Raw genomic sequence first — 45369 nt, 5'->3', positions numbered from 1 at the left:
TATTAATTCAGTTACTGAAAATTCTTTTCTGATTAAGAGAAATGTTTAGTAAGGTTGAAGTTCTCTATTCTTTATTTGGCTGTTTTATACGGCCTACTTTGTAAAAATGAAATTACACACTTGTGGAGATCACGCAGCCTTTTAGGTGTCAGTACAGCATTGGTAGCAATATAAGATGAAATCTTAGTGGAAGCTCATGCTGATTTTAACGGAATAAAGTCTGAGGTATTTTCTGCCTATGTTATGTAAAGCGCGGTCTACTAAAAAAACAATTCCCTCCACAAGGAGACCATTGTGGATTTCTATAGGAAGCACCTGTCTTTTTCCTCTGTTGAGCTATGCCGGGAGTACATCCTTAAATGCGGTTGGAGCCGGATTTAAAGGTTCAACCGGACTTTTTATTGTTCCTACCGCAGAGGTGATGGAATATGGACGTTTAGGCTTCAGTTTTAACAATTTCTTATTATCAGGCTATCCTGCCGATGCCGAAGCACAGAATTATTATGTTTCAGCCGGAGTTTGGGAGGGGCTTGAAATCCAGATTGGTTTAAATGATATTCATCCGCAGGGAGCCGATCCGTATAAATATCTGGATTTTTATAAGCGTGATCTGGTTGGAAACTTTAAATACAGCCACCGTCTATCTGCACTGGATCCGCGTTTAAGAGTCGCGATCGGCGGACAGGATATTGCGGGAACGGTTGTTTATTCACAACTTTTTTACGGAGTTGCAACCTTCACCGATAATTTCGGTTCTTTTAGCTTGGGCTATGCGACAGACGCGGAGAGTACGTTGAATCATACCAAGCCAGAAAATCTTCATCACCTGTTCGGGGGCGTCAGTTTGAACCTTCCGTACGGTTTTACCGCCATTGCCGAATATGACGGCACGAATCAACGGGCCGGGATCGGTTACAGTTCGCCTAATTTGTTCGGATCGGGTATCGGTTTCAATTTGCGGGCGAGCTTATTAAATGACCGACAGGATGAAGATCAGGTGATTTCAGCCGGATTTTCTGTACCTTTAGGCAGGGAGCGGGATGAGGTTTTCTCCTCTGAAAGCGAATTCGTGCATAGAGATGTCTCTCCTTCAATGCCAAACGAGTCGACAGCGCGGTATCAGGCTGATGAACAGCAACTGAAGGAGTTTCCGGCGGCTGAACCGGTCGCCGGCGTGAATAAGGAAGAGTATGATCTGCTGGTTGCCGAGTTAGAAAAAAGCGGCTTGCAGTATGTCGAAATTGCTTCGCAGGGTGACACCTTGTATGTCCGTTATCAAAACAGGTTGTTCGATTGGAGCGAAATAGATGCTTTAGCCCAAGTTATTGCTTTAGTTTCTCCCTATGCATATGCCAGACAGATCCCCAACTTGGTGATTGATGTTTTGAGTGAGCAGAATCCGGTTGTCAGGATTTCCTTAGCCTCCTTGTGGGGGATGAAGGGGAGACAGACACCGCATGCGTTTTCCAGCGACAAGCCGCGTTATTTTGAACCGCATTTTGAACAGGTTAACGCGTTTTCCAGACAACCGATTCCTTTACGGAACGGAGCTAAGCGAACGGAACTCTTTTCCGTGAAGCTCGAACCGAAAATCGTGAATACGATCGGTACCGAATTCGGTGCCTTCGACTACTCTTTGGGTATTGAAACCGAGGTGAGTGCGGAGTTATGGACGGGAGCCCGTCTAAGTATCAACAGGGTGGATGTTTTGCATAACAGCTACAATTTCGAATCCGGCGGCCATTTTGATGATTATGCGCTTAACTCCGGTTTCCAGCAAGCCGTGCTTCAGCAAACTTTAGTACCCTTTGACGGTTTCGTAAATACTCTTTCTTTTCACCAGTCGCTATCCGATTCAGACTCCAAAAGTATCGTAGATCAGTGGCGCTATTATGCCTTTGACGGCCGTCATCAGCTATATGGTTACGGTGCCTATAATTGGAAAAACGATCTGAGTGGCAATCAAGATAACGATTATTACGGTTTCGGCGGTTATGAGCTTTATTGGCCTGAAAAAGGATTGTCTTTCAGCATAGAGCACGGCAAATATCTCGATCAGGACAGAACCACCAAAGTTGGCGTTAAATCCTATATTGGCGACTCTTTTTTCAGAGCGAGTTTGATGCGAGAAAGTTCCGGTTATGAAAAAGCCTATGTCGGCTTTACCGTTCCGCTAACGCCGAAAAAAGCGATTGCTGTGAGAGGTATGACTATACGAGGTGAAAGTAAATGGAGTTACGGTACTCAAACCATGACGGATAATCCGGCGAATGCTTCAGGTAATATCAATATTGGAGATTCTCGCTATAAAGCGTTTGGCTTCTATGTTTCTCAGCCGTACGAGCCACATGATGCCGTTATGGATTCAGGTCGTTTGACCCCTGTTTATCTGCGAAGCAAGAAGGCATACTTAAAAGCATTGGTTGATGGTTTTCAGAGTGAAACGGTGCCTGAGATGTAGATGATAGAATAGCTGCCTTTACGGTCAAGGGGCAGCTATTCGGAGAGATCTGTGAGGTTCAGTTTGAATTGTTCATGTATTTTCGGGTGTTTGCGACGATTTGTGCAGCAGCCATTGCCGTTTTAAGTTATGGATATAAATAATCAAAACGAAAAAAGCGGTTGAGATGGCGCCTAGAATCAGCAGCGTCCAGTTCTCTTCGGGAACGGTATCCAGCAGAATCAGCTTTCGGATAATGACGACAAAGGCGATTTCCAGGAACGTCAGGGCGTAGTCGAAGCTGCTGTGAATAAACAGTGCTTTAACGATGGCGAGTACGATCAGGGTGAATAGTGCGTCGGTCAGCAATATTTTCATGGAATGAAAATCCAGAGCGCCTTGTACCATGATGAACTCCAGCAATTTATTGGAGATGCTGACCAGACAGGCGGTCAGATAGACGACCATAAATACGATAAAGACAAATCGCAGGAGTTTTACCGCCTGGGTTAAAGAGTTTTCGGCCTGATGTTGGATAAAGTAATTAAACTTGCTAAAAAAACCGTCTTTTGAGGTCATCAAAGTTATTCCTGAGTGAGATTATGAAGTGAGGATAGATTCGCTCTAGAATAGACGATTCCGATTTTTGCGAAAAGAGGGGATGACGCTTTTTTGTTAAAGAAAATTTCGGCTTGGGAATGTACTTGCTCGTATAGACTGAGTGAGTGTTTTGAGGATGGTCAGGCTCGAAGAAATCGAGCCCGTTAAGATGCATCTTTTATTCCGGGAAGGTAATCTCTTTCGGATAAGGTTGCTTGGCCGATTCATCTTCGGAAACCAGTTTCGATCTGTTGACCAGGAAGTCGACCAGATGGTTACGAATGGTGTAGTAGTTATCGTGATGAATGATATCGGTACGCTTTCTCGGTCTCGGGATTGAGACTTTAACCGATTCGGCAATGCGCGCCTTCGGTCCGTTAGACATCAGCAGAATTCGATCCGACAACAGAATTGCTTCGTCGACATCATGAGTGATCATAAAAACGGTCTGTTTGGACTCAGTCCAGATTTTAATCAGCTCTTCCTGAATGACTCCACGCGTCAAGGCATCCAAAGCTCCAAAAGGCTCATCCATCAGTAGCAGCTGAGGCTGAGTGGCAAAGGCGCGGGCGATACTGACCCTCTGGCGCATCCCGCCGGATAGCTGAGACGGCTTGCGGTCGTGTGCACCTTTCAGTCCGACCAGATCCAGATAGCGGTGGCTGTGTTCGAGAATGCGTTCTTTGCTCCATTCTGGCCAACGAGCCTGTACTGCAAAAGTGACGTTCTGTAAGGCGGTACGCCACGGAAGCAAACTGTAATTCTGAAAGACGACTCCGCGATCCAGACTCGGTCCGGAAACCTCTTTTTCGTTCATAATAACGACGCCGTCCGAAGCCTCGTCCAATCCTGCGAGAATATTCAGGATAGTGGATTTACCGCATCCCGAATGGCCGATGACGCAAATGAACTCTCCCTTTTCGATATTAAAATTGGCATCTTCAAAAATGACCGTTTCGGGACTTTTTCCCGGTCCGGGATAGCTCTTTTTTAGCCCTTGTACTTGTAAAAAGTGGGTGTTCATAGATTTTTCCTATTCTTGGTATTCGACCCAACGTGCTGCATAGGCCAGTGTCATATCGAGGAACATACCGACAACACCGATCATGAAAATCGAGAAAATAACGCTTGCAAGATTTAAGTTGTTCCACTCATTCCAGACGTAGTAACCGATCCCGGTTCCGCCAACCAGCATTTCCGCAGCGACGATAACCAGCCAAGCGATCCCGATGGAGATGCGCATCCCGGTAAGAATGGTCGGTGCTGCAGCCGGAAGAATAACCAACAGGGCGGTTTTAATATGGCTGAGTTCGTGTGTTCTGGCAACATTGACCCAGTCTTTACGCACATTGGCAACGCCAAAGGCAGTATTAAGCAGCATCGGCCAGATGGAACAGATGAAAATAACGAAGATCGCCGAGATCTCCGAATCTTTGATGATAAACAGGGCCAGGGGCATCCACGCCAGCGGCGAAATCGGACGCATTACCTGAATGAATGGGTTAAGGGCACCGTACATTAACGGCGACATTCCGACCAGAAATCCGACTGGAATGGCGATTAAGGCGGCGAGCAGGAATCCGACGGTCACACGATAGATCGAGTAGCCGAGCTGGATACCGATACCTTTATCGTTGGGTCCTGCGTCATAGAAAGGGTCGCTCAGCTCTTCGTAGCCGAGTTTAATGATTTCCGAAGGGGGAGGAACGCGCGCTTCCTGAGTCGCGCCTCCCATTAACAACTCATACTCCGTCAGCGGTTTGCTGTCCTGGGGTGCCTGGTAAATACCTTCCCAGACACCTAGCAGGAGAACCAGTAAGACCACTGAGAGCAGAGCCGATTTCAATTTAATGGAATTAAACATAATAGGCTCCGTCAGGACTTAAGTTCGGCGGATTTTGAAGCTTTCGATGTACTCTTCCGGCTTGGTGTAATCGAACTCTTTACCCATGATCATGTAGTTCTCATAGGTCTTATCCGGCGGCGTATAGCCAAGTTTCTTCATGACTTCGCCGGTTTCCGATGCAAGATAAACCTCTTCGGCAATCTTTTTGTAGTCGACGTCCCCTTTAATGTAACCCCAGCGTTTCATCTGCGTCAGAATCCACACACCCATTGAGTGCCATGGGAATGGGTCGAAGTCGATACGATCAGGAACATCCAATACCGATCCCAAACCATCGGCATAACGCCCGGTCAGAACCTGTTGAACAACCGGTACCGGCTGGTTCAAATAGTTTTTCGGTGAAATTGCTTCGGCGATTTCCTTACGGTTTTCCGGCTTGGCCGAGTATTCGGTTGCATCGATGATCGAACGAAGCAGTGCGCCGTAAGTGTTTGGATTGGTTACTGCGAACTCTTTAGAGCAAGCGAAAGCACAGCAAGGATGCCCTTCCCAGATATCTTTGGTCAGGGTGTGGATGAAACCGACTTTTTCCCAAACGGCGCGTTGGTTGAATGGATCCGGAGACAAGTAACCATCCAGGTTACCGGCACGCAGGTTGGCCACCATTTCCGGTGGTGGAACGACACGGATCTGGATGTCTTTATCCGGATCCAAACCGTGTTCGGCAACGTAGTAGCGCAACAGGAAGTTGTGCATTGAATATTCGAATGGAACCCCGAACTTAAAGCCTTTCCACTGTTTCGGATCGCGCTTATCTTTGTGATCGTTATGCAACACAATCGCCTGGCCATTGATGTTTTCTACCGTCGGCATAATGAACGGCGAAGCGGTTGATCCCGCCCCCATAGTCATAGCCAGCGGCATTGGAGTCAACATGTGCGAAGCATCGTATTCTTTGGCAAGAGACTTATCACGAGCTACCGCCCAACCAGCGGTTTTGATCACGTCGACGTCAAGGCCGTTTTTCTCATAGAAGCCCATCGGGTGTGCCATGATGATCGGCGTTGCACAGGTGATCGGAACGAAACCGATATTCAGCTTCTTCTTCTCAAGAGGCCCAAGACCCATGGTCTCTTTGATGGCGGCTTTGGCTTCTTCCATCGGGAAAACGCTGCCCAATACTGCGGCGGCTGTACCGGCACCCATCATGCCAAGGAAAGAACGACGGCTTATGTCGTTATGACCGAAGACCGAACGCACAACGGCGCTTTCTACGGCACGGTCAATAATGGCTTCACTGGAATCCAAAACGGCATCGTATTCAGGCTGGTGTTTGCTGGCGTGTTGCTCGTAGCTTTGGCTGTAAGCGGCCTCTTCAATGCGTTCTTGTTTCTGGGAATCGCTTAGATGAGGTGAAGCTTTTTCCGTTTGGCAAATCGGACAATTACAGTCGGATTTGTGTAACAGACTTTTTGAAGCGTCGAATGGATCGTTCAAACTCTTAAATGACATATCGGGATACCTCGCACAAATTTCGGTTTTTTGCTTCCTGTTGGTGCAAATACAACAGCGTTAAGGAAGCGAATCAGATTACTCTTGAGCAGTGCGCGTGCCACTTTATTAAATTAAAATTAAGTTATTGTTTTGTATGGCTAATGTGCTGATTTAAAAGATGTTTTTTGTTTACGAATTTTCGTTAAATTACGAATTTTCGTAAGTAAGTTAACGAGTTTTCGTGAATTTGGCGTGCAGTTTGTTTCTTTATAGTAAATGAAATTTCTCGGTTTGAATTTATGAATATGTTATACCAATCCCTGTTTGAAAAAAGCACTGAAGCGATTTTGATTATTTCGCCTTATGAAGATCGCATCGTGCATATAAATCCATCGGCGGCTCGTATGTTCTCCGCATCGGTTGAAACGCTTCTGGCTCAACCGGTCAGTCAGGTTTTTAAGCCCAGTCTGGCAAAGCTGGTGGTCTTTACCGATGAGATCGAAGAGAAGAGGCACGCCTGGAGCAACGAGCTGAAGATTCTCCTCGATGATGACAAGAGCCAGGATGTCGAAATCTCGGCGGTTTTGCTAAAAAAGAGTGACCCGGTACTGATCTCTTTTACTCTGTATAACCCGCAAAACCTGCAAAAGCGTCGGGAGTTGTCGGAAGCGAACCGCCTGCACCGTGACGGTCTGCAGCACTGGCAGACAATCGAAAATGTTTTTCGCGAATTCGAGAGAGAGAATCAGCTGATTCTTAAGGCGGTCGGAGAAGGGATTTACGGTGTCGATATCGACGGCAATGCCACCTTTGTTAATCCGGCTGCTGAGAAGATGCTCGGTTGGAGCGCCAGTGAATTGATCGGCAAGAACATGCATGATCTGATTCACCATAGTCATGACGACGGTAGCCCTTATCATTGCGAAAATTGCCATATCTACGCCGCCTTTAAAGACGGCGATGTGCGTCATGTCGATGACGAACAGTTCTGGAGCAAGGATGGCTTGCCTTTCAGTGTCGAATACACCAGCACGCCGATTATGGACAACGGTCGTCTGGTTGGCGCAGTGGTGATTTTTCGAGATGTCAGCCAGAGAAAACTGGCGGAAGAGAAGTTGCATCTTGCTTTGAAAGAGGTGCAGACTCTAAAACAGCGTCTTGAATTGGAAAACGCCTATTTACAGGAAGAATACCGCGCCGAGCATAACTACAAGGAGATCGTCGGCAAGAGTGCGGCGATCAATAAAATCATTCAGCAGATTGAACTGGTGGCCCCGACCGACGCAAATGTGTTGATTACCGGCGAATCGGGAACAGGTAAGGAATTGATTGCCCGGGCGATTCACGAAAGCAGCGGCCGCAAGGGTCGTCCTCTGATTCGCGTGAATTGTGCCTCCATTCCGCGTGAATTGTTCGAAAGTGAGTTCTTCGGGCATATTAAAGGTGCCTTCACCGGCGCTTTAGTCGACCGTGCCGGACGTTTTGAATTAGCCGACGGCGGGTCGATCTTTCTCGACGAGGTGGGAGAGATTCCGTTGGAATTGCAAAGCAAGCTGTTGCGGGTTTTACAGGAGCATCAGTTCGAACGGGTTGGAGAGTCGAAAACCCGCAGCATCGACGTGCGAATCATTGCCGCTACCAACCGCAACCTGAAACAGGAAGTGATCGAAAAACGCTTTCGCGAAGATCTGTATTTCCGCTTGAATGTGTTCCCGATCGAATCGACGGCTCTGCGCGAGAGAAAAGAGGACATTCCGATTTTAGCCAACCATTTTCTCAATATCGCTTGCCAGAAATTTGCCAAACTCGGTATCAGTTTGACGATCGGAGATATTCAGAAGCTCAGCGCCTATAACTGGCCGGGAAACATCCGCGAATTGATTAATGTGATTGAGCGGGCGGTGATTCTTTCCAACGGAAACCGTCTGGAGCTGAATCTGCCTTTGCAGCAGGAAATGCCTGAGAAAGATCTGACCAATCAGGTCGGGATGCGTATTAAGACCGTCGACGAAATGGAGAAGCTTGAAAAGCAAAATATGATTAATGCGTTGAAAATGTGCAAGGGGAAAATTTCCGGCAAGGATGGCGCCGCCGCTTTACTGAGGATGAAGCCGACGACTCTGAGTTCCCGTTTGAGTAAATTGGGGATTCAGCCGAAGTCGATCACCGCGGAGTTTCCGGCGGCTTTGAGCAGTTAGCCGGATTTTCCGCTTGAGTGAGCGTAATCCAAACTCCTCATCTTGTATACAAGATGAGGAAAACAGCCACGACCTCCCGCAATTGTTAATGTAAAAATCGGTGCACTCTTTAGCTAGCGGTAAAAGCGTTCATGGCAAAAACTTCTTCATGCTCCGTCTTCTGGTATAGGGTGGTCTTTAGAGCTTTTGTAGCTAAATTCAGTGATAATTTATCCGTGTTCACTTGGTATTTTCGAAGCGGATATTTCAAGCCGATTAAAACGGTTTTGTTTTAATTAAAAATTGTATACAATTATGTTTACAAGATTTAATCAGGGTTAAAATTTAGCATGTCAAACAGTGCCGAACACGGTTGGATAATCAAAATAGACGGTGAAAATAATGCCGCAGGGCCTTTAAGCGGTTTGCGTTTGGCGGTTAAGGATCTGTTCGATATTGCCGGTTATCCGACCGGGGCCGGAAATCCTTGCTGGTTGCAGACGCATGCACCTGCAACACAAACAGCTTCTGTGGTACAGAAATTAATCGATGCCGGGGCGCAATTGGCCGGTAAAACCATTACCGATGAGTTGGCGTACAGTTTAAACGGTGTCAATGTGCACTACGGTACGCCGCTCAATCATGCCGATCCGACAAGATTGCCCGGAGGTTCTTCCAGTGGTTCTGCGGCAGCCGTTGCCTGGCAAGAGGCGGATATCGGCTTAGGCACCGATACCGGTGGTTCGGTGCGCGTGCCGGCTTCCTATAACGGCTTGTTCGGATTACGTCCGACTCACGGGGTCATTGAAATGGATCATTGTGTTCCCTTGGCGCCACGTTTCGATACTGCCGGCTGGTTATGCCGCGACCTGCAAACATTGCAGACGACCGCGCAGGTTTTATTCAAGAATACCGAGGTCGAACAGGCTCCGGCGATTGACAAGCTGCTAATCTTCAAACCGACGGTCGGCGGTAAAGTTTTATTGAACGAAACCGCCCGGGATTGGATCGCGCAACGGACAGAGTTGTTTACAGAAGTGGTTGAAGTCGAGCTGGAAGAGGCATTCTTAACTTTGCTGAGCTCAACTTATCGTTCCCTGCAGGGTGCGCAGGCGGCACAAGTACATGGCGACTGGCTGGACAGTGTCGAGAACCCGCAATTCAGCGCGGATATCGGCGAACGCTTTGAGTGGTGTCGAACGATCGATCAAGCAGAAATCTCCGCTGCCGAGGGGCAGTTGCAACAAGTTTTACAGCAGCTTGGCGAGTGGTTCAAGGACGAAACCTGGGTTGCGATCATGCCGACGACACCTGGGGCGGCGCCGCGCTTGGACGAAGATGCCGAAGCTTTGGGCGCTTATCGTAATCGTTTGATGGGAATCACCGCTCTGGCCGGATTGAGCCGTCGCCCGCAGCTGCATTTACCGGTGTTGCAGGATCAGGGAGCGCCTTGGGGGTTGTCTCTGGTCGGTGGGAGATTTGCCGATTTACAACTAATCGAATTAGCGAAACGGATGGTTTAAACAATATGGGCATAGCCTTTAGCGCCCCGCATGCCAAGGCGGCACAGGCGGGGATGAATATTTTACGTCAGGGCGGCAACGCGGTGGACGCAATGATCGCGGCGGCGGCGGCGGTTTCGGTACTTTATCCGCATATGACCAGTTTGGCCGGTGACGGTTTTTGGTTGATTCAGCGGCCGGGTGAAGAGCCGTTTGCATTGGATGCCAGCGGGTTTGCCGGAGCGAAAGCGGATTTGGGCTTTTATCAAGGAGAGGAGAGGATTCCGTCTCGCGGCCCTAAAGCGGCGGTGACAATTGGTGGCGCAGTCGGCGGTTGGTTGGAAGCGCGTAACTGGATGGAAGCCGGTGGGGCTCGCAGTCTGCCGCTAGACTCTCTGTTCGAAGAAGCAATCGGTTACGCCGAAAACGGCATTGAAGTGACGGAAAGCCTCGCAGAAGCAAGCAAAATGACGTTTGGCGATCTATCCAAACTGGATGATTTTGTCGCCTTGTTCAGCGATCACGGCCACCCATTGCAAAAGGGCGAAACTTTCTGTAATCCCGCCTTGGGCGGCTTGCTGAAACTATTGGCGGAAAAGGGGCTTGACGATTTTTATCGCGGTTCCGTCGGCCGTCATATTGCGGCACATCTTCAGACGGTCGGCAGCCCGCTGGAACAAGCGGATTTGCACGCTTATCAAGCGGTGCCGATGCAAGTCCTGGAACACGAAATTTCCGTCGGTAAGGTGTTTAATGTCGGAGCGCCGACACAAGGTTTGGCTTCGATATTGATTCTGGCAATTTACGACCGCCTTCGTCAGGCCGATTGGGACGAGGCGCAACAAGTACATCATCTGATCGAGTCGATCAAGCAGGCATTCCTGATCCGTGACCGGGTGATTGCCGATCCGAGCCGGATTAAAGGGGATTTGCAGGATTATCTGTCCGATGAGCAATTGCAGGCTTGTGTGGCCGCAGTTCAGTCCGACAAGGCTCTGCCGTGGCCGCAGGCAGCGGAACCGGGTGATACCGTCTGGATGGGCTGCGTCGATCGTGACGGCACCATGGTAAGTTATATTCAAAGTATCTACTGGGAGTTCGGTAGCGGCGTGGTGATTCCTAAATACGGTCTGTTGTGGAATAACCGCGGTACGTCTTTCAGTTTGCAGCCAGGACATCGCAACGTTTTACAACCGGGTATGAAACCGTTTCATACTTTGAATCCGGCCTTCTGCGAATTCCATGACGGACGCCGGATGGCTTATGGAACCATGGGTGGTGAAGGGCAGCCGCAGACTCAGGCCGCGCTGTTCAGCCGCTATGCTTATCAGAATGTCGATCTTGCCGAGGCGATCAGCGATGCCCGCTGGTTGCTCGGGCGGACCTGGGGCGATCAGCAGCACGATCTGAAGCTGGAAGAGTCATTGTTCGAGCGTATCGGCGATGTTCTGCAATCTTTGGGGCACAGCATGCAGTGTCTGCCGGATCACAGCGAACGTATGGGACATGCCGGAGCGGTCGTGCTTTCTCCGAGCGGCGCCTGCAGTGCGGCAACCGATCCGCGCAGTAACGGCGGCGCTTTCGCCGAATATTTCTAAGAGAGGTGGATATGGAAATACTTGTGGAATATCTTCCTCTGTTGTCGATTTTGTTGGTGACCGGTGTGGTCGCCGGTCTATTGGCCGGTTTGCTCGGGGTTGGCGGTGGAATCGTCATAGTGCCGGTGCTGTTTTTTGTCTTTCAGCATTTCGGTATGAGCGAAACGGCGGCCATGAGTCTGGCTACCGGGACTTCCCTGGCAACGATCGTGCCGACGTCGATTTCGTCGTTAAGGGCGCATACTGCCAAAGGCAATGTCGATTATGCCCTATTGAAACGCTGGAGCCCGCTGATCTTGCTGGGTGTCTTGAGCGGAAGCTTATTGATCGCCAATTGGCAGAGTCAGATTTTTATTCTGCTGTTTGCCGTTCTTGCGGTAACCGTATCGATCCGAATGTTGTTGCAAACCTCTGGCAGTAACGGTCAATTGCCTAATGCATGGTGGCAGTCTCTGGCCGCGTTTGCGGTCGGTAAACTATCGGTTATGGCCGGTATCGGCGGCGGAACTCTGGGGGTTCCTGTATTGAACCATTTCGGATTTGTCGCCCACCGAGCGGTAGGAACCGCAGCCGCTTTCGGATTATTGATTGCACTGCCCGGGGCTTTGATGATGTTGCTGGTGGCGCAGACTCCTGCCGGAGCGCCCTTTGCTACCTATGGCGCTGTGAATTTAGCGGCCTTTTTGGTCATAGTGGTGCTGACCGTCTGGTTTGCGCCGATCGGAGTCAAGTTGGGGCATAAGCTTCCTGCCGCCAAGTTGCGCAAGGTCTTCGGCTGGGTTTTGCTGTTGACCGGTTTAAGAATGTTCTATCAAGTCATCAGTAGCGCCTGGTTTTAAGCGCTGCCTGTTGGCAACTTCGTACTCAATCACTTTTTTACCGGCAGCTGTCGCTGCCGAATTTAGCCTTTATTTGGAGATATGTCATGTCAGAAATTTTCGATCAGATTAACCCGCCACCGAGATTGTTGATGGGGCCCGGCCCGATCAATGTCGATCCTCGGGTTTTGCGAGCGATGTCGTCGCAATTGGTTGGTCAATATGATCCGAGCATGACAGCCTATATGAATGAGGTAATGGCGCTATACCGCCAAGTGTTCAAAACCGAGAATCGCTGGACTATGTTGGTCGACGGGACTTCGCGTGCCGGGATCGAAGCGGTACTGGTATCGGTGATCGAACCGGGCGATAAGGTATTGGTGCCGGTGTTCGGACGTTTCGGGCATCTATTGTGCGAAATTGCTCATCGTTGCGGCGCGCAGGTGCATAAAATCGAAGCCGAATGGGGAAATGTCTTCAATCCGGAGCAGATCGAAGCGGCGATCCATCTGGTGAAGCCGAAAATGCTGGCGATCACCCAGGGGGATACGGCGACGACCATGTTGCAGCCCCTAAAGGAGATCGGGGAAATCTGCCGTCGAAACGGTGTGCTGTTTTATTGCGATGCGACCGCTTCCATCGGCGGTAATGAACTCCTCAGCGACGAGTGGCAGTTGGATGCGGTTTCCGTCGGATTGCAGAAGTGTCTGGGGGGACCGTCCGGCAGTGCGCCTTTGACGCTAAGCGACCATATTGTCGAACAGATCGACCGCCGTCGCCATATTGAAGCCGGTATTCGCGATGCGCATCACCACGATAGCAAGGGCGAAGTCATTCGTTCCAACTATTTTGATTTGGCGATGATTATGGATTACTGGGGCGAAGAGCGTCTCAACCATCATACCGAAGCGGCAACCATGCTTTTCGGGGCGCGCGAGTGTGCACGGATTCTGTTACAGGAAGGCGTCGATGAGGCGGTGCAACGACATAAATTGCACGGTGATGCATTGCGCGAAGGGGCCCAAGGATTGAATCTGCGTCTGTTCGGCGATCAGATGCACAAGATGAACAACGTGTTGGGTGTTTATATTCCTGAAGGGGTTCCGGGCGAAGCAGTGCGTACAGCAATGCTGGAAGACTTCGGTATCGAAATCGGTACATCATTCGGTCCTTTGAAGGGCAAAATCTGGCGTATCGGTACCATGGGTTACAACGCCCGCAAGGATGCGGTATTAGTTACCTTGACCGCCTTGGAGAATGTTTTAAGACGCTTGGGGCACAAACTTCCGCTGGGTGAAGCGGTCGACCGTGCGATGGCAGTCTATGAGGCAGCGGCTCAATGACCACCAGGGTAATTCAACGTTGCCGTGATCTGGCGGCGATTTCCGATAGTGATCGTTCCATTTCGCGTATTTATCTCTCTCCCGCTTATTTGCAGGGGTTGCAGCAGACCGAAGAATGGATGTTGCAGGCCGGTATGGAAACGTGGATCGATGCGGTCGGGAATGTGTGGGGGCGCTATGCCTGCAAAGACCCGCAGGCGCCAACCCTGATTTTGGGTTCGCATCTGGATACGGTACCGAATGCCGGGATGTTTGACGGAATTCTAGGTGTAATGGTCGCCATCGAGGCGGTCGACCGCTTAAAAGAGCAGGCGATCGAGTTGCCGTTTCATATTGAAGTTGTCGGTTTGGGTGACGAAGAGGGCGTGCGATTTGATGCTTCCATGCTTGGTAGCCGTGCCTTGATCGGGAAATGGGAAGATGAACTGCTGGAATTGACCGATCAAAATGCAAAAAGTCTGGAGAGTGCTCTGGAAGCCTGCGGCTTGAATCCGCAGGATTATGCCAGTGCGTCGCGAGTCAATGATAATTTGCTCGGCTTCTGGGAAGTGCATATGGAACAGGGACCGGTATTGGAAGCCGAAGACATTCCGATCAGCGTGGTCAGTGCGATTGCCGGCGCACGTCGCTTTAAGGTGACGATCGAAGGGCAGGCCGGTCATGCAGGTACCGTTCCGATGGGGCTGCGTCAGGATGCTTTGACCGCGGCGTCGGAAGTTGTCCTGATGATCGAGAAAACCGCTCAGCAGAATAATAATCTGCTGGCCACCGTCGGGCATTTGAAGGTGTTTCCGAGTGCAGTGAATGTCATTCCGGGCTGGGTCGAGTTTACCGTCGATATTCGCAGCGACGACGATGCATTGCGCGAAAGGGTGATGAACCTGATTTTCCATAGCAGTGAAGCGATTTCCATGTCGCGCGGCGTGGAAATCTACTGGAGCGAATACCACTGGGCTCCGGCCAAACAGTGCGCGCCTCGTTTTCGTCAGATATTTGAAGAATCGATCGCACAGCAGAAAATTCATGTACGAACTTTAGTCAGCGGAGCCGGGCACGATGCCATGACCGTGGCGGAAATTACCGATATTGGAATGCTCTTTGTTCGCTGTCGCGGCGGAATCAGTCATCATCCAGACGAGTATGTGTCGGCCGAAGATGCTGAAATCGCCGTCAACACTCTGGTGCTGGCTCTTGAGAAGCTGGCGGAATCCCTGCAAGAGAGCGGTGTAGAGTCGTCGAAGGATTAAGAACAAAGAGAGGAAATACAAAATGGTATTGGGGACGGCGGATATTTGCGATCGCTATGCGGATTTAATCCAAGTTGCCGATCCGGGATTGCATAATTTCGGAGGAATCAAGCGTATCAGTGCACCGATTGAAACGCTGAAAATCTATCGTGACAACACACGTTTCTGGGAGTTTCTCTCCGAGCCTGGCCAAGAGCGGATTCTGGTTGTTGATGCCGGCGGAGATCTCAGTGCGGTTATGGGCGATAAAATGGCGACTATTGCTGCTGAAAGCGGCTGGAAAGGCATGCTGATCAACGGCTACGTTCGTGATACGGAAGTTCTCGCTCAGCTGCCTTTGGCAGTCTGGGCATTGGGTGCTTATCCGATGAAAAAAGCGTTTCAGGCGCGCGCGCAATCTTCGGTATCCTTGGACTTTCATTCGGTACATTGGACTCCGGGTGATCAATTGTATGCTGATGCCGACGGCATTCTTCTGGCCTCGTCGGCTTTACCAGGATTTGATCCTTTCTAATTCAGGGCGATAGGCATTTTTTTTCATTTTGGGGGAGATGCCCTTTTGTTCGTTTCGGCCGCTTCAGCGGCCTTGTTTTTTCTTTTTCAAGCGTTTTCGAGCGATTAGCGCTTTTTGTATGTAATTGTATACAATTATGGATTTTATTGTTTTCATGAAGAGATTTGAATATGACTACCAGCACTCATACGATTTGGATCAAACAGCCTTTAGCGGTTTTTACCGCCAATGACGAAGACGCCGGCGGCGGTATATTGATTCAAGAGGGAAAAATTATCGAATTGGTCGCCAAGGGCGCCACTCCACAAGCCGATTACGATGAAATTTACGATGCTGCGGAATCGGTACTTCTGCCGGGGTTGATCAATATTCACCATCACTTCTATCAGACTTTGACCCGCGCATATCCTCCGGCTTTGAACAAGCGTCTGTTCCCGTGGCTGCAGACGTTGTATCCGGTTTGGGCTGGCTTGACTCCCGATTCGATCCGCAGTTCGTCGATTTTGGCGATGGCCGAGCTGATGCTGTCCGGTTGTACCACGGCGTCGGACCATCATTATGTCTTTCCTGACGGCTTGGAAAATGCGATCGATATTCAATTTGCCGCCGCGCAAGAGATGGATATGCGCGTGTATTTGACACGCGGTTCCATGAGTTTAGGAGAGGAGCAGGGAGGCTTGCCGCCGCAGACGACCGTGCAGCTTGAAGAAGAGATTTTGCAGGATAGCGAGCGGCTGATTCAAAGCTACCATCAGCCGGAAGAAGGGGCGATGCAACGTTTGGCATTGGCACCTTGCTCTCCGTTCTCGGTCAGTGAGTCTTTAATGAAAGCCAGCGCACAGATGGCTGAACAATATGATGTGCGTTTGCATACGCATCTGGCGGAAACCGAAGATGAAAACCGTTTCTGTCTGGAACATTTCGGCATGCGTCCGGTTGATTATCTCGAACATTGCGGCTGGATGAGCAATCGGGTCTGGCTGGCGCACGGCATCTATTTTAGCGATGAGGAAGTGAAGCGCCTCGGTCACGCCGGTGTCGGAATCTGTCACTGCCCGTCATCGAATATGATTTTGGCTTCGGGGATTTGCCGAGGGATCGAGTTGGAGCAGGCCGGCTGTCCGGTCGGGATCGGTGTTGACGGTTCGGCTTCGAATGACCATTCGAATTTGATGGCAGAAGTTCGTCAGGCACTGTTGATTCAGAGATTGCGCTACCAGGCGGATGAAATTTCCCATCTGGATGTATTGCGTTGGGTAACCAAGGGGTCTGCTGCCTGTCTCGGACGGAACGATATTGGAGAAATTGCGGTTGGCAAACAGGCGGATCTGGCATTGTTCAAGCTGGACGAGTTGCGTTTTTCCGGTGCTGGAGACCCGTTGGCGGCATTGATTTTATGCGGAGCGGAAAAGGCCGACCGTGTCATGGTCCAGGGAAGATGGCGTGTAATCGATGGTAGATTGCAGGGTATCGACCTTGCGGAATTGATGGGAGAGCACCATCATTTGGCAATGCAGTTACAGAATTGACGTCAGGATTGTGTGCAATATTTGAATTTAATTGGTGCACTTAGAGCGGTTAATAAAATCTTCAATCAACCTTAATTTTATTTCAATACTAGTTAACGTCTTGATATTAAAGGTAAATAATATTTTTTAGGGAGTGTTTTTATAAGTTGGCACCAATGTTGCATACTTTTAATCTGTTTATTGTATACAATTATGTACACATGTTTTGATGTTAAGGGTTATAAAGGGATATTTAGCATGTCAATGAAAATGAAACGCTCTTCTTTAGTTTCCACGTTGGTTCTGGGATCGATGCTGTCGGTTGCGGCGCCGTCGCAGGCAGCCAATTGGAGTTCAACCAGTTTTTTAATGCATAGCGGTTCAGGATATAAAACTGTGCCGGGTAATACTGAATACGATCAAACTATTGTTACTTTAGAACACGCTGATGGTTGGAAATACGGCGATAATTTCTTTTTCTTTGATGTAAGTGAGCCTAATAATCCTAATACTAGCTTCTACGGTGAATTTTCTCCTCGTTTGTCGTTAAGCAAAATCAGCGGCAAAGACTTGTCTTTCGGTATTGTAAAAGACGTTAGTCTGGCGGCTACTTGGGAATTCGGTGGTGTGACGAATGCCAAATTGTTCGGTTTTGGTTTTGATCTAGATATTCCTGGTGTACCTGTTGCCAAAGTAAATGTTTATAACCGTTTTGGCGAGTCTCAATTTGCACCGGGCGAAGTTTCTTCAGCCCCACAGGTGACTCTGGTGTGGATGGCGCCTTTCTCTATTGGCTATAGTAACTGGATTTTTGAAGGTTTCCTGGATTATGCCTGGGCTGAGAAAGAGGTTGGTAAGGAAGATAATATTGTTGCACAGCCACGTCTATTGATGGACGTTGGAGACCTTTGGGGTGCGCCTAAGCAGTTGTATGCCGGGATCGAGTATAGTTACTGGATGAACAAATATGGTAGTAAGGGCGTTGACGAAGGTGTTCCTCAGTTGACCATTAAGTGGACCTTCTAATCTAACGGGGATAAGTAATGAACAGAAGACAATTTCTTAAACCTCTGCTGACGGCATTAGCGGCGGCGACTTTTGGATTGGCGGCTCCAATGAGCTATGCGGATGATCCGGTTAAAGTCGGTTTTGTTTATGTTGGTCCGATTGGCGATCACGGTTGGAGCTACCAGCATGACCAAGGCCGTCAGGCTGTTGAAAAAGAGTTCGGCGATAAGGTGAAAACCACCTATGTCGAAAAAGTGGCTGAAGGTGCCGATGCCGAGCGTGTCATCCAGAAATTGGCTGCTACCGGTCACGATCTGATTTTTACCACTTCGTTCGGTTTCATGAACCCGACTCTGAAAGTTGCCAAGCGTTTTCCGAAAGTGCATTTCGAGCATGCGACCGGTTATAAAACAGCGAAAAACGTCGGTATTTACAGCGCCCGCTTCTATGAGGGGCGTTATGTAATGGGGCAGGTTGCCGGAAAGATGACCAAGTCGAATGTCATCGGTTATATCGCTTCTTTCCCGATTCCCGAAGTTATCCGCGGTATCAATGCCACGGTACAAGGGCTGCGTTCTGTGAATCCGGATGCAACGGTTAAGGTTGTATGGGTAAACAGCTGGTACGATCCGGGCAAAGAGGGTGATGCCGCGAAAGCTTTGATCGATCAGGGTGTTGATGTGCTTATGCAGCACACCGACTCTCCGGCGCCTCTGCAGGTTGCGGAGCAACGTGGGGTTTATGCCGTAGGTCAGGCTTCGGATATGAGTGCTTTTGCGCCTAAAGCGCATATCAGTGCGATTATCGATGACTGGAGCGGTTACTACATCCAGAAAACCAAGGAGACCATGGATGGTACCTGGAAGCAGGATGATACTTGGGGTGGAATCAAATCCGGTATGGTTGGAATCGGCAAGTTCGCGGATTTCGTGCCTAAGGATGTAGTCGCAATGGCGGAAAAAACCATTGAAGACATTAAGAGCGGTGCAGTCCATCCTTTCCAAGGTCCGATCAAGGATCAATCCGGTAAGCTGCGTGTCGAAGCAGGCAAAGCCATTCCCGACGGCGAATTGCTGGGTATGAACTGGTACGTGGATGGGGTTGACGGTACTTTGCCGCAGTAATCTGAATTCTGTTCGTACTTTTTAAAGCGCCTTTCCATTGCGAAAGGCGTATTTTCTCGGTTTGAAAAGGTTAGTTTTTGGGACCGAAAAGCAAGCTTCAATAGCTTAATGGAGAGTCGTTATGAGTCAATCAAATGAGACATCCGATCTGATTTATCATCTTGATGATAGACCGCCGGTCAAGGAATCGATGTTTGCAGCTTTGCAGCACGTTCTGGCCAGTTTTGTCGGTATTATTACCCCGACATTGATTATCGGCGGGGTTTTGGGTCTGGGATCGAATATCCCGTATTTAATCAGTATGGCGTTAATCGTTTCCGGTATCGCTACCTTTATCCAGGCACGTCGTCCGATGGGCATCGGCGCCGGGATGTTGTGTGTGCAGGGAACCAGTTTTGCCTTCCTTAGCTCCATTCTGGCAGCCGGATTTATCGCTAAGGCCAAAGGCGGCGGACCGGATGAAATCTTATCGTTGATTTTCGGGGTCGCTTTCTTCGGAGCCTTCGTCGAGATTATTCTTAGTCAGTTCATTCACAAGCTAAAACGTATTATCACGCCTCTGGTTACCGGGATTGTGATCACCATTATCGGTATCAGTTTGATCAAGGTCGGTATCACCGATTTGGCTGGCGGATTCAAGGCTCCGGATTTCGGTAGTCCTGAAAACCTAGGTTTGGGGGTATTGGTTCTGGCGGTGATTATCACTTTGAACCGTTCTAAAAACGAGTGGGTTCGCTTGTCGTCGATCATTATCGGTCTGGCGGTCGGTTTCATTGCGGCGATGATTTTAGGCAAAGTTTCTTTTGATAAATTGTCGACCTTGCCGGCGATTAATATTCCGATTCCGTTTAAATATGGTTTCTCGTTTGACTGGGGTGCTTTCATTCCTGTGGCGATTATCTATTTGATTACGGCAATCGAAACCACCGGTGACTTAACCGCAAACTCGATTTTCTCCAAGCAGCCGATCAAAGGCGATCTGTACTACAGTCGCGTTAAGGGCGGTGTTTTGGGTGACGGTGTCAACTCGATGATTGCTGCCGCTTTGAACACTTTCCCGAATACGACTTTCAGCCAAAACAACGGGGTTATCCAATTGACCGGTGTCGCCAGTCGTTATGTCGCCTATTTTGTCTCGGGAATCTTTATTGTTCTCGGTCTATTCCCGGTAATCGGCGGTGTTTTACAAGAGATGCCTAAGCCGGTATTGGGTGGAGCCACTCTGGTTCTATTCGGTACGGTTGCCGCTGCAGGGGTGAAAATCCTGTCGAATGAAGTGTTGGATCGTCGTAAATTGCTGATTATGGCAGTTTCCTTCGGTGCCGGTCTTGGTGTCGCGGCGAACCCGGCTGTACTGGGTGAAATGCCGAAACTGGTACAAAACATCTTTGGTTCAGCGGTAACCTTGGGTGGCTTGACTGCGATTGCACTTAGTCTGCTACTTCCTGAAGGTAAAACTGCGAAGGTTGAAGCGGAGTCCAAAGCGGCATAATTTCGGTTTGTTTTACTCTCAAACCTAAGGGGCTTTTTAGCCCCTTTTTTCTGTTCGGCAATCCACAAAATAGCCTGGAACTTTTCCTTGCCTTAGTGCCAGAAGTTTATGCTCGTCAAAACGGCGAAGATGACCGCTGCGACGCTTAAAATCAGTACGGCGCCCGCGGCCAGATCTTTCACGATCTTGATCGTTGGATGCACTTCCGGGTGTAAATGGTCTGCCAGTGCCTCGATGGAAGTATTCAGCAGTTCCATCGCAAGAATCAAGGCGATAATCATGATCAGGATGGTCCACCAGACCATTGTCACGCCCAGCCAGTAAAAATACACGATCGCGATAACTGCCAGGAGTAACTGCGCCCGAAAGCTGGACTCGTTTTTAAAGGCGTGTTTGATGCCGTTTAAAGCAAAGCTAAGTCGATTAGCAAAGTTTTGATTCTTCACTGTATGCCTCTCTCTACTGCTAATTGATCCTGGTAAAAAAGATTCTCTCCGAAAACTTCGAAACCGACCCAGGCCAGTACGAATATCAGTGCCAGCAGTAAAATTTTAGGTAAATGGTTCTGCTTGCTTTCAGTTCGTTGGAGACTGTAATTATGATTAAGCTGCCAGTAGTAGATACCCAGACCTAACGTAATCGATAGACTTCCGACCAGCAGGCCGCCGATGACATCACTGAAATAGTGAACTCCGAGAACCATACGGCTTAATAGTACCGCGCCGATCACGAAAATGGTCAGTGTCAGTATGCTAAAGCGAGTTGATAGTCTGCGGGCTTGATACAGAAAGATCAGACCGATAAAACCGTACACGGAAACGGCGATAGCCGAATGACCGGATGGAAAGCTAAACGAGTGTACAGCGAAGAGTGGATCGACCGGACGAGGCCTGGCAATCGTATTTTTGCCGAGAAAAACCAGCAAAAGGCTGCTGAGTGATGAAACAGTCAGCGGAATCATCCATTGCATGAGCCTGGTCCAAAGCAGGCCGACAGCAGCCAGTAACAGGCTTAGAGAAACCAGAATCGGTTGGCCGAGAAAGGTGAAGGCCAGGAAGAACTCTACTGTAGCATGATTGCGATCTGCCAATAAAAGTGAAGCGATATGCTCATCGAAGGAGACGATCGAATCACTGGTGACGATATCTTCGGTCAGACCTGCCAACAGGCAGGAGATATAAGCGAATGCCAACAGCAAAACGGTGAGAGTCAGACCGCTGAAATTGTTTCTTGCAAAGCGTCTTTTGATGAATTCCCACATGTCTTAGTCCGTTTAGTCGTCGCGAAACCTTGTCTCCATAGAAACTAAGTGTAACCGTTTCAAATAGTTTTCCAGAAAAAATATAGCGTGAAAACAGGCAATAAAAAACCCGCCGGAGCGGGTTGGCTGGCTGTTGTTCGATAGACGTTAGTGGGTTGGATGAAACGGCTTTCCGAGACTGGCCGGTGCCAGGCTGGCACTGCTCTGTCTGGAAATAATGACCAGTACGATAATGGTTGCCAGATACGGCAGCATAGAGAAAAATTCCGACGGAATGGCGATTCCCATTCCCTGACCGTGCAACTGTAGAATGGTGATCCCGCCGAACATATAGGCGCCGAGCAGCACTCGCGACGGCATCCACATGGCGAATACCACCAGTGCCAGCGCGATCCAGCCTCGACCCGCGGTCATATTATCGGCCCACATCGGCGAGTAGGACAGCGACAGATAAGCGCCTGCCAGGCCGCTCATGGCGCCACCGTAGAGTACCGCCATATAGCGGATGGCAATGACCGGATAACCGATGGAGTGCGCCGCATCGTGCGATTCGCCGACGGCGCGCAGAATCAGACCGGAACGGGTACGATTGAGGAAATAGAAGGTGGCGAAAACCATAAACAGTGAAAAATAAATCAGGATGTCGTGACTGAACAGTACCTTGCCGAAAAACGGCAGTTCGCTCAAAACAGGTAGATCCAGCTTCGGCAAACCGCTGTAGGCAATCCCGACGTATTCTCTCCCCAATAGGGCGCTCAGGCCGAGACCGAAAATGGTCAGTGCCAGACCGGTTGCAACCTGATTGGATTGCAGGCTGAGGGTCAGGAAAGCGAAGATCAGCGCCATTCCCATGCCGGCGAGGATACCGGCCACAATGCCGAGAGTAGCGCTGCCGGTATTATGCACGGTCATAAAGGCGATGACCGCGCCCATGATCATCATCCCTTCCAGTCCCAGGTTGAGGACGCCGGATTTCTCCGCGATCAGCTCGCCGAGTGCCGCCAGCAGCAGCGGTGTCGCTGCACCGATAATGGTGACGATAATCAAAGCAATAACTTCAGGATTCAATGCCATAAAAAATTCCTTTTAAACTTGAGCCGCTTTGGATTTAAACGCGAGGACAATGCGATAGCGGATCAGAACATCGGCCGCCAGCAGGAAGAATAGTAATAAGCCTTGGAAAACCCCGGTCAGAGCCATCGGCAGACCCAGCGAGATCTGCGCCGATTCGCCACCAAGATAAGAGATCGCCATGATCAGTCCGGCAAAAAGAATCCCGACCGGATGCAATCGACCAAGAAAAGCGACGATAATCGCCGTAAAGCCGTATCCCGGAGAGATCGACGGTAATATCTGACCGATCGGACCGGAGACTTCCATCATACCGGCAATCCCGGCGAGCCCTCCGCTGAGCATCAAGCTGAACCAGATAATTTTCTTGTGGTTGAAACCGGCGTATTTGGCCGCATCCGGTGCTTGCCCGACCACGCGAATCTGGAAACCGATCAGGGTTTTCGACAGCATGACCCACAGGCCGATCAGAATCATCAGCGTCACCAGGCTCCCCAGATTCAAGCGAGTGCCTTCCAGCAAAATCGGCAGGAGTGCGGCGTCCTGGAACATGCGCGATTCCGGGAAGTTATAACCCGAAGGATCGCGTAAAGGGCCGTTAACCATGTAGTTGAGCAGTAGGATAGCGACATAGGTCAACATCAGACTGGTGAGAATTTCATTGGTATTGAAACGGGTTTTCAGGAATGCCGGGATTGCTGCCCACAGCATCCCGCCGAGGGCTCCGAACACGATCATCGACGGGATCAACCAGATATTGCCGTCAGGGTAGATCCACAGAGCCAGGCTGCCGCCGAAGATGGCGCCGAGAATCAACTGTCCTTCGGCACCGATATTCCAGATATTGGCTCGGAAACCGATCGACAGACCGAGCGCTATCAGAATCAGCGGGGTTGCCTTGACGGCAAGTTCACCCAGGCCGTACAGACTGGAGACCGGTTCGATAAAGAAGACGTACAGTCCTTCCCACGGAGACGTGCCCATCAATGAAAACAGCACGATTCCGGAGAGTAGGGTCAACACCACCGCGATTAACGGCGAGAGATAACGCATCTTGTCGGATGGTTGGCTGCGCGCTTCGAGTTTAAGCGATATCATGTGCGAAGCTCCTTATGCTGTTTGCGCTGGGGTTGAAAGTGGTGGAGTAATCCCGCCCATCAGCAAGCCGATCTCTTCGCGGCTGATCGCCGAAATCGGATAGGTGGCCGACAGGCGTCCTTCATAGATCACACAGATGGCATCGCAGATTGCAAACAGTTCGTCGAGATCTTGCGACAGTACCAGCACAGCACTGTTTTTCTGCGCCAGATCGATAATCGATTGATGAATGGCGGCGGCGGCACCGGCATCGACACCCCAGGTCGGCTGGGCGGCGATCAGCAGACTGGGTCCCTGTTCGATTTCACGACCGACGATGAATTTCTGCAGATTTCCGCCGGATAAGCTTTTGGCGGCGGAGTTGATGCCGGATTGTTTGACCTTGTATTTGTCACAGATGTGATTAGCATAGTCGCTGCATTTTTTGTGGTCGATAAAGCCGCGATTGAGGAGTTTTTTGGCTTGATAACCACTCAATAGGGCATTGGAGTGCAAAGATTCGTCCGGTACCGACCCGTGCCCGAGACGCTCTTCGGGAACGTAAGCCATGCCGATCATACGTCGTTGATTGGACGGCAGATTCCCGCTTGGACGTCCCTGGATGACAATGCTGTCGATCGGGGTGTCGACTTCTCCGGAAAGCGCTTCCAGCAGTTCGGTCTGACCGTTACCGGCAATACCGGCTACGCCGAGAATTTCGCCTTCGCGAATCTGAAAGCTGATCTCCTTGAGATCGTTGCCGAACGGTTGGTCGGATTCAACCGATAGATTTTGCACGCGAATGATTTCTTTGCCGTAAGCGGTTTTTTCAGTGCGTTTCGGCGGGGTGATTTTTTCACCGACCATGCGTTGTGCCATGGCGGCCGGAGTTTCCTGCGTCGGGTCAAGCGTTTCGATAAAGCGACCGCCGCGCAAAATAGTCGCGCTGTGACACAGAGTTTTGATTTCGTCCAGCTTATGGCTGATATATAGAATAGAGACACCTTCGGATGCCAACCGCTTCAAGGTAACGAATAATTTTTCGACCTCTTGAGGCGTCAGTACCGAAGTCGGTTCGTCCATAATCAGCAGTTTGGGTTGCTGCAGCAGGCAGCGGAGAATTTCCACCCTCTGGCGTTCACCGACCGACAGATCATGAATCGCTTTGCGCGGATCAATCTGCAAACCGTAATCGGCGGAAATTTCCACCAGCTGTTTCTCGAGCGTTTTCAGATCGACAGCCTGATCCATGCCGACCGCGATGTTTTCCAGCACGGTCATCGCTTCGAAAAGTGAAAAGTGCTGGAAGACCATACCGATCCCAAGACTGCGTGCCATTTTCGGATTCTGCATGATGACTTCTTCACCCTGCCAGAATATCTGACCGGAATCCGGCTGCATCAGGCCGTAAATCATTTTTACCAGGGTACTCTTGCCGGCGCCGTTTTCACCGAGCAGAGCGTGTATCTCGCCCGGTTGAATTTTCAGATCGACGCGGTCATTGGCGAGACAGCCGGGAAAGGCCTTGGTGATCTGTTTCAGTTGCAATCGCGGAGTCATCGGATCTCCTTTTGACAATTAAATCGGTTGCGTGGAATCGGTCTCTAAGCTCGATAAGCGAAAGAATCCCTAATAAGGAACTTTGTCTTCTTTGGCCTGCCAGTCTTTAAAGGGTTTTATGGCTTCATCTTCCAGCAGGCGTTCGGTCGGAATGCTGCGCTGTTCGATCGGTTTGGGAATTTCGTCATACAGCAGGGCGTCGTCAAAACCGATTTCCGCGGCGTCCTCCCGGCTGTTGGCATAATAAATTTTGTCGAGACGGGCCCAGTAGATGGCGCTCAGGCACATCGGGCAGGGTTCGCAGCTGGTATAGATTTCACAACCCTTCAGATCGAAAGTCCCTAGAGCCTGACAGGCGTTGCGGATGGCGGTGACTTCCGCGTGAGCGGTCGGGTCGTTGGAAGACGTGACCTGATTGTAACCTTCGGCAATCACTTTGCCGTCCTTGGTGATAATCGCCCCGAAAGGGCCGCCGAAACCGGCTTCCATTTTCTCTTTGGAGAGCGCAATCGCTTTGCGCATTAAAGAGCGGTTTTCTTCGGTGAAATGGTGCGGACAATCACACATAAATGGTTTCCTTGGCTAACGGAGAAGTTTGTTGTTTGGCGTTTTTTTCGCGTTCGATCAGCAGTTGAGCGACAACCGAAGCGGCGATGATTTGCGGGGCTTTTCCTTTCAGCTCCGGTAAACCGATTGGACAGTGCATCTTTTCGAGGCACGTTTCATCGACACCTGTCTGACGGAATTGCCGCTCGAAGCGAACGCGTTTGGTTCTGGAGCCGATCAGGCCGAAGAAGTTGTGACGATCACGTTTCAAGATCGCTTCGGCAATCTGGTAGTCGAGCTGATGGCTATGGGTGAAGACCAGGAAGTAAGCATTATCCGGCGCAGCCTCAAGATGGGGTTGCCAGTTGCTGTCACAGATGAATTCGACGTTATCCTGTTCTTGATCCGGGAATTGCTCGGGGCGCGAATCGATACAGACAATCTGGGCGTCGAAAGCTTGCAATTGCTGCATCAGTGCCCGGCCGACATGACCGCAACCGAACAGATAGAGCGGGAAGTGATGCGGTTCGATTCTCTCGCAGAAGACATCATCGACCAGAATCTGTTCGAACTGTTCTTTGTTCAGCAGTCGGCGTTGCGCCAGCCGCAAATCGGTTTGCAGATAGCGGTATCCGCTTGGCTTCTGCAAGTAATGACGCAGTGCTTGCAGCCATTGACAGTTTTGCGGCTGGATATGTTCGAAGATCAGTTCCACTACGCCACCGCAGCACTGGTCGAATTTCGGAATCAATGGCGTCTGAGTACGGTCGATCTTGCCAGTGTTGAATGGATTTTGTAAAGATGCCCGGGCACGCTTGATCGCTTGCAATTCCATATTGCCGCCACCGATGGTGCCGAGAATTCGATCTTGCCATACCAGCATTTTGGCACCGGTTTCGCGAGGAGAAGAGCCTTTGACTTTCCCGACCGAGATCAGGACGAAAGCTTCCTCTCCATCTGCTTGCGCGGCGATTTTTGACCAGTTAAGCATAAGCCGCCTCGGATGGGATTTGGATGGCACGGCAAGCTTTTAACAGATTTTCCGGGGTAGCCGGAGCCGTTAAAGGCGGACAAGCCTGATAGTCGGCCAGGCTGGCGACGGCATTGTTCAGAGCGTTGAACACGCTGATACCGAGCATTAAGGGCGGTTCGCCGACCGCCTTGGAGCGGTAAACGGTGTCTTCACGGTTGGCATCGCAACGCAGACGGATATTGAATTCTTTCGGACGGTCTCCGCAGGCCGGAATCTTATAGGTAGACGGTGCATGGGTGCGCAGGCGTCCGGATGTGTCGTACACCAATTCTTCGGTTGTCAGCCAGCCCATACCCTGAATAAAGCCGCCTTCGACCTGCCCCATGTCGATCGCCGGGTTGATGCTGGCGCCGCAGTCGTGAACCACATCGACGCGGTCGACTTTGTATTCGCCGGTCAAGGTATCCAGGCTGACTTCGGTGACAGCAGCGCCGTAGGCGAAGTAGAAAAATGGATGACCCTTGCCCTGGCTTTGATCGAAGTGGATTTTCGGGGTGCGGTAGAAGCCGGTTGTCGACAAGGATACTCGGGCCAGATAAGCCTGCATGACCAGTTGATTAAACGGAACCTTGTGTCCGCCGACCTGAACGCCGGATGGAGTGAAGCGGATCATGTCGGCATCGACGCCATAGTGCTGTCCGGCAAATTCCGTCAAACGCTGTTTGATGATCAGGGCGGCGTTTTCCGCGGCCTTTCCGTTCAAGTCGCAACCACTTGAAGCGGCGGTCGGGGAGGTGTTCGGAACCTTTTCGGTATTGGTGGCGGTGATTTTTATGCGTTCGACTTCCACCTGAAAAACTTCGGCGACAATCTGCGCTACTTTGGTAAACAGGCCCTGACCCATCTCGGTTCCGCCGTGGTTGAGATGGATCGAACCGTCACTGTAGATGTGCAACAGAGCTCCGGCCTGGTTAAGGTGGGTGGCGGTAAAAGAGATACCGAATTTGACCGGCGTCATCGCCAGCCCCTTTTTAATAAACGGGCTGGTTCGATTGAATTCGATCAACTGCTCGCGGCGGGCGGCATAGTCGGAATCCGCTTCCAGCTCGGCGGTGATTTCGTGGATGATATTGTCGGTCACCGGCATGTGGTAAGGGGTGATATTACGCTCGTCGATACCGTAGTAGTTGCGCTTGCGCACTTCCAACGGATCCAGCCCGAGGTGATAGGCGATCTCGTCGATGACCCGTTCCATTGCCACCATGCCCTGCGGGCCGCCGAAACCGCGGAAAGCGGTGTTGGATACCGTGTGCGTCTTGCAGCGATGCGAGACGATTTCGACATTGTCCAGATAGTAGGCATTATCGAGGTGGAACATGGTACGGTCGTTGATCGATGCTGACAGGTCGGCAGACATGCCGCAACGCGAAGCGGCTTCATAGCGAACCGCCTGAATGAGGCCTTGATCGTCGAAGCCGACATCGTAACCGATGACATAATCGTGGCGTTTGCCGGTCAGGGTCATATCCAGATCGCGATCGAGGCGCAATTTGGCCGGACGACGACAGATGGAAGCGCACAGAGCGGTAATTGCGGCGATCTGCGCCGGTTGCGATTCCTTTCCACCGAAGCCACCGCCCATGCGGCGTACTTCGATATTAATGTTGTGATCGGCGACGCCCAATACCTTGGCGCAGGTGTGTTGTACTTCCGAAGGGTGTTGGGTGGAGCTGTAAACCTTAATATCCTGGTCTTCTCCGGGGATGGCCAGGGCGATATTCGATTCCAGGTAGAAGTGATCCTGTCCGCCGATTTCGATTTCGCCCTGGATGCGATGGGTACTTTGAGCCAGCTTTTCCTGCGGTTCTCCGCGCAGAAAACGTTTGCTTTCCAGAACAAAGGATTTTTTCTGCAAGGCGTCGCGCACATCGAGGATTGCCGGCAGTTCCTGATATTCGACTTTCGCCAGTCCGGCTGCTTTGCGTGCAATGCCGATCGATTCGGCGGCGACCACAAACAGCGCCTGACCGAGGTACTCGACCAAGTCTTTCACCAAAACCGGATCGCCTTCGGTCACGGCGGCGAAGTCGTTTTTACCGGGGATGTCCTCCGCGGTCAGTACCTTGACGACGCCGGGATAGCTTTTGACCGCCTCCAGATCCATGCTCAAAACCTGTGCATGGGCGCATTCACTTTGGGCAACGTGCAGGTGGAGCAGTGCCTGTGGTTCCGGCAGATCGTCGATATAACGAGCTCCGCCGTCAAGATGTTTTTCCGCACTGTCGTGCTTGATCGGGGCGCGAACGCCGCTTTTTAGCGGTTGGGAGACGGTATCAAGCATGTTTGATTCCTCCTTGATGACTGACCTGAATCGGCACGGCAATGTCCTGAGTAGAGGTTTCGATATAGAACTTGTACAGCAAGTTTTGTGCTACCTGCATACGGTAATCGGATGAGGCGCGGAAATCGCTGATTGGTGTATAGTCTTCGGCGAGTAGAACTTGAACTTGCTGCACAGTGTCTTGATTCCAGCTGCGTCCGATCAGGAAATTTTCGGTCTTTCCGGCTCGCAACGGAGTGGCCGCCATGCCGCCGAAGCAGATACGCGCATCAGTGACGGTGTTGCCGTCAAAGTCGATATGGAAGGAGCCGCTGACGGCGGAGATGTCCTGAGCGAAGCGCTTGGAGATTTTATAGACGCGGAATTTGGCCGTATCCTTGCGCAGGATCGGTAATTCGATCTGCTTGATAAATTCACCTGCATGCAAGTCCTGCTTGCCATAGGCAATGAAGTAATCTTCAAGCGGCAGTAACCGTTCGCCTTCTTTGCTTTGCAGACGAATTTCGGCACCGAGAGCGATGAGCGGCGGCGGCATGTCGCCGATCGGCGAACCGTTGGCGATATTGCCGACCAGGGTTCCGCTGTTACGAATCTGTGTCGAACTGTGACGCCAGAGATAATCCTGCAGTTCCGGATAGTATTGGCACAGAGAATCGAAGGCAGCACTGTAACTGACCGAGGCTCCGATAATCAGTTTGTCGTCTTTCACCTCAAGTGTCTTCAGCTCGGGAATCTGTCCAAGATTGACCAGCGTTGACAGCGTTCGATGTTGTTTGGAAACCCATAGCCCGAGATCGGTGGCTCCGGCGACAATATGTGCCTGAGGGTTCTGCGCTAGAATCTGACACAAGCTGGCCAGAGTGCTCGGTTGAAAATATTCCAAGCCTTCACAGCTATAGTATTTGTCTTCTTTGGGAGCGATTTCCTGTAGGGCGTCCATGACAGCTTGAGTATTCAGGTGAGAAGCGCTCGTTTGCTCGCTACCCAAGGCGATGAATTGTCTGGCCGCTTCGATAATCGGACCGTAGCCGGTACAGCGGCACAGGTTGCCGGAGAAGGTTTCATTGATGAAATCGGTTAAAGCATCCGGCTCAAGTTTGCTGATCTGTTCGGCATAGTCTTTTTCGGCCAGATTCATATAGAGCGCGGCTCCGGACATGACGAACCCCGGCGAGCAGAAACCGCATTGGGTTGCGTGTTGTTCGGCCAAGGCGGATTGCACCGGATGCGGTGTCTGGTTTTCCGCCAGGTGTTCGACGTTAATCAGCTGCTTTCCGTCAAGCATCGGCATGAAGTGGATGCAGGCATTGATCGCTTTATAGTGAACACGTCCGTCTTTCAATTCACCGATTACGGTCGTACAGGCGCCGCAGTCACCTTCGGCACAGCCTTCCTTGCAGCCTGTGAAACCATTCTCGCGTAAATAATTGAGAACCGTTTGTGTCGGTGGGACGTCCTTTAATTCGACCGGCTCGGTGCCAAGTAGAAAACGAATAGGTTGGCTCATAATGCTTCCTTAAAATTCTGTCTATTCAACTGCCGCGGTAGGTACTGTAGCTGTATGGGCTGAGCAGGAGCGGGATGTGATAAGAGCGGTTCAGATCACCGATACGGAATTCAATCGAAATATTGCCCCAGAAAGGCATCTCTCCGATCAAATCCTTATGGACGGTTTGCAGGTAGTCCTCTACGGCAAACACCAATTTATATACACCGCTCTGCATGCAGCCTTCAGGAAAAAATCCGTGGTCGGTACGGCCGTCGCTATTCGTAGTCAGGCTGCAAATCTCTGTTTCGCCGTCATCTTCAATTTTATAAAGTGTGATAGGGACTCCGCCGGCCGGTTTGCCCAGGCTGGCGTCAAGAATATGGGTGCTTAAATTTGCTTGCGACATGGGGTGTCACTCTTATGATTAATGGTTGTTTTTACGATTGTACACAATTTTATATGCATTTCTAGCGTTTTAATTGTTTTTTATTGTCAGAAAAGTCCTCTTGGATACGGCTTTAGAGAATCTTGGACGCAATTCGTATTAAAATAGTCAATGTAATGAAAAATGGGAATTCCGCGCGCGGCCGTAACTGTTTATTTCATCAGGAAAATAGCGGTTTTTTGGCGTGATTGGCAGCGATTAAAGCACTTGTAGGGAGAAATTCCTTTAAAACACTTAGATTCGGTCGTTTTTCGAACACTTGCCTGGAGCGGGTGTTACAAGGCTTTTAAGTTAGTTTTTTGCAAAGTTTTTCAAAAAAATCATAAAAAATTCGTTGTTGTTGTTTTTTATATTGTATACAATCTGGGTTGATATTGATGCTGAATGAATCAACCCTTCCGAGGATGGGAGCAGGCAGAATGGAGAAATCAAAAAGTTCTAGAAACCAGGAGCAGGTTATTTACGATCGCTTGTTCGATGTGATTTTAGAGCAGAAGCTTCAACCCGGAGCGCGCTTGACGGAAGAACCGTTGGCGGAAATCTTTGGTGTGAGCCGAACGATTATTCGCCGTGTGCTGTTGCGTCTGTCGCACGAGGGGGTTGTCGAGATTAAACCGAATGTCGGCGCCAGTGTCGTGATGACTTCTCCCGAAGAAGTAGCGCAGTTTTTTGAAGCGCGCAAAGTTGTCGAAGGGGCTTTGGCAAGCATGATCACAGGAAAGCTGACGCCCTATCAGGTAGAGATGCTGTACTCGATGGTTCGTGAAGAATCCCGTTTGTTTGAGATGGGAAATCGCGCCAAAGGCTTGCGAAAATCGACCGAATTTCACTTTTATCTGGTGGAAGCGGCCGGAAATCAACCCTTGGCGGAAATGGCCAAGAAGCTGATCGCCCGTACTTCATTGATTGTTTCTCAATATAACCTGTCAGGTTCCGGTGGTTGTGCTTGCAATGATCACAGTGCCTTGGTTGAAGTGATTGTAAACGGGCAACCGGATGAGGCGGAAAGTTTGATGCGCGAGCATATCGATCATATTCAGCATGGATTGTTCTTAAAAGATAAGTCGGTCGAAACCGACTTGTATGCTTTGTTAAAACCGGAATAATTCTGCGAAATCCATAAGATTCAAGGCCCTTGCGCTAACGGATTTCCCAGACGTTACCCTAAGCGGAGAGCTCTATGGATCCTCAAATCTTAGACTGGATCAATTTGAATCTGAAATGGATTCACCTGATTGTCGGAATCGCCTGGATTGGCGCCTCTTTCTATTTCAACTGGCTGGAAGGTAATCTGGAGCGCAATAAGCCAGGTTTGCCCGACGGAGTTTCCGGTGATCTCTGGTCGGTGCATGGCGGCGGTTTTTATCATGTGCAGAAATATGAGGTCGCTCCGGAAAAATTGCCGTCGGTCTTGCACTGGTTCAAGTGGGAAGCATACTTTACCTGGATTACCGGGATGCTTCTGCTGCTGGTGGTGTTCTATCTAAATCCTTCCTTAAGTATGATCGATCCGGGCGTTGCCGAACTCAGTCCGGCGCTGGCGGTTATCATCGGTTTGGGCTCGCTTCTGGTCGGCTGGCTGGTCTATGATGCTTTGTGTAAAAGCCCGTTAGGCGATCGTCCGGTTGTTTTTTTCATTGTCATCTTCCTGTTTCTGACTTTGGCGGCCTGGGTCTTGACCCAACTGTTGAGTCCTCGAGCGGCCTTTCTGCATGTCGGTGCCATGATCGGTACCATTATGGCGGCGAATGTCTTTTTCGGCATTATGCCGTCTCAGAGAGCGATGGTTGATGCTCTGGAGAACGGTAAAGAACCGGACGGCAAAATCGGTAAGCTTGGTTTCCAACGTTCGCTGCACAATAACTATTTCACGCTGCCGGTGCTGTTTATTATGATCAGCGGCCATTATCCGATGACTTTCGGGGCTGAATACAATTGGCTGATTCTGGCGGCGATTGCCTTGATCGGTATCTTTGTTCGTCATTTCTTCAATTTGAAAAACCGCGGTAAAATCTATCGTTGGATGTTGCCGGCGGCGGCGGTGTTGATGGCGCTTCTCGCTTATCTGACTTACCCGAAAAAACCGGATGTTTCGCTGATGACCAGTGAAGTCGGTTTTGAAACTATTGCGCCGATTGTTGCCCAGCGTTGTGCAACCTGTCATGCGCAGAATCCTTCCGATCCGGCATTTGCTCAACCACCGAAAGGTGTCTCTTTAGAAACGCGTGCGCAGATCGAAGGACAGGCGGATGCGATTTATGCACAAACCGTGCTGACCCATGCTATGCCTTTGGGAAACTTAACGGCTATGACCGATGAAGAGAGAGATCTTCTAAATAACTGGTATTTGGGATTAAAAAAATAACAAACTGAAATGAGCAGGATGCTCAATGGAGGACAGGATATGGAGAATAATTATGATCGTGACTTTTTCGGTTACGGTGCTCGTCCGCCTCAGGCTCACTGGCCTGACGAAGCCAAAATTGCCGTACAGTTTGTAATCAATTACGAAGAGGGCGGTGAGAACTGTATCTTACACGGCGATCCTGCTTCCGAAGCGTTCTTGTCCGAGATTGTCGGTGCGCAGCCATGGCCTGGGCAACGCCATATGAATATGGAATCGGTATATGAGTATGGCGGTCGCGCCGGTTTCTGGCGATTGAAACGCTTATTTGACCGTTATGAACTGCCGGTTACGGTTTTTGCGGTTGCAATGGCCATGCAGCGCAATCCAGACGCGGTCGAGGCAATGCTGGATTCCGGCTGGGAAATTGCTAGCCATGGTTACAAATGGGTCGACTATGCACAGATTTCCGAAGAGATTGAACGTGAACATCTGTACAAAGCGTTGGAGATTCATACCCGGTTGACGGGTAAAGAGCCGTCCGGTTGGTATATCGGGCGCACCAGCAGTGCTTCTCGTCGTCTTCTGCTGGATATGGTTCAACCTTTATACGATTCCGACTCTTATGCCGATGATTTGCCATACTGGTTGCATGGAATGACGCCGAACCCGCATTTAGTTGTGCCATACACGCTGGACGTTAATGATATGCGTTTTGCCACCGCTCAAGGCTTTCATACTTCCGAGCAGTTTTTTCAGTATTTGAAAGATAGTTTCGATGTGTTGTACGAGGAGGGTGCCGAAGCACCGAAGATGCTTTCTATCGGTTTGCATTGTCGATTGGTCGGGCGTCCTGGACGATTGGCGGGGTTAAAACGCTTTATTGAATATATCTTGTCAAAACCGAAGGTTTGGGTATGTACTCGCGAGCAGATCGCCCAGCATTGGCATCTGTTTCATTACCCTGAATTGGAAAATGCTCAGACGGATTTGCTGAAATCGGGTTAGGACTAAGAGGGTTACTATGACATTAGATGAATTAAACCAACTTGATGAAAGCGAGTTTGTCGATTTTTGTAAGGATTTGCTAGAGCACTGTGAATGGGTTTTACCGACTTTAGCCAGCCGACGTCCGTTTGCTTCGGTTTCGGAAATACAATTTGCTTTGCAGCAGTTGCTGCTGAGTGCTTCTATGGAGCAGCAGAAGGTTGCATTGTGCGAACATCCAAAACTTGGTGTCTCTCAGGCACAACCCGGGTTTTCTTCCTCCGAACAGCAGCAGGCCGGTTTGAATGAGTTAAGTGCCGAGGAGATGGAGTTGTTTGCTCAACTGAACCTTGCATATGAAGACAAAATGGGCTTTCCGTTTGTGGTTGCCGTAAGCGGTATGAATAAAGAGCAGATATTACGTCTTATGCAACAAAGGCTTGGGTTCTCGACCGATGATGAGTGGCCGATCGCACTGCGTGAATTGATTAAGATTGCCAAGTTGCGTGTTGAGAAGTTAATCCAATCCTGAATGTGAAAGCTGGAAAGACCTCTCTTAATTTAAAAAAATAGCCGGATATTCCGGCTATTTTTTTGTCTGATGAATAGTCTCTAGATCGTTTATTCATCGGCATGTTTGGAAATCGGTTTGGCGTAATCCAAATCCAGGTCCCAAGGGAAAAATATCCAGGTATCTTGAGGGACCTCGGTAATAAAAGCATCGACCAGAGGTTTGCCTTCCGGTTTGGCGTACACAGTCGCAAAATAAGCCTGCGGTAAACGTTCACGGACAAATTGTGCGGTTTTTCCTGTATCCACCAGATCGTCTATTAATAGATAACCGGCACCGTTTTGAGTGGCGGTAACATCGTTCAGCACTTGCGGTTCGCTGATAGTTTGGTGGCTGTAGGTTCTCACTGAGATGGTATCGACAATGCGGATACCTAGTTCTCTGGCGATGATTCCCGCTGGAATCATGCCTCCGCGTGTAATGGCAATAATGCCTTGCCATTCATGTTCTAAGTTGATTAAGTGGCGACAAAGGCTGCGACAATCTCGATGTAATTGATCCCAGGAAACCATGTATTTGTTATTCATTTAATTTAACTCGGTAGATTTAATTGTGTGCCCTTAATCGGGTTCGGGGGTATTCGGGCAATTTTAACGTACTTTTATGAGGAATCGAATAGTACTTAAGGCATGATTTTTGATAGGAATCATCTGTCGCTTTCTTAAGTGGAAAATAATACGAAATTGTCTTTAATTGAACATTGTTTTTATAGGAATGTGAGCTGAAACATGACTTTTAATAACAAATTTTAACAAAGTGTAACTATTTGTAACAAATTGGGGCAATTGTCAGTCCAAAATAAATATTTTTGATTGATTTTGGATCAATATAAGCGTTGTTTATGTTGGAAGATTTTGTAAGTTATTGATAAATATTGGATAAATTAAAGTTGGTTTGTCTAAAGCTTATATACAAATGATTATAGGTTTTAGGAGGCTTTATGTCGTCAAATATTTGGATCTCGGATATTACTCATTATTACAACAAGAAACAGACTAGCCCTACGCTGGATGATATTAACTTAACCATCCCTCAAGGCCAGTTGACCGCTTTGATCGGACGAAGCGGTTGCGGTAAGTCAACACTTCTACAAATGATCGCCGGTCTGTTAATTCCGACCGAAGGCGCGGTGCGCATCAGCGGTCACACTGTCACCAAACCAAGTGCAAAGTGGAACATGATGTTTCAGAAGCCGTCACTTTATCCTTGGATGACCGTTCGTGAAAACGCGGCTTTGGGCTTGGTTTTCGCCGGTACTTATAAACAGAAGAAGGAGCGCGTTGAAGAATTGTTGGATATGGTCGGTCTGGCTGATCATAAAGATAAGAACGTTCAACAGCTTTCCGGTGGTCAGCAGCAACGTGTTGCTTTGGCCCGTTCACTGGCAACCGAACCTGATGTGCTTTTATTGGATGAGCCGTTTTCAGCTCTGGATGCCTTTACCCGTTCTGCATTGCAAACCGAAGTTGCGCAAATCTGTCACGACTACGGTATCACTATGGTATTGGTTACTCACGATATCGAAGAGGCAGTGGCCATGGCTGACAATGTTGTCATTATGAATCACAACCCTGGAAGAATCGTCGGTTCGATGGAAGTTCCTCTGGCTTATCCACGTGATCGCGGAACCGAAGAGTTTGGCGAATTGAAAGATTACCTGTTTGCCGAGTTCGAGAAGATTGACCAAGCGAAACAAGCCGAATTGGCCGCTCTCGAAGCTCAAAAAGATATTCAACAGACGCAACAAGCACTTGCCTCGTAATAACCGTTTAACAGTATTTAATTTTGCCCAATTTTAAGGAGATTGTCCCATGTGTCAATATTGTAGCCCTGATAACCCAATGTCTCATGAAGATTATGTTTTTAACCCACAGAAAGGCCGTCGTGAATTTATTCTAGACTCCATGGCCGCTGCCGGTGGTATGGCCGCTATGGGCGGTTTGAGTCTTATGCCAAGCCAAGCTATGGCTGCTGATGAAGAATTTGATGAAGTTGTTCGAATTGGTTACTTGCCGATTACTGATGCAAGTGCACTTTTGGTTGCGCACGCTAAAGGTTTCTTTGAAGATGAAGGTTTGAAAGTTGAAAAGCCGACTCTTATCCGTGGTTGGTCTCCTTTGATCGAAGGTTTTGCGGCACACAAGTTCAACCTGGTTCACTTCCTTAAGCCGATCCCTGTTTGGATGCGTTATAACAACAACTTTCCTGTCACCATTACCGGTTGGGCGCATACCAACGGTTCCGGTCTAGTTGTCGGTAAGCACACTGGCGTTGAAAAATTCGAAGACCTTGGCGGTAAGCAGATCGCAGTTCCTTACTGGTATTCAATGCATAATATCGTATTGCAGATGGCGCTTAAAAATGCCGGTCTTGAACCTGTTATCCAAGATCAGACCGATGAGCTTAAACCTAACCAGGTTAACCTGCAGATCATGCCTCCACCGGATATGCCTCCTGCACTGGCAGCGAAGAAAATCGACGCTTATATCGTTGCTGAACCTTTCAACGCTTTCGGTGAAATGAAAGCCGGCGCGAAGATGTTGCGCTTTACCGGTGATATCTGGAAAAACCACCCTTGCTGCGTAGTTTGTATGCATGATGAGCATGTTCAAAAACGTAAAGAATGGTCGCAAAAAGTTATGAATGCGGTCGTTCGCGGTGCAGTTTACGCACAAGAGAACAAAGCGGAAGTAGCCAAACTTCTTTCTCGTGACGGTATGAAATATCTTCCTATGCCTGAGAAAGCGGTATTGAAAGCCATGACCGACTACGATCCTAAGCATTATGCAGAGCCAGATGCGATCGAACACGAAGATTGGAAAGTAGGTCGAATCGACTTCAACCCATATCCATATCCTTCAGCAACCAAGTTCATCGTGGATCAATTGAAAGAGACATTGGTAACCGGTGATACCACTTTCTTGAAAGAGTTGGATACCGATTTTGTTACTAAGGATCTTGTTAACTACGAGTATGTTAAGAACGCGATGGATAAATTCGGTGTTTGGGACAAGGTCAACGGCGTTGATCCTGCGAATCCAACCGAGCGTGTAGAGGTGTTTGAACTATGAGTACGGCCCAAGCTGCAGCTCCTGCGCGCTCAACTGATTTTGTAACTCAGTTGTCGCAGGGGTTCAAAAACCTGCCTATGTGGGCACAAACAACCGTTAACTCGATTTTCGGTATGACAATTCTTCTGGTCCTTTGGTGGATCGGGGGAGTTTTGATCCAGAGCAACCCTGATACGGAAGCTTTTGCGGATTTTGCTCCGGGCCCTGCGCTGTCGGCTCTTTGGTCTCTATTGGGAACGGAATTCCTGTGGGATACCATTGTTTCCAGTTTGGAACGAATCCTGTTGGGTCTGTTCTGGGGGATTGTGATCGGTGTTCCGCTTGGGGTTCTGATGGGTTACTTCCTGGCAATGCGTCAGTTGGCTAACATGCCATTCCAGTTCTTGCGAATGATCAGTCCTCTGGCGTGGATGCCGATCGCGGTATTGGCTTTCGAAACCTGGGATGGAGCGATTGTCTTCTTGATTGTTATGGCAACCGTATGGCCGATCGTTTTCGGTACCGCTCACGGTGTACAGCGTATCGACCCTAACTGGTTCCGTGTCGCTAAAAACCTGGGTGCCGACGGTTACCAGATGTTACGTCGCGTCATTATGCCGGCAATCGCACAGGATGTGTTTGCAGGGATTCGTCTGGCGGTCGGTGTTGCGTGGGTAGTATTGGTTCCTGCGGAATACCTGGGGGTAACATCCGGTCTGGGTTACGCAATCAACGATGCGCGTGATACTCTTGCTTACGACACGCTGGCAGCGATGGTTGTTGTCATCGGGGTGATCGGATACCTTCTTGACGCTATCGCAGTGTTCTTGATCAAACGATACTCCTGGCATGCCGAGTAAATCACTCAATGTTCAAAAGCCCCGTCAGGGGCTTTTGACGTATAACCAGGTCGAATTTACAGCTCTCGACAGAGCGCTGAAAACACACTACTAACTAACTGTTTCCAATCTATCAAGGCCTTCCAGGGCGATGGTTTCACCATTTTCCGTCAAGGCATATTCCTGAGAGTTGCGGGTTTGTAAATCCTGCACACTTACGATACGGTTATGAAACGGGTGGTTTGGATCTTTAAACACCAGCTTAAGTTTGCGTTTATGCATTGCGGCGATTTCCAATTGGTCGTAAAGGTGGCATGAGATCGGCATAAAAACCTCCTGATCTATATAACTGAAAACGAATTGATAGAAGAAACCCTTAGAAATTAAGGATCGCCTATGTCGATGTTGGATATTGCCGAACATTTCGAATTTATTGTAATCAAAGAAGCGGCTGAGCAGATTGAAAATGCCAATCAGCCGGAAAAAGCGATTCAATCGATTTTAAGTATTATCTCCAGACAGATGGGGTTAAACCGTGGTCGCGTGCTATTGCAGGAGCCGACCAGTGGTTATCTGTATACCGCTTACTCTTACGGCTTGACCGAAGAAGAAGTAGCGCGCAGCCGTTTTGCTATCCGCGAAGGGATTACCGGGAAGGTTATGCATTCCGGTCAGCCGTGGATTGTTCCTGATATCGACTTGGAAGAGGATTATTTGTGCAGAACGGTCAGCCGTGAGACTTTGCCTCAGGAGCCGGTTTCTTTCATCGCGACACCGATTATTCGTAACGGTGTACCGGTTGGAGTTATGGCCGTTAACCGTCTGAAAGGCCGTACTCGTCCTTTGGATAAGGATCTGAACATTCTTAAGCTGATCGCTTTGTTCATTAGTGAAATCCTCGCGGTTAACACCATGCTTGAGCAGCAGACGCAGATTCTGAAAGAAGAGAACGAACAACTGAGAGCACTGGCAACCAGTCAAGGGTCGCATTACGGTATTATCGGTGAAAGTTCGGCTCTGATGGATGCCTTAAATAAGGTGACCCGTGCCGCGAATGCGTCGGTAACCGTCCTCTTGAAAGGGGAGTCCGGAACGGGTAAAGAGAAGTTCTCGCGAATGCTGCATCTTTCGTCGCATCGTCAGGACGGACCTTTTATCGCCATTAACTGTGCGGCGATTCCGCTTGATTTGCTTGAATCCGAATTGTTCGGGCATGAAAAAGGCGCCTTTACCGGTGCGACGCAAACCAAGCAGGGGAAAATCGAGCTGGCGCACAAAGGGACTCTGTTCCTGGATGAGATCGGGGATATGGACCTTGGGCTGCAAGCCAAACTGTTGCGAGTGCTTGAAGAGCGCACCATTACCCGCGTAGGCTCCAATCGTCCGATTCCGGTTGATGTTCGCATTATCGTCGCATCGCACAAGGATCTGCATGAAGGCGTTAACCAAGGGCGTTTCCGTCTCGACTTGTTCTACCGCCTGAATGTTTTCCCGATCGAATTGCCGCCGTTGCGTGACCGTTACGGCGATATTCGTTTGCTATCTCGCCACTTCCTGAACCTGGCTAACCAGGAATATGGTGTTGGTACGATTTTCGATCAAGGTGCCTTGGGCTTTTTGGAAACTTACGATTGGCCGGGGAATATTCGTCAATTGGAAAACGTCATTAAACGTGCTGTTCTGATGGCGGAAAGCAACCGTTTCATTACTGCTGATCTGATACAGCAAATCATCAGTGAAGAGAGCGGTATTATGGCGGCTTCGAGAATTGCGCACACCCATAAGGCTTTGATTGCCAAAGAGCCGGATGTGATCGAGCACGAAATGCAACCGATGTTAAATGACCGAGTCGCAGTGATGGACCATCATCGGCATAAGGTGGCGGCTTCCTCGCATGACGAGAGCATGAATCACGGCGGCAAGCGCAACTACTGGCGCGTCTCTGAAGATGAAAGCGAACGTTTGATGGAAGCCTTGCACCAGGCGCACGGCAATAAAACCCAGGCCGCTGCTCTGCTCGATATGACGCCTCGTCAGTTCAACTATCGTTTAAGCAAGCTAGGGCTGCAAGTTAAATAACCTCGTATTTATAGTTATTCTTCATTGCTTTAGTTGGGTAGGTCTTTTTTCGGCTCTCCCAATTAGCAATGAACTTTCCATCCTGTTTAATATTCTCTTCTTTCCTAACAGATTATCTTTTTGCTCGTTCAGCATGGCTCTCTGTGTTTTCATTGTTTTGCTTTTGTGATCAAGAATAATAGAGTTCATCTCTATAATTGAACTGTGGTCTTCAGTTGCCGTTTTGTAAGATGTTTTTAGGGGGGATATGTCTATTCCTAAAGGAATATTAGAATGGGCGGTTTATTGTCATTTACACGATTATAAAGATACGCAAATGATATTGCTGAAAGGACATTTGCTGATTGAAGAGGTCCTTACAAGTATCGTAGGTAATGACGATTTGAGTTTTTATGCAAAAATTGGCCGGTTCAAGGCTAGTTCAAATTCTCAATTTCTTGTTAATTCTTTAGTTAGGCTAAATCGATTGCGTAATAAGCTAGCTCATGAGTGGCGTTTTGAAAGCGAGAGTGCCGAGGTTCAGGAGTGGGCGGATAGTGTACTAAAGAATATTCCATATATGATGGATTTTCGTCGTACAAAAAGAACCAGAGTGATTCATGCCATAGCCGCTTTGGCCGGTGCGGTACTTGAGCAGGGATAGAAGGGCAAATAAGTAGATGGGGGAGCAAGTCAAACTGGATTTGCGCTGGATATAATAAAAAAGCCCCTTTACGGGGCTTGGGTGCGAGTTGGGAGTCTCTAGCGTTTATTTGCTGCTCCGACCAGGTTGGACTCGGCCGGAGGCAACATGAAGTTAGCCCATATTTGGATTAACTTGTTTGTACAGGCTGTTTGCCTGGTGAACCATTTCACCACTTAGCGCGAAGCCAAGCAGGTGGTCTTCTTCATCCTTGCATACCAATTTCTGATCGCTACCAATGTGTTCTTCGGTTTTCCATGCGTTTTGATCGCTGATACCCAAAGGCAGGCTAAGCATAATCGACAGTGTCGATGTCTTGGTTTTGATCAATGGCGACACTGCGTGGAACGGAAGTTCCATTTCACCTTTCAAGTGCGCAGCAATTGCAATTGCCTGGCGACGAATCGGTTCAAGGAAAGCTTGAACACCGGCTTCGGATTCAGCACAGTCGCCGATTGCATACACATCCGGATTAGACGTTTGGCAGTAATCGTTGATCTTGATGCCGCGATTGATTTCCAGATTCAATTTTTTGGCAAGCCCGACATTCGGCGCGATACCGATGGCCGATAATACCAGTCCGGTTGAAAGTTGCTCGCCGGTACTGAGTTTCAGGTCGTAATTTCCGTTGGCACCATTCATTTCGGTTACCATCTGACCAAAGCGAATATCGACGCCTTTGGCTGTAATCTTATCTGCCAGATCCGCTGCGATCGATTCTGGAAGCATGCCCGGCATTAATTGCTCTTCACGAACCATTAAAGTGACGGATTTACCTGCTTCAATCAGGTCTTCTGCCATTTCGGTTCCGATTAGGCCGCCACCGATAATGGTGATGTGATCAACCTCGGTGATTGTTTTGCGGAATCTGCGATAGCTAGGCAGGTCGTTTAGTGTGACCATTTCATGTGCAACCGTTCCGGAAATCTGTGGTTTAAGTGCTTTTGCGCCAGTTGCGATAATCAGCTTGTCGTAGTGGAAGTTTCCTTTGGTGGTGGTCACTTTTTTACGTTGCTCATTAACAGTCATAACACGGGTTAGTGTTTTTACGCCAATGTCCAGTTCTGCCGCTTTCTGTTGGGCGCTGTACTCTTTCAAGTCATCTGCAGAACGATCTTGGCGAAGTGCCATAGAGAGCGATGGTTTTGGATAAACCACTCCATCATCAGCGGTAATCAATGTGATAACCGCATCAGGCAGTTCTCGACGAATGGATTCGGCAACCTGCCAACCCGCGTAACCGGAACCGATAATCATCACATCGGCATAATCACTGATTTTGTGTTTTGGCAAGTCGCCGTCTGCTACGGCTTTAGGCAGGTCTTCCAGTGGAATGAACTCGGCTTTACTGACCAGACATAGTGGGCAGTACCAGTCATCAGGAATATCTTCAAAGCGTGTCCCGGGAGCAAGGCCTGAATCCGGATCACCTTCCTCTTCATCGTAAATTAAACCGCATACTTTACAGATGTACTTGCGATACTCTTCAGTCATAACATTTCTCCTTTCGACACAGCTTCGTCATTTCTATTGCTTGTTAAGCTGCATCAAGGCCTACTTCTAGGCGTTGAATTTCTTTACGTAGATGTTTGATAGATGGTGTGACAATAATTACGAAATAAGCTTCGCGCATTTTGCGTTGTGCCGGCGCATCCACGATATAGCCTTTGGCACCGGCATGCTGCATCACTGAATCGGCAGCGCGTTTGCAAATTTCTGCCCCTAACAGACGGACTTCAAGAACGCTTTTGAAAAAGTCATCACCAGGGGTGTATGGTTTTTCGCACAGCTCTTGAACAATTTCTGCGGCATCGTTAAGCTCTTCTTGAAGCTCTTCTGGAGTGTTATCCAGGTATTGGTTGATTGCACTCAGAGACAAGTTCGATTTGTTCATCTCGTTGATACAGCCTTGAATAACCCCTACAGCCATACCGGCTTGCAGTAATACGAAGCCTGCTTTGATTTTTTGCAGGTAAGGTCCGACAGGATCGGCCAGTAAATATTTTTTCGGCAAGAAAGCATCGTCAAATACCATGGCAAAGGTACCGGTACCTTCCATTCCGATGAATTCAACCTGTTGTTGTAAAGTCAGGTTTTCAAGATCGCATGGAATCAATGCCATTGCATCTCTTAAGGTGTTTCCTGCTTCATCTTGAACATGGAAAATACAACCGAAAAAGTGTTTGTCAGAGTTTGGCCAGATATTAGAAACCCAAGGTAGAGCACCGTTTAGAAGATAGCCGTCTTCGGTTTCAACTGCATATACTTTTAGCGGTTCGATACCGGCAAAGTATTTCATTGGGTTGGATAGCGAGGTGGCGCCAAATAGTTCACCTTCTACCATTTTCGGTAGGATTTCACTTTTCAACCACTCGTTTTCAGAGTTTTCGATGTACCATTCACATACAGTGTGAGCCCACATCATAAAGCCTGTAGACATACACTCTTCTGATACTTGCGCCATGTTCTGAATGGTTTTGAAAAGATCCAGATTGCCATTATTTTGAGAAGGAATGTGTGGGCTGAACGCGCCGACTTTACCTAATTCTGATAGCACTTCAGTCGTATATTTACCATGGTCAATGTCGACAGTCAGTGGTTTTAATGACTTTTTGATCACTTGTTCAATCATGATGATCTCCTTATGCGTTTGTGTACCGGGGGGTAGGTCCGGTACACAATAAATAGGTCTTAGACTAATTCACCTGACATTTTGACTTGGTTCATATAGGTGTTAGCTACTGGAGACCACTTCATCGCATGCGCAACAAGTTCTTCTAGTACTTCTTTAGATGTACCTGGAGATTCGATAGTGAAGTATGCACGTACTTCGGTTACACCTAGTGGTTTGTTAGGATCAAGGTCACCTGTACCCCAAACCGCAGTGATGTTGATGTCACCTTCCAGTTGAACTTCTAGTTTGGTCAAAGGAATACCACGGTTAGTCGCGTTAGCTTGCACACCAACAGACAAACAAGAACCTAGAGAAAGTAGCGCCATTTCAGAAGGGTTTGGAGCGGTATCTTCACCTAGTAGCCCAGGTGGCTCATCAACAACGATTGCAGGAAGATCGCGAATATAGTTATAGTTCTTGAACTGACCTTCTAGAACGGTTTTTGATTTAAGGGTTTTAACTGCATTTGGATCCGCTTTACCGGCTTCACCAAGTTTGTTAAGACCTGCAGTATCAATTGGACGTAGACATGATGGGATAACTACTTCAGACATTTTTTTCTCCTAAAAGATGAAATTTAAAATTTGTAAATCCAGTTACGAAAACTTGTCTAGCTATTAACGACTTTGATGCCAGTTTTTAAAAAAATCTTAAAAAACAATTATTTAG

Annotated in this window: 40 protein-coding genes and 1 pseudogene; 21 read left to right on the top strand and 20 right to left on the bottom strand. The window is 49.1% G+C overall.

The window, feature by feature from the left end; translation table 11 throughout:
* The first annotated feature begins 292 nt into the window (after nucleotides 1–292).
* A complete protein-coding gene (locus tag H8792_RS09190; RefSeq protein WP_185978661.1) occupies nucleotides 293–2461 on the top strand; it encodes a YjbH domain-containing protein in 2169 nt (722 codons plus the stop codon).
* Nucleotides 2462–2533: 72 nt separating this feature from the next.
* Here the strand turns inward: H8792_RS09190 and H8792_RS09185 are convergent, their stop codons facing one another.
* The 4 genes from H8792_RS09185 to H8792_RS09170 all read right to left on the bottom strand — a co-directional run bounded on the left by H8792_RS09185 (nucleotide 2534) and on the right by H8792_RS09170 (nucleotide 6398).
* Nucleotides 2534–3019: a hypothetical protein gene (locus H8792_RS09185; RefSeq protein WP_185978660.1), complete on the bottom strand. Its 486-nt coding sequence runs from the start codon at nucleotides 3017–3019 to the stop codon at nucleotides 2534–2536.
* A 199-nt stretch (nucleotides 3020–3218) separates the two neighbouring features.
* Nucleotides 3219–4064 carry an ABC transporter ATP-binding protein gene (locus tag H8792_RS09180; protein ID WP_185978659.1) on the bottom strand — a complete coding sequence of 282 codons (846 nt, stop codon included), beginning with the start codon at nucleotides 4062–4064 and terminating at the stop codon, nucleotides 3219–3221.
* 9 nt (nucleotides 4065–4073) lie between these two features.
* Nucleotides 4074–4904, bottom strand: a complete 831-nt coding sequence (gene ntrB / locus H8792_RS09175; RefSeq protein ID WP_185978658.1) for a nitrate ABC transporter permease — start codon at nucleotides 4902–4904, stop codon at nucleotides 4074–4076.
* An 18-nt stretch (nucleotides 4905–4922) separates the two neighbouring features.
* Complete coding sequence (locus tag H8792_RS09170) at nucleotides 4923–6398, bottom strand: ABC transporter substrate-binding protein (protein WP_185978657.1); 1476 nt, start codon at nucleotides 6396–6398, stop codon at nucleotides 4923–4925.
* A 281-nt stretch (nucleotides 6399–6679) separates the two neighbouring features.
* On the opposite strand from H8792_RS09170, the gene H8792_RS09165 reads away from it, so the two are divergent.
* The 11 genes from H8792_RS09165 (at nucleotide 6680) to H8792_RS09115 (ending at nucleotide 20711) form a co-directional block, all read left to right on the top strand.
* The gene (locus tag H8792_RS09165) at nucleotides 6680–8578 is read left to right on the top strand and encodes a sigma 54-interacting transcriptional regulator (RefSeq protein ID WP_185978656.1); all 1899 of its coding nucleotides are present in this window, start codon (nucleotides 6680–6682) and stop codon (nucleotides 8576–8578) included.
* A 329-nt stretch (nucleotides 8579–8907) separates the two neighbouring features.
* The gene (locus H8792_RS09160; protein WP_185978655.1) at nucleotides 8908–10080 is read left to right on the top strand and encodes an amidase; all 1173 of its coding nucleotides are present in this window, start codon (nucleotides 8908–8910) and stop codon (nucleotides 10078–10080) included.
* Between the two features lie 5 nt (nucleotides 10081–10085).
* Nucleotides 10086–11657, top strand: a complete 1572-nt coding sequence (locus tag H8792_RS09155) for a gamma-glutamyltransferase family protein (protein ID WP_185978654.1) — start codon at nucleotides 10086–10088, stop codon at nucleotides 11655–11657.
* An 11-nt stretch (nucleotides 11658–11668) separates the two neighbouring features.
* Entirely contained in the window at nucleotides 11669–12496 is an 828-nt protein-coding gene (locus H8792_RS09150) for a sulfite exporter TauE/SafE family protein (protein ID WP_185978653.1), read from the top strand.
* A gap of 86 nt (nucleotides 12497–12582) precedes the next feature.
* Nucleotides 12583–13818, top strand: coding sequence for a pyridoxal-phosphate-dependent aminotransferase family protein (locus H8792_RS09145; RefSeq protein WP_185978652.1), 1236 nt, complete (start codon nucleotides 12583–12585; stop codon nucleotides 13816–13818).
* Nucleotides 13815–15065, top strand: coding sequence for an allantoate amidohydrolase (locus H8792_RS09140; RefSeq protein ID WP_185978651.1), 1251 nt, complete (start codon nucleotides 13815–13817; stop codon nucleotides 15063–15065). Before H8792_RS09145 ends, H8792_RS09140 begins: the two co-directional genes overlap by 4 nt.
* A 22-nt stretch (nucleotides 15066–15087) precedes the next feature.
* Nucleotides 15088–15579 (top strand): ribonuclease E activity regulator RraA, encoded by a 492-nt coding sequence (gene rraA, locus H8792_RS09135; RefSeq protein ID WP_185978650.1) that lies wholly within the window; start codon nucleotides 15088–15090, stop codon nucleotides 15577–15579.
* Between the two features lie 170 nt (nucleotides 15580–15749).
* The gene (locus H8792_RS09130) at nucleotides 15750–17108 is read left to right on the top strand and encodes an 8-oxoguanine deaminase (RefSeq protein ID WP_185978649.1); all 1359 of its coding nucleotides are present in this window, start codon (nucleotides 15750–15752) and stop codon (nucleotides 17106–17108) included.
* Between the two features lie 237 nt (nucleotides 17109–17345).
* The gene (locus tag H8792_RS09125; RefSeq protein WP_185978648.1) at nucleotides 17346–18113 is read left to right on the top strand and encodes an outer membrane protein OmpK; all 768 of its coding nucleotides are present in this window, start codon (nucleotides 17346–17348) and stop codon (nucleotides 18111–18113) included.
* A 17-nt stretch (nucleotides 18114–18130) separates the two neighbouring features.
* Nucleotides 18131–19219, top strand: a complete 1089-nt coding sequence (locus tag H8792_RS09120; protein ID WP_185978647.1) for a BMP family ABC transporter substrate-binding protein — start codon at nucleotides 18131–18133, stop codon at nucleotides 19217–19219.
* 121 nt (nucleotides 19220–19340) lie between these two features.
* Nucleotides 19341–20711, top strand: coding sequence for a uracil-xanthine permease family protein (locus H8792_RS09115; RefSeq protein ID WP_185978646.1), 1371 nt, complete (start codon nucleotides 19341–19343; stop codon nucleotides 20709–20711).
* 92 nt (nucleotides 20712–20803) lie between these two features.
* Here the strand turns inward: H8792_RS09115 and H8792_RS09110 are convergent, their stop codons facing one another.
* The 10 genes from H8792_RS09110 to uraH form a co-directional block, all read right to left on the bottom strand.
* The gene (locus H8792_RS09110) at nucleotides 20804–21157 is read right to left on the bottom strand and encodes a diacylglycerol kinase (RefSeq protein ID WP_185978645.1); all 354 of its coding nucleotides are present in this window, start codon (nucleotides 21155–21157) and stop codon (nucleotides 20804–20806) included.
* Complete coding sequence (locus H8792_RS09105; protein WP_185978644.1) at nucleotides 21154–21972, bottom strand: phosphatase PAP2 family protein; 819 nt, start codon at nucleotides 21970–21972, stop codon at nucleotides 21154–21156. Before H8792_RS09105 ends, H8792_RS09110 begins: the two co-directional genes overlap by 4 nt.
* Before the next feature lie 147 nt (nucleotides 21973–22119).
* Entirely contained in the window at nucleotides 22120–23046 is a 927-nt protein-coding gene (locus H8792_RS09100) for an ABC transporter permease (protein ID WP_185978643.1), read from the bottom strand.
* A 12-nt stretch (nucleotides 23047–23058) separates the two neighbouring features.
* Nucleotides 23059–24141 (bottom strand): ABC transporter permease, encoded by a 1083-nt coding sequence (locus tag H8792_RS09095; RefSeq protein WP_185978642.1) that lies wholly within the window; start codon nucleotides 24139–24141, stop codon nucleotides 23059–23061.
* Nucleotides 24142–24153: 12 nt separating this feature from the next.
* Nucleotides 24154–25680 carry an ABC transporter ATP-binding protein gene (locus H8792_RS09090; RefSeq protein WP_185978641.1) on the bottom strand — a complete coding sequence of 509 codons (1527 nt, stop codon included), beginning with the start codon at nucleotides 25678–25680 and terminating at the stop codon, nucleotides 24154–24156.
* A gap of 69 nt (nucleotides 25681–25749) precedes the next feature.
* Entirely contained in the window at nucleotides 25750–26247 is a 498-nt protein-coding gene (locus H8792_RS09085) for a nucleoside deaminase (protein ID WP_185978640.1), read from the bottom strand.
* Nucleotides 26240–27217, bottom strand: a complete 978-nt coding sequence (xdhC, locus tag H8792_RS09080) for a xanthine dehydrogenase accessory protein XdhC (protein ID WP_185978639.1) — start codon at nucleotides 27215–27217, stop codon at nucleotides 26240–26242. Before xdhC ends, H8792_RS09085 begins: the two co-directional genes overlap by 8 nt.
* Nucleotides 27210–29540, bottom strand: a complete 2331-nt coding sequence (xdhB, locus tag H8792_RS09075) for a xanthine dehydrogenase molybdopterin binding subunit (protein WP_185978638.1) — start codon at nucleotides 29538–29540, stop codon at nucleotides 27210–27212. Before xdhB ends, xdhC begins: the two co-directional genes overlap by 8 nt.
* Nucleotides 29533–31047 carry a xanthine dehydrogenase small subunit gene (xdhA, locus tag H8792_RS09070; protein ID WP_185978637.1) on the bottom strand — a complete coding sequence of 505 codons (1515 nt, stop codon included), beginning with the start codon at nucleotides 31045–31047 and terminating at the stop codon, nucleotides 29533–29535. Before xdhA ends, xdhB begins: the two co-directional genes overlap by 8 nt.
* 25 nt (nucleotides 31048–31072) lie before the next feature.
* The gene (uraH, locus tag H8792_RS09065) at nucleotides 31073–31435 is read right to left on the bottom strand and encodes a hydroxyisourate hydrolase (RefSeq protein ID WP_185978636.1); all 363 of its coding nucleotides are present in this window, start codon (nucleotides 31433–31435) and stop codon (nucleotides 31073–31075) included.
* Nucleotides 31436–31893: 458 nt separating this feature from the next.
* Here uraH and H8792_RS09060 point away from each other — a divergent pair, with 458 nt between their 5' ends.
* From H8792_RS09060 to uraD, 4 genes are all read left to right on the top strand, one after another.
* Entirely contained in the window at nucleotides 31894–32580 is a 687-nt protein-coding gene (locus H8792_RS09060; protein ID WP_185978635.1) for a GntR family transcriptional regulator, read from the top strand.
* A 74-nt stretch (nucleotides 32581–32654) separates the two neighbouring features.
* Nucleotides 32655–33839, top strand: coding sequence for a urate hydroxylase PuuD (locus H8792_RS09055; RefSeq protein WP_185978634.1), 1185 nt, complete (start codon nucleotides 32655–32657; stop codon nucleotides 33837–33839).
* Between the two features lie 39 nt (nucleotides 33840–33878).
* Nucleotides 33879–34826 (top strand): allantoinase PuuE, encoded by a 948-nt coding sequence (gene puuE, locus H8792_RS09050; protein ID WP_185978633.1) that lies wholly within the window; start codon nucleotides 33879–33881, stop codon nucleotides 34824–34826.
* Between the two features lie 16 nt (nucleotides 34827–34842).
* Nucleotides 34843–35337 (top strand): 2-oxo-4-hydroxy-4-carboxy-5-ureidoimidazoline decarboxylase, encoded by a 495-nt coding sequence (gene uraD, locus H8792_RS09045; RefSeq protein WP_185978632.1) that lies wholly within the window; start codon nucleotides 34843–34845, stop codon nucleotides 35335–35337.
* An 89-nt stretch (nucleotides 35338–35426) separates the two neighbouring features.
* Here the strand turns inward: uraD and gpt are convergent, their stop codons facing one another.
* Complete coding sequence (gene gpt, locus H8792_RS09040) at nucleotides 35427–35903, bottom strand: xanthine phosphoribosyltransferase (protein ID WP_185978631.1); 477 nt, start codon at nucleotides 35901–35903, stop codon at nucleotides 35427–35429.
* Nucleotides 35904–36316: 413 nt separating this feature from the next.
* On the opposite strand from gpt, the gene H8792_RS09035 reads away from it, so the two are divergent.
* The 3 genes from H8792_RS09035 to H8792_RS09025 are packed head-to-tail and all read left to right on the top strand — an operon-like array spanning nucleotide 36317 to nucleotide 39286.
* Entirely contained in the window at nucleotides 36317–37138 is an 822-nt protein-coding gene (locus tag H8792_RS09035) for an ABC transporter ATP-binding protein (RefSeq protein ID WP_185978630.1), read from the top strand.
* Between the two features lie 49 nt (nucleotides 37139–37187).
* Nucleotides 37188–38447, top strand: coding sequence for an ABC transporter substrate-binding protein (locus H8792_RS09030; RefSeq protein WP_185978629.1), 1260 nt, complete (start codon nucleotides 37188–37190; stop codon nucleotides 38445–38447).
* Complete coding sequence (locus tag H8792_RS09025) at nucleotides 38444–39286, top strand: ABC transporter permease (protein WP_228767049.1); 843 nt, start codon at nucleotides 38444–38446, stop codon at nucleotides 39284–39286. Before H8792_RS09030 ends, H8792_RS09025 begins: the two co-directional genes overlap by 4 nt.
* Nucleotides 39287–39376: 90 nt before the next feature.
* Here the strand turns inward: H8792_RS09025 and H8792_RS09020 are convergent, their stop codons facing one another.
* Nucleotides 39377–39592 carry a Rho-binding antiterminator gene (locus H8792_RS09020; RefSeq protein WP_185978628.1) on the bottom strand — a complete coding sequence of 72 codons (216 nt, stop codon included), beginning with the start codon at nucleotides 39590–39592 and terminating at the stop codon, nucleotides 39377–39379.
* Nucleotides 39593–39661: 69 nt separating this feature from the next.
* On the opposite strand from H8792_RS09020, the gene H8792_RS09015 reads away from it, so the two are divergent.
* Together H8792_RS09015 and H8792_RS09010 are read left to right on the top strand one after the other, a co-directional pair.
* Nucleotides 39662–41344 carry a sigma-54 interaction domain-containing protein gene (locus H8792_RS09015; RefSeq protein ID WP_185978627.1) on the top strand — a complete coding sequence of 561 codons (1683 nt, stop codon included), beginning with the start codon at nucleotides 39662–39664 and terminating at the stop codon, nucleotides 41342–41344.
* 247 nt (nucleotides 41345–41591) lie between these two features.
* A complete protein-coding gene (locus H8792_RS09010) occupies nucleotides 41592–41987 on the top strand; it encodes a hypothetical protein (RefSeq protein ID WP_185978626.1) in 396 nt (131 codons plus the stop codon).
* A 153-nt stretch (nucleotides 41988–42140) separates the two neighbouring features.
* On the opposite strand, the gene H8792_RS09005 is transcribed toward H8792_RS09010, so the two are convergent.
* The 4 genes and pseudogenes from H8792_RS09005 to H8792_RS08995 form a co-directional block, all read right to left on the bottom strand.
* Nucleotides 42141–43283: an NAD(P)/FAD-dependent oxidoreductase gene (locus tag H8792_RS09005; protein ID WP_228767050.1), complete on the bottom strand. Its 1143-nt coding sequence runs from the start codon at nucleotides 43281–43283 to the stop codon at nucleotides 42141–42143.
* 63 nt (nucleotides 43284–43346) lie between these two features.
* Nucleotides 43347–43520: pseudogene (gene rd, locus H8792_RS12615) on the bottom strand (rubredoxin); the annotation flags it as partial.
* Nucleotides 43521–43563: 43 nt separating this feature from the next.
* Nucleotides 43564–44658 (bottom strand): acyl-CoA dehydrogenase family protein, encoded by a 1095-nt coding sequence (locus tag H8792_RS09000; RefSeq protein ID WP_185978624.1) that lies wholly within the window; start codon nucleotides 44656–44658, stop codon nucleotides 43564–43566.
* A gap of 59 nt (nucleotides 44659–44717) precedes the next feature.
* Complete coding sequence (locus tag H8792_RS08995) at nucleotides 44718–45254, bottom strand: OsmC family protein (protein ID WP_185978623.1); 537 nt, start codon at nucleotides 45252–45254, stop codon at nucleotides 44718–44720.
* Between the last annotated feature and the right edge of the window lie 115 nt (nucleotides 45255–45369).

Origin of the sequence: Thiomicrorhabdus heinhorstiae (assembly GCF_013391765.2) — a bacterium.
Taxonomy (GTDB): domain Bacteria; phylum Pseudomonadota; class Gammaproteobacteria; order Thiomicrospirales; family Thiomicrospiraceae; genus Thiomicrorhabdus; species Thiomicrorhabdus heinhorstiae.
Note: the sequence above shows the minus strand (reverse complement) of the source record. Positions and strands in the feature narration are given on the sequence as shown.

Bases quoted from the DNA above. Each gene is read 5' to 3' on its own strand.
- H8792_RS09185 (WP_185978660.1), bottom strand. From the start codon at position 3,019: ATGACCTCAAAAGACGGTTTTTTTAGCAAGTTTAATTACTTTATCCAA.
- H8792_RS09180 (WP_185978659.1), bottom strand. From the start codon at position 4,064: ATGAACACCCACTTTTTACAAGTACAAGGGCTAAAAAAGAGCTATCCC.
- ntrB (WP_185978658.1), bottom strand. From the start codon at position 4,904: ATGTTTAATTCCATTAAATTGAAATCGGCTCTGCTCTCAGTGGTCTTA.
- H8792_RS09170 (WP_185978657.1), bottom strand. From the start codon at position 6,398: ATGTCATTTAAGAGTTTGAACGATCCATTCGACGCTTCAAAAAGTCTG.
- H8792_RS09165 (WP_185978656.1), top strand. From the start codon at position 6,680: ATGAATATGTTATACCAATCCCTGTTTGAAAAAAGCACTGAAGCGATT.
- H8792_RS09160 (WP_185978655.1), top strand. From the start codon at position 8,908: ATGTCAAACAGTGCCGAACACGGTTGGATAATCAAAATAGACGGTGAA.
- H8792_RS09155 (WP_185978654.1), top strand. From the start codon at position 10,086: ATGGGCATAGCCTTTAGCGCCCCGCATGCCAAGGCGGCACAGGCGGGG.
- H8792_RS09150 (WP_185978653.1), top strand. From the start codon at position 11,669: ATGGAAATACTTGTGGAATATCTTCCTCTGTTGTCGATTTTGTTGGTG.
- H8792_RS09145 (WP_185978652.1), top strand. From the start codon at position 12,583: ATGTCAGAAATTTTCGATCAGATTAACCCGCCACCGAGATTGTTGATG.
- H8792_RS09140 (WP_185978651.1), top strand. From the start codon at position 13,815: ATGACCACCAGGGTAATTCAACGTTGCCGTGATCTGGCGGCGATTTCC.
- rraA (WP_185978650.1), top strand. From the start codon at position 15,088: ATGGTATTGGGGACGGCGGATATTTGCGATCGCTATGCGGATTTAATC.
- H8792_RS09130 (WP_185978649.1), top strand. From the start codon at position 15,750: ATGACTACCAGCACTCATACGATTTGGATCAAACAGCCTTTAGCGGTT.
- H8792_RS09125 (WP_185978648.1), top strand. From the start codon at position 17,346: ATGTCAATGAAAATGAAACGCTCTTCTTTAGTTTCCACGTTGGTTCTG.
- H8792_RS09120 (WP_185978647.1), top strand. From the start codon at position 18,131: ATGAACAGAAGACAATTTCTTAAACCTCTGCTGACGGCATTAGCGGCG.
- H8792_RS09115 (WP_185978646.1), top strand. From the start codon at position 19,341: ATGAGTCAATCAAATGAGACATCCGATCTGATTTATCATCTTGATGAT.
- H8792_RS09105 (WP_185978644.1), bottom strand. From the start codon at position 21,972: ATGTGGGAATTCATCAAAAGACGCTTTGCAAGAAACAATTTCAGCGGT.
- H8792_RS09100 (WP_185978643.1), bottom strand. From the start codon at position 23,046: ATGGCATTGAATCCTGAAGTTATTGCTTTGATTATCGTCACCATTATC.
- H8792_RS09095 (WP_185978642.1), bottom strand. From the start codon at position 24,141: ATGATATCGCTTAAACTCGAAGCGCGCAGCCAACCATCCGACAAGATG.
- H8792_RS09090 (WP_185978641.1), bottom strand. From the start codon at position 25,680: ATGACTCCGCGATTGCAACTGAAACAGATCACCAAGGCCTTTCCCGGC.
- H8792_RS09085 (WP_185978640.1), bottom strand. From the start codon at position 26,247: ATGTGTGATTGTCCGCACCATTTCACCGAAGAAAACCGCTCTTTAATG.
- xdhC (WP_185978639.1), bottom strand. From the start codon at position 27,217: ATGCTTAACTGGTCAAAAATCGCCGCGCAAGCAGATGGAGAGGAAGCT.
- xdhB (WP_185978638.1), bottom strand. From the start codon at position 29,540: ATGCTTGATACCGTCTCCCAACCGCTAAAAAGCGGCGTTCGCGCCCCG.
- xdhA (WP_185978637.1), bottom strand. From the start codon at position 31,047: ATGAGCCAACCTATTCGTTTTCTACTTGGCACCGAGCCGGTCGAATTA.
- uraH (WP_185978636.1), bottom strand. From the start codon at position 31,435: ATGTCGCAAGCAAATTTAAGCACCCATATTCTTGACGCCAGCCTGGGC.
- H8792_RS09060 (WP_185978635.1), top strand. From the start codon at position 31,894: ATGGAGAAATCAAAAAGTTCTAGAAACCAGGAGCAGGTTATTTACGAT.
- H8792_RS09055 (WP_185978634.1), top strand. From the start codon at position 32,655: ATGGATCCTCAAATCTTAGACTGGATCAATTTGAATCTGAAATGGATT.
- puuE (WP_185978633.1), top strand. From the start codon at position 33,879: ATGGAGAATAATTATGATCGTGACTTTTTCGGTTACGGTGCTCGTCCG.
- uraD (WP_185978632.1), top strand. From the start codon at position 34,843: ATGACATTAGATGAATTAAACCAACTTGATGAAAGCGAGTTTGTCGAT.
- gpt (WP_185978631.1), bottom strand. From the start codon at position 35,903: ATGAATAACAAATACATGGTTTCCTGGGATCAATTACATCGAGATTGT.
- H8792_RS09035 (WP_185978630.1), top strand. From the start codon at position 36,317: ATGTCGTCAAATATTTGGATCTCGGATATTACTCATTATTACAACAAG.
- H8792_RS09030 (WP_185978629.1), top strand. From the start codon at position 37,188: ATGTGTCAATATTGTAGCCCTGATAACCCAATGTCTCATGAAGATTAT.
- H8792_RS09025 (WP_228767049.1), top strand. From the start codon at position 38,444: ATGAGTACGGCCCAAGCTGCAGCTCCTGCGCGCTCAACTGATTTTGTA.
- H8792_RS09020 (WP_185978628.1), bottom strand. From the start codon at position 39,592: ATGCCGATCTCATGCCACCTTTACGACCAATTGGAAATCGCCGCAATG.
- H8792_RS09015 (WP_185978627.1), top strand. From the start codon at position 39,662: ATGTCGATGTTGGATATTGCCGAACATTTCGAATTTATTGTAATCAAA.
- H8792_RS09010 (WP_185978626.1), top strand. From the start codon at position 41,592: ATGTCTATTCCTAAAGGAATATTAGAATGGGCGGTTTATTGTCATTTA.
- H8792_RS09005 (WP_228767050.1), bottom strand. From the start codon at position 43,283: ATGATTATCGGTTCCGGTTACGCGGGTTGGCAGGTTGCCGAATCCATT.
- H8792_RS09000 (WP_185978624.1), bottom strand. From the start codon at position 44,658: ATGATTGAACAAGTGATCAAAAAGTCATTAAAACCACTGACTGTCGAC.
- H8792_RS08995 (WP_185978623.1), bottom strand. From the start codon at position 45,254: ATGTCTGAAGTAGTTATCCCATCATGTCTACGTCCAATTGATACTGCA.